The organism is Mesorhizobium sp. HAY1-8B (assembly GCF_056868045.1).
The window spans coordinates 6952699-7005000 of sequence record NZ_CP200321.1 but is presented as its reverse complement, the minus strand read 5'-3'; the positions used below and the strand labels follow the sequence as shown (position 1 = coordinate 7005000).

Annotated in this window: 45 protein-coding genes, 1 tRNA gene, 2 rRNA genes and 1 pseudogene (2 of these 49 cut by a window edge); 33 read left to right on the top strand and 16 right to left on the bottom strand. The window is 62.4% G+C overall.

Annotation, left to right across the window (positions count from 1 at the left end; genetic code table 11):
- The 3 genes from AC1VON_RS33660 to AC1VON_RS33650 all read left to right on the top strand — a co-directional run.
- A 23S ribosomal RNA gene (locus AC1VON_RS33660) occupies positions 1 to 555 on the top strand; it begins 2243 nt to the left of the window's first position.
- A gap of 198 nt (positions 556 to 753) precedes the next feature.
- Positions 754 to 868: ribosomal RNA gene (gene rrf / locus AC1VON_RS33655) — 5S ribosomal RNA — on the top strand.
- A 298-nt stretch (positions 869 to 1166) separates the two neighbouring features.
- Positions 1167 to 1243, top strand: a tRNA-Met gene (locus tag AC1VON_RS33650).
- A gap of 353 nt (positions 1244 to 1596) precedes the next feature.
- Here the strand turns inward: AC1VON_RS33650 and AC1VON_RS33645 are convergent.
- Positions 1597 to 1893: pseudogene (locus AC1VON_RS33645) on the bottom strand (integrase core domain-containing protein); the annotation flags it as partial.
- Positions 1894 to 2026: 133 nt separating this feature from the next.
- On the bottom strand, positions 2027 to 2485 hold the full coding sequence (locus AC1VON_RS33640; RefSeq protein ID WP_483126247.1) for a Ros/MucR family transcriptional regulator: 459 nt from the start codon (positions 2483 to 2485) through the stop codon (positions 2027 to 2029).
- A gap of 85 nt (positions 2486 to 2570) precedes the next feature.
- On the opposite strand from AC1VON_RS33640, the gene AC1VON_RS33635 reads away from it, so the two are divergent.
- From AC1VON_RS33635 to AC1VON_RS33580, 12 genes are all read left to right on the top strand, one after another.
- Positions 2571 to 2873, top strand: a complete 303-nt coding sequence (locus tag AC1VON_RS33635; RefSeq protein WP_483126246.1) for a sensor histidine kinase — start codon at positions 2571 to 2573, stop codon at positions 2871 to 2873.
- 12 nt (positions 2874 to 2885) lie between these two features.
- Entirely contained in the window at positions 2886 to 3902 is a 1017-nt protein-coding gene (locus AC1VON_RS33630; RefSeq protein WP_206681900.1) for an HlyD family secretion protein, read from the top strand.
- A complete protein-coding gene (gene rbbA / locus AC1VON_RS33625) occupies positions 3899 to 6640 on the top strand; it encodes a ribosome-associated ATPase/putative transporter RbbA (RefSeq protein ID WP_483126245.1) in 2742 nt (913 codons plus the stop codon). Before AC1VON_RS33630 ends, rbbA begins: the two co-directional genes overlap by 4 nt.
- A 2-nt stretch (positions 6641 to 6642) precedes the next feature.
- Complete coding sequence (locus AC1VON_RS33620; protein ID WP_483126244.1) at positions 6643 to 7767, top strand: ABC transporter permease; 1125 nt, start codon at positions 6643 to 6645, stop codon at positions 7765 to 7767.
- A 59-nt stretch (positions 7768 to 7826) separates the two neighbouring features.
- Positions 7827 to 8162 carry a hypothetical protein gene (locus AC1VON_RS33615; protein ID WP_172348463.1) on the top strand — a complete coding sequence of 112 codons (336 nt, stop codon included), beginning with the start codon at positions 7827 to 7829 and terminating at the stop codon, positions 8160 to 8162.
- 117 nt (positions 8163 to 8279) lie between these two features.
- Positions 8280 to 8402 (top strand): transposase, encoded by a 123-nt coding sequence (locus tag AC1VON_RS33610; protein WP_483126243.1) that lies wholly within the window; start codon positions 8280 to 8282, stop codon positions 8400 to 8402.
- Between the two features lie 740 nt (positions 8403 to 9142).
- A complete protein-coding gene (locus AC1VON_RS33605; protein WP_483126242.1) occupies positions 9143 to 10537 on the top strand; it encodes an aminotransferase in 1395 nt (464 codons plus the stop codon).
- A gap of 84 nt (positions 10538 to 10621) precedes the next feature.
- Positions 10622 to 12115 carry an aldehyde dehydrogenase gene (locus AC1VON_RS33600; protein WP_483126241.1) on the top strand — a complete coding sequence of 498 codons (1494 nt, stop codon included), beginning with the start codon at positions 10622 to 10624 and terminating at the stop codon, positions 12113 to 12115.
- Entirely contained in the window at positions 12115 to 13755 is a 1641-nt protein-coding gene (locus AC1VON_RS33595) for a class I adenylate-forming enzyme family protein (protein ID WP_483126240.1), read from the top strand. Before AC1VON_RS33600 ends, AC1VON_RS33595 begins: the two co-directional genes overlap by 1 nt.
- A gap of 11 nt (positions 13756 to 13766) precedes the next feature.
- Positions 13767 to 15362, top strand: a complete 1596-nt coding sequence (locus tag AC1VON_RS33590) for a phytoene desaturase family protein (protein ID WP_483126239.1) — start codon at positions 13767 to 13769, stop codon at positions 15360 to 15362.
- Positions 15363 to 15367: 5 nt separating this feature from the next.
- Positions 15368 to 16231, top strand: coding sequence for an amidohydrolase family protein (locus tag AC1VON_RS33585; protein ID WP_483126238.1), 864 nt, complete (start codon positions 15368 to 15370; stop codon positions 16229 to 16231).
- Positions 16232 to 16317: 86 nt separating this feature from the next.
- Entirely contained in the window at positions 16318 to 16965 is a 648-nt protein-coding gene (locus AC1VON_RS33580; protein ID WP_483126237.1) for a TetR family transcriptional regulator C-terminal domain-containing protein, read from the top strand.
- Between the two features lie 31 nt (positions 16966 to 16996).
- On the opposite strand, the gene AC1VON_RS33575 is transcribed toward AC1VON_RS33580, so the two are convergent.
- Entirely contained in the window at positions 16997 to 18034 is a 1038-nt protein-coding gene (locus AC1VON_RS33575; RefSeq protein WP_483126236.1) for a histone deacetylase family protein, read from the bottom strand.
- Entirely contained in the window at positions 18031 to 19497 is a 1467-nt protein-coding gene (locus tag AC1VON_RS33570; protein WP_483126235.1) for an amidase, read from the bottom strand. Before AC1VON_RS33570 ends, AC1VON_RS33575 begins: the two co-directional genes overlap by 4 nt.
- 228 nt (positions 19498 to 19725) lie before the next feature.
- Between AC1VON_RS33570 and AC1VON_RS33565 the strand changes: the two genes are divergently transcribed.
- The 6 genes from AC1VON_RS33565 (at position 19726) to AC1VON_RS33540 (ending at position 27627) form a co-directional block, all read left to right on the top strand.
- Positions 19726 to 21321 carry an ABC transporter substrate-binding protein gene (locus AC1VON_RS33565; RefSeq protein WP_483126234.1) on the top strand — a complete coding sequence of 532 codons (1596 nt, stop codon included), beginning with the start codon at positions 19726 to 19728 and terminating at the stop codon, positions 21319 to 21321.
- 146 nt (positions 21322 to 21467) lie between these two features.
- Positions 21468 to 22403: an ABC transporter permease gene (locus AC1VON_RS33560; protein ID WP_483126233.1), complete on the top strand. Its 936-nt coding sequence runs from the start codon at positions 21468 to 21470 to the stop codon at positions 22401 to 22403.
- A gap of 7 nt (positions 22404 to 22410) precedes the next feature.
- Complete coding sequence (locus AC1VON_RS33555; protein ID WP_483126232.1) at positions 22411 to 23295, top strand: ABC transporter permease; 885 nt, start codon at positions 22411 to 22413, stop codon at positions 23293 to 23295.
- On the top strand, positions 23282 to 24916 hold the full coding sequence (locus AC1VON_RS33550; protein ID WP_483126231.1) for an ABC transporter ATP-binding protein: 1635 nt from the start codon (positions 23282 to 23284) through the stop codon (positions 24914 to 24916). Before AC1VON_RS33555 ends, AC1VON_RS33550 begins: the two co-directional genes overlap by 14 nt.
- A gap of 29 nt (positions 24917 to 24945) precedes the next feature.
- Positions 24946 to 26589 carry a choline dehydrogenase gene (locus AC1VON_RS33545; protein WP_483126230.1) on the top strand — a complete coding sequence of 548 codons (1644 nt, stop codon included), beginning with the start codon at positions 24946 to 24948 and terminating at the stop codon, positions 26587 to 26589.
- Between the two features lie 255 nt (positions 26590 to 26844).
- The gene (locus AC1VON_RS33540) at positions 26845 to 27627 is read left to right on the top strand and encodes a DeoR/GlpR family DNA-binding transcription regulator (protein ID WP_172348476.1); all 783 of its coding nucleotides are present in this window, start codon (positions 26845 to 26847) and stop codon (positions 27625 to 27627) included.
- Between the two features lie 18 nt (positions 27628 to 27645).
- Here AC1VON_RS33540 and AC1VON_RS33535 read toward each other — a convergent pair whose 3' ends face one another.
- Entirely contained in the window at positions 27646 to 29091 is a 1446-nt protein-coding gene (locus AC1VON_RS33535) for an ROK family protein (protein ID WP_483126229.1), read from the bottom strand.
- Positions 29092 to 29177: 86 nt separating this feature from the next.
- Positions 29178 to 30086: a tagatose-bisphosphate aldolase gene (locus tag AC1VON_RS33530; protein ID WP_483126228.1), complete on the bottom strand. Its 909-nt coding sequence runs from the start codon at positions 30084 to 30086 to the stop codon at positions 29178 to 29180.
- 290 nt (positions 30087 to 30376) lie between these two features.
- Between AC1VON_RS33530 and AC1VON_RS33525 the strand changes: the two genes are divergently transcribed.
- The 4 genes from AC1VON_RS33525 to AC1VON_RS33510 all read left to right on the top strand — a co-directional run bounded on the left by AC1VON_RS33525 (position 30377) and on the right by AC1VON_RS33510 (position 34579).
- Positions 30377 to 31276, top strand: coding sequence for a sugar-binding transcriptional regulator (locus AC1VON_RS33525; protein ID WP_172348479.1), 900 nt, complete (start codon positions 30377 to 30379; stop codon positions 31274 to 31276).
- Positions 31277 to 31686: 410 nt separating this feature from the next.
- Entirely contained in the window at positions 31687 to 32667 is a 981-nt protein-coding gene (locus tag AC1VON_RS33520) for an ABC transporter substrate-binding protein (protein WP_172348480.1), read from the top strand.
- Between the two features lie 102 nt (positions 32668 to 32769).
- Positions 32770 to 33831, top strand: a complete 1062-nt coding sequence (locus tag AC1VON_RS33515) for an ABC transporter permease subunit (protein ID WP_172348481.1) — start codon at positions 32770 to 32772, stop codon at positions 33829 to 33831.
- A complete protein-coding gene (locus AC1VON_RS33510) occupies positions 33824 to 34579 on the top strand; it encodes an ATP-binding cassette domain-containing protein (RefSeq protein WP_172348482.1) in 756 nt (251 codons plus the stop codon). The genes AC1VON_RS33515 and AC1VON_RS33510 overlap by 8 nt, the downstream gene beginning before the upstream one ends.
- A 93-nt stretch (positions 34580 to 34672) precedes the next feature.
- Here the strand turns inward: AC1VON_RS33510 and AC1VON_RS33505 are convergent, their stop codons facing one another.
- The 6 genes from AC1VON_RS33505 to AC1VON_RS33480 form a co-directional block, all read right to left on the bottom strand.
- The gene (locus AC1VON_RS33505; protein WP_483126227.1) at positions 34673 to 35194 is read right to left on the bottom strand and encodes an L-2-amino-thiazoline-4-carboxylic acid hydrolase; all 522 of its coding nucleotides are present in this window, start codon (positions 35192 to 35194) and stop codon (positions 34673 to 34675) included.
- Positions 35195 to 35281: 87 nt separating this feature from the next.
- Positions 35282 to 36058 carry an ABC transporter ATP-binding protein gene (locus AC1VON_RS33500; RefSeq protein WP_483126226.1) on the bottom strand — a complete coding sequence of 259 codons (777 nt, stop codon included), beginning with the start codon at positions 36056 to 36058 and terminating at the stop codon, positions 35282 to 35284.
- Positions 36055 to 36852 carry an ABC transporter ATP-binding protein gene (locus tag AC1VON_RS33495; protein ID WP_483126225.1) on the bottom strand — a complete coding sequence of 266 codons (798 nt, stop codon included), beginning with the start codon at positions 36850 to 36852 and terminating at the stop codon, positions 36055 to 36057. The genes AC1VON_RS33500 and AC1VON_RS33495 overlap by 4 nt, the downstream gene beginning before the upstream one ends.
- Positions 36849 to 37679, bottom strand: coding sequence for an ABC transporter permease (locus tag AC1VON_RS33490; RefSeq protein ID WP_483126224.1), 831 nt, complete (start codon positions 37677 to 37679; stop codon positions 36849 to 36851). The genes AC1VON_RS33495 and AC1VON_RS33490 overlap by 4 nt, the downstream gene beginning before the upstream one ends.
- The gene (locus AC1VON_RS33485) at positions 37676 to 38662 is read right to left on the bottom strand and encodes an ABC transporter permease (RefSeq protein ID WP_483126223.1); all 987 of its coding nucleotides are present in this window, start codon (positions 38660 to 38662) and stop codon (positions 37676 to 37678) included. The genes AC1VON_RS33490 and AC1VON_RS33485 overlap by 4 nt, the downstream gene beginning before the upstream one ends.
- A gap of 131 nt (positions 38663 to 38793) precedes the next feature.
- Positions 38794 to 40404 (bottom strand): ABC transporter substrate-binding protein, encoded by a 1611-nt coding sequence (locus AC1VON_RS33480; RefSeq protein WP_483126222.1) that lies wholly within the window; start codon positions 40402 to 40404, stop codon positions 38794 to 38796.
- Positions 40405 to 40771: 367 nt separating this feature from the next.
- On the opposite strand from AC1VON_RS33480, the gene AC1VON_RS33475 reads away from it, so the two are divergent.
- Positions 40772 to 41962: a M24 family metallopeptidase gene (locus AC1VON_RS33475; RefSeq protein ID WP_172348489.1), complete on the top strand. Its 1191-nt coding sequence runs from the start codon at positions 40772 to 40774 to the stop codon at positions 41960 to 41962.
- A gap of 191 nt (positions 41963 to 42153) precedes the next feature.
- Here the strand turns inward: AC1VON_RS33475 and AC1VON_RS33470 are convergent, their stop codons facing one another.
- Genes AC1VON_RS33470 through AC1VON_RS33460 form a run of 3 tightly spaced genes read right to left on the bottom strand, consistent with a single transcriptional unit; the run spans position 42154 to position 44650 of the window.
- Positions 42154 to 42570: a cupin domain-containing protein gene (locus AC1VON_RS33470; RefSeq protein ID WP_483126221.1), complete on the bottom strand. Its 417-nt coding sequence runs from the start codon at positions 42568 to 42570 to the stop codon at positions 42154 to 42156.
- 5 nt (positions 42571 to 42575) lie between these two features.
- A complete protein-coding gene (locus tag AC1VON_RS33465; RefSeq protein ID WP_140772192.1) occupies positions 42576 to 43442 on the bottom strand; it encodes a phosphoenolpyruvate hydrolase family protein in 867 nt (288 codons plus the stop codon).
- Between the two features lie 11 nt (positions 43443 to 43453).
- Positions 43454 to 44650 carry a Tm-1-like ATP-binding domain-containing protein gene (locus AC1VON_RS33460; RefSeq protein WP_483126220.1) on the bottom strand — a complete coding sequence of 399 codons (1197 nt, stop codon included), beginning with the start codon at positions 44648 to 44650 and terminating at the stop codon, positions 43454 to 43456.
- A 51-nt stretch (positions 44651 to 44701) separates the two neighbouring features.
- Here AC1VON_RS33460 and AC1VON_RS33455 point away from each other — a divergent pair, with 51 nt between their 5' ends.
- The 7 genes from AC1VON_RS33455 to AC1VON_RS33425 all read left to right on the top strand — a co-directional run bounded on the left by AC1VON_RS33455 (position 44702) and on the right by AC1VON_RS33425 (position 51413).
- The gene (locus AC1VON_RS33455) at positions 44702 to 45397 is read left to right on the top strand and encodes a TetR/AcrR family transcriptional regulator (protein ID WP_483126219.1); all 696 of its coding nucleotides are present in this window, start codon (positions 44702 to 44704) and stop codon (positions 45395 to 45397) included.
- A 359-nt stretch (positions 45398 to 45756) separates the two neighbouring features.
- Positions 45757 to 47073, top strand: coding sequence for an ABC transporter substrate-binding protein (locus AC1VON_RS33450; protein ID WP_172348494.1), 1317 nt, complete (start codon positions 45757 to 45759; stop codon positions 47071 to 47073).
- Positions 47074 to 47140: 67 nt separating this feature from the next.
- Complete coding sequence (locus tag AC1VON_RS33445) at positions 47141 to 48046, top strand: carbohydrate ABC transporter permease (protein ID WP_483126218.1); 906 nt, start codon at positions 47141 to 47143, stop codon at positions 48044 to 48046.
- 1 nt (position 48047) lies between these two features.
- On the top strand, positions 48048 to 49007 hold the full coding sequence (locus tag AC1VON_RS33440) for a carbohydrate ABC transporter permease (RefSeq protein ID WP_056568289.1): 960 nt from the start codon (positions 48048 to 48050) through the stop codon (positions 49005 to 49007).
- Complete coding sequence (locus AC1VON_RS33435) at positions 49004 to 49228, top strand: hypothetical protein (protein ID WP_140772182.1); 225 nt, start codon at positions 49004 to 49006, stop codon at positions 49226 to 49228. The genes AC1VON_RS33440 and AC1VON_RS33435 overlap by 4 nt, the downstream gene beginning before the upstream one ends.
- Entirely contained in the window at positions 49225 to 50328 is a 1104-nt protein-coding gene (locus AC1VON_RS33430; RefSeq protein WP_172348495.1) for an ABC transporter ATP-binding protein, read from the top strand. Before AC1VON_RS33435 ends, AC1VON_RS33430 begins: the two co-directional genes overlap by 4 nt.
- Complete coding sequence (locus AC1VON_RS33425; protein ID WP_483126217.1) at positions 50328 to 51413, top strand: ABC transporter ATP-binding protein; 1086 nt, start codon at positions 50328 to 50330, stop codon at positions 51411 to 51413. Before AC1VON_RS33430 ends, AC1VON_RS33425 begins: the two co-directional genes overlap by 1 nt.
- Before the next feature lie 48 nt (positions 51414 to 51461).
- On the opposite strand, the gene AC1VON_RS33420 is transcribed toward AC1VON_RS33425, so the two are convergent.
- Positions 51462 to 52302 carry the 3' portion of an AraC family transcriptional regulator gene (locus tag AC1VON_RS33420; protein WP_483126216.1) on the bottom strand. It continues 146 nt past the right edge of the window, so 841 of the gene's 987 nt are visible here — the last part of the coding sequence; the start codon falls outside the window, past its right edge; its stop codon occupies positions 51462 to 51464.

The window sequence follows — 52302 nt, the reverse complement described above, 5'->3', positions numbered from 1 at the left end:
CATAAGCCTGCCTGACTGCGAGACTGACAAGTCGAGCAGAGACGAAAGTCGGTCATAGTGATCCGGTGGTCCCGCGTGGAAGGGCCATCGCTCAACGGATAAAAGGTACGCCGGGGATAACAGGCTGATGACCCCCAAGAGTCCATATCGACGGGGTTGTTTGGCACCTCGATGTCGACTCATCGCATCCTGGGGCTGGAGCAGGTCCCAAGGGTATGGCTGTTCGCCATTTAAAGCGGTACGTGAGTTGGGTTCAGAACGTCGTGAGACAGTTCGGTCCCTATCTGCCGTGGGTGTAGGAATATTGAAAGGATCTGTCCCTAGTACGAGAGGACCGGGATGGACGGATCTCTGGTGGACCTGTTGTGGCGCCAGCCGCATAGCAGGGTAGCTATATCCGGACGGGATAACCGCTGAAGGCATCTAAGCGGGAAACCCACCTTAAAACGAGTATTCCCTGAGAACCGTGGAAGACGACCACGTTGATAGGCCGGGTGTGGAAGAGCGGCAACGCTTGAAGCTTACCGGTACTAATAGTTCGATCGGCTTGATCGTTCTCATTCCTTATGCTCATCGTGAAATACGATGGTCTTACCAGCGCTCACGCATGAGCGGCCCTTACGGGCCTATGCTCCGCGAGGGCGCCGGAAAACCGGCGGCGCGCAGTCGCGCTTGCGGGCTTTGCCCGTTAGCAAAACGCAAACGTCGCCTTGGCACAGAAAACAGCTTCTCGAACAACGTGCGTTTTGCCGACCTGGTGGTTATGGCGGAGCGGCTGCACCCGATCCCATTCCGAACTCGGCCGTGAAACGCTCCAGCGCTGATGGTACTTCGTCTCAAGACGCGGGAGAGTAGGTCGCTGCCAGGTCTGCTAAATGCACGTTTTATGTGTCACATCGTACCTTCCAGAAATCGAAGCCGATTTTTTGGGTCGATGTGATGAAATCTTCTCTCTACGAACAAGGCCCGCCAACGGGAAACACGGGCCGCGTAAGCGGCCCTTTCATTTGGTGAGCCATCTACCTATTTGTAGGCCATCCTATTCGTGGGTGTGCGCTTACGTCCAAAGCAAGAAAACGCTTGCTTAGATCAGCAAGCAAACCCTTGCTTAGTTCGGCAAGAAAATGCTTGCCTAGATCAGCAAGCAAACGCTTGCTGAGGGTTGACGCGGGGTGGAGCAGCCCGGTAGCTCGTCAGGCTCATAACCTGAAGGTCACAGGTTCAAATCCTGTCCCCGCAACCAAATACAAAAGAGCCCGCCTTGTGCGGGCTCTTTTGTATTTTGCTGTCACGGCCGGCCGATTTGAACCTGTCATCAGGGCCCCGCAAGGAGGCAAAGCCGACGCCGAGGACAGAAAACTCAAATCCTGTCCCCAAAACCAATTTTGTCATAAATCAATAACCGTCCCGGTCCAACCGGGGCGGTTTTTGCGTTGTGGGAATGATCCTCGTGTGAGCCAATTATCTACACTGGATACGGCTCAACCTGTCGAGGAACCATCCACGGATCGAGGGATTCCGCCTCGTGCGGTGCGCCGCGCTTCTGGAGAATTTCCAGAAGCGGACTCCAGGGCTTCTTGAGAGCGCCATCGGTGACTAGATGTTTGGTCCCGGCATTTGCGGGGGCGGACTGAGTTTGAATCGTTCCGGTTGTGATGCCCACGGCTTGCAGATGAACTCGTAGGGTGTGAGACCCTTGAGGGTCCTGAGCCTGCGGGCGAAGTTGTAAGCGGCGACAAAGTCGGCGAGATGGGTGCGGAGGTCATGGCCTCGTAGTAGAAGCGCTTGACGGTGGCGTCCTTGATAGTCCGGTTCATCCTCTCGACCTGTCCACGGATGCCTGGCCTTGGTCGTGCGGTGCTTGATGTCGTTACTGGCGCAGGCGTATTCGAAGGCGCCCCGATAGGAGAAAGACCGGCGCCCTCGCTGGGAGGTTGCTCAAATGGCGCCGGCCTGACGGTCATTTTCAGGGTCCGCCGCTCTCCAGACATAGCTGAGTCTTCACGTTGCGGCAGGTGGTTGCGGACTACGCCTTGGCTTTCCGTCTTGCAGGTGCCTTCTTGGCTGGTACGGCGGATTCAGCCTTGCGGCCAAGCCCGATGGACTTCGCCAGTTGCGAGCGCTGAGCTGCGTAATTCGGAGCTGTCATAGGGTAGTCGTGCGGCAAGTTCCATTTGGCGCGATAGGCGTCCGGTGTCAGGCCGAAGTCCGTGCTAAGATGCCGCTTGAGGGATTTGAACTTCTTGCCGTCTTCGAGGCAGATAATGAAGTCCGGCGTCACCGATCTCTTCGGGTTGACCGCGGGAGTTTGCGGTTCAAAGACAGGCGCGATCGGCGTGCCAAGTCTGGACAGCGAAGCATGAACCGATGCTATTACGTCCGGCAAGCCAGACACCGGCAAAGGATTGTTGCTGACATACGCTGAGACAATGTCGGCAGTTAACTCAGCTAGTTCGGCAGCGCGGGTATCGGTTTGGTTGGTCATCCATGGTCCTTTTGTCTGATTCGTCCCCTCTCTATTGGTTGATGATCAACGACGCAATCGCCTCCCGATCGCACACGCGCGGGAAGTGGATCGCTCCTCGGCAGTTCGTCGTGGCGAGATCCGCCTCCAGCATGAGCTGCTGAACAAGGCGTTCGAGCCGTTCTTTCGTTTCGACCCGGGCGGCTGGCAATCAATTCCAGGTGCCGGCCTTGGTCTCGCCATCGCGAAGGAAACTATCGAGCGTTACGGTGGGACCGTAACCCTGGAGAACCGCCATGGCGGCCGTCTTTGTCAGACAGTCGTTTTCGATGCGGTTCTGGAAAAATCAAAGTTTGAGCTGAATCAAGGACCCAGAGCGATTTCTCCTCCTCTTGTAGGTCAACCCTAGGAGTAATCACTTGTGAAGATCCGCCGCCCATCGACGACGAGTGTTCTGATCTTTGTCCTGATCGTGGCGGCCGGTGCTGGCGGCGCTTGGTATTGGTGGCAGAGCCAGCAAGGAAAGTTGCCGGATGGGCTGGTATCGGGCAACGGCCGAATCGAGTCCGATGAGGTCGACATCTCCGCGAAATCCGCCGGCCGCGTGCGGGACGTGCTTGTCGAAGAGGGCGACTTGGTTTCCGCCGGGCAGATCCTCGCCCGGATCGATACGACGGAACTTCTGGCCGAGCGTGCCAAGTATGTCGCCGATCAGACCTCCGAGGAAGCTTTGCTGCTCGAGGCGAAGGCGACGGTGACCCAGCGGCAGGCTGAATTAACGCTCAAGGAGGCCAACCTCCGCCGGGCTCTCACACTCGCCAATACAGGTGCTGTCAGCGAGCAAACACGCGATCAGTACCAGAGCGAGCGCGATTCCGCGCGCGCTGTTCTTGAGGCAGCGGAAAGGAATGTGACTGCCAGAGAGCGCTCAATTGATGCGGCGAAAGCTGTGGTGGATCAGACCGATGCCCAAATCGCAGATGCGGCCCTCGCAACACCAGTCAGGGGCCGCGTCCTCTATCGCCTTGCAAATCCCGGTGAAGTCGTCAGCGCCGGCGGTAAAGTCCTGACGATCGTCAATCTCTCTGAGATCTACATGGAGATCTATCTGACCTCCGAGCAGGCCATGAGGGTTCCCGTTGGCTCGCAGGCTCGCATCCAGTTCGACGGCGCCGACTTCGCCGTGCCCGCCAAGGTGAGCTTTGTCTCGCCCGAAGCCCAGTTCACCCCAAAGCAGATCGAGACGCGCAGCGAGCGGGACAAGCTGATGTTCCGGGTCAAGCTGCGCATTCCGTCTAGCCTCGTCGAAGATCACATCGAGCAGGTAAAGACCGGGGCGAGAGGCACCGGCTATGTCCGACTCGAGCCGAACCCGCCCGACTGGCCGGACGCCCTGCAGAAACGTTTCCCGGGTGATCCCCTGGACGCGGTGAAATGACGATGGCGGCACCGGCTGGCCAGACTGCCCGGATCACCGGCGTGACCCATGCCTACGGCAAGGTCTTGGCGCTCGACAACGTGTCGTTCGATCTGCCCAGTGGCCGGATGACGGGCCTCATTGGCCCCGACGGCGCCGGCAAGTCGACCCTGCTTGGTCTGATCGCCGGCGCGCGCAAGCTGCAGATGGGGACGGTCCAAGTCCTAGACGGCAGCATGGCCAGTGCCAGATATCGCCAGGCAGTTTGTACGCGCATTGCCTACATGCCGCAGGGGCTCGGCAAGAACCTCTACCAGGAGATAAGCGTTGCGGAGAACCTTGCCTTCTTTGGCAGGCTGTTTGGTCTTGATGCGGGTGAGCGAGATATGCGCATTCGCAAGCTCGCGGGCGCAACGGGACTGCTGCCCTTTCTCGACCGTCCCGCGGGGAAACTCTCGGGCGGCATGAAGCAGAAGCTGGGACTGTGCTGCGCGCTCATCCATGATCCCGACCTTCTCATTCTCGATGAGCCGACGACGGGTGTCGATCCTCTCTCGCGGCGACAATTCTGGACACTCATCGCCGACCTGCGCCGCGAGCGGCCGGCGATGAGCGTCGTCGTCTCGACCGCCTACATGGACGAAGCCAGCCAATGCGATTGGCTGGTCGCGATGGATCATGGGAAAGTGCTGGCCTTCGGCACCGCCGACGAGCTACGGAAAGCTACCGGCGAGCAAGATCTTGAATCGGTTTTTGTCGCCTTGCAGCCAGGGCAGCAGAGCAAACACAAGCGCTTCGTCATTCCGCCGCGCAAGCCGAGCGCCGAAGAACCGGTGATCGTGGCGAAGGGCTTGACCCGCCGCTTCGGTAAGTTCACCGCGGTCGATCGTGTCAGCTTCACCATCGAGAAAGGCGAGATCTTCGGCTTCCTTGGCTCCAACGGTTGCGGCAAGACCACAACGATGAAGATGCTGACCGGGCTTCTTGCACCGAGTGAGGGCGAGGCGGAGGTGTGCGGCAGTCCAGTCGACGCGAAGGATCTGTCGATACGTCGGCGCGTGGGCTTCATGACGCAATCCTTTTCTCTCTACGGCGAGTTGACGGTTCGCCAGAACCTTCTTCTGCACGCCCGCCTGTTCCATCTGCGCAATGCCGCCGACCGCAGCGCAACGCTCATTGAGCAGGTTGGACTTACAGACTATGCGGATGCTGAGGCCAATTCCCTTCCGCTCGGTGTGCGCCAGCGCCTCTCGCTCGCGGTCGCGATCGTGCACGATCCGGATATCCTCATACTCGATGAGCCGACCTCCGGTGTTGATCCGCAGGCGCGAGACGAATTCTGGTTGCTGCTGGTCGACCTGTCGCGAAGCCGCAATGTGACCATCTTCGTCTCCACGCATTTCATGAACGAAGCGATGCGTTGCGACCGCATCTCGTTGATGCATGCAGGCCGCGTGCTCGTGTGCGAAACACCGGGGAATGTGATCGCCTCCAAGAACGGCGCCGATCTCGAAGCGGCTTTCATTGCCTATATCGAGGAAGCCGAGGGGTCTCGATCCGAGCCAGCCACACAGCAAGTTCCGCCGCCGGTCTGGCAGGAAGCGCGGGTCGCTTCGCCTGATCGCCCGCGCTTTATGCCGCTACGGCGCCTGTTCGCCTACACGCAGTGCGAGATGCTGTCGCTGATGCGCGATCCCGTTCGGCTCGCCTTCGCCTTCCTCGGCTCCTTCATCATCATGCTGATCTTCGGCTTCGGCTTGTCGAACGACGTGACCAACCTGACGTACGCGGCCTTCGACCATGACAACACACCCGAAAGCCGGGCGTATCTCAGCGGTTTCTCAAGTTCCCCCTATTTCACGGAGCGGTCGCCGATCCAGGACGTGCAGGCGATGGAAGACCGCCTGAAGTCCAACGACATCGAGCTCGCTATCGAGATCCCGTCGAACTTCGGCCGTATGATGAAGCGCGGCTCCGACTGGCAGGTCTCGGCGTGGATCGATGGCGCGAATACCACGAGGGCGGCGACCATCGAGGGATATGTACAGCAGGCGCACGCCCTCTTTTCCGAGCAAAGAAGCCGTGAGGCGAGCACCCCATCCACATCCGGTCCCACCACGACGCTCGAGGTCCGCTATCGCTACAATCCGACAGGAGAGAGCATCTATTCCATCGGGCCATCGCTTCCGGCCATGCTGCTGATGATGTTCCTGGCGATTCTGATGGCGGTGAGCGTCGCACGGGAAAAGGAGATCGGCACGATCACCAATTTCTATGTCACGCCAACGACCCGGCTGGAATTCCTGATCGGCAAGCAGCTGCCTTATCTCGGCGTCGGAATGATCAATTTCGTCATCCTGACGGCGACCGTCCTGTTCTTGTTTGGGGTTCCGCTCAAGGGCAACGGCATGGTCCTGGCCCTTGGGGCTCTGCTCTACACCGCGGCCGCCACTGGCTATGGACTTTTCATCTCGACCCTCACTAGGAGCCAAGTGACGGCGGTCTTCGCCGGCGCGGTCTTGTCGATGCTGCCAACGATGCAATTCTCGGGGATGATGCAGCCCGTCTCGACGCTCGAGGGCGGCGCGCGCCTCATGGGCAGGCTGTGGCCGACGACCTACTACACACACATGAGCGTCGGCGCCTTCACCAAGGGGCTTGGGCTTGGCGACATGAGGACGGATCTGCTGGCGCTTGCGCTGTTCACCCCGGCCTTTCTGATGCTTTCAATGATCTTCCTGAAAAAACAGGAGAAGTGACGATGTTCAGCTTCTCCAACATCTTCTGGCTCGGCACCAAGGAGCTTCGGGCGCTTGCAAAGGACCTGACGATGATCCTCTTCATCATCTGGTCGTTTGGCTTCAGCATCTACACGCAGTCGACCGGTGCTGGCGAGACTGTCAACAACGCCGCCATCGGCATTGTCGACGAGGACCAATCGCAGCTCTCTCGCTCAATCGCCGGGTTGTTCTATCCGCCGTACTTCCAGACCGTCAAAACCATTAGTGCCGCCGACATCGACCGCGCGATGGACGAGGGGCTCTACACCTTCATCGTCGTCATACCCCCGGGATTCGAGAAAGACACAAGAAAGGGGCGTGACACCGAGATCCAGGTGAATGTGGACGCCACAGCCTCGCAGCAGGCCGCACTCGGTACTGGTTACATCCAGAGCATGGTGACCAATGAGGTCGCCCGGTACCGGAAGGATTTCGAAGAAACAAGAGGGCTCTCCTCCGATCTTGCCATTCGTCGAGCCTTCAATCCTGGGGGGACACAATCTTGGTTCAAGTCGATTGTGAGCCTGGCCGATCAGCTATCGATGCTGGTCATCATCCTGACCGGAGCGGCGCTGCTGCGCGAGCGCGAGCACGGCACCATCGAGCATCTCTTGGTGATGCCCCTCACGGCATTTGAGATCGCGCTCGCCAAGGTCTGGGCGAACGGCCTCGTGATCATCGTCGCATTCGCCTGCTCTTTGCTGCTGGTCGTGGAGGGAGCGCTCGACGTTCCAATCGCTGGTTCGCGGGGCCTGCTGATGCTTGGCACGACCATCTACGTCTTTGCCGCGGCTGCTATCGGCATCTTTCTCGGTACGCTCGCACGCACGATGGCGCAGTTCGCGCTACTGATGATGATGGTCGTCATGCCGATGATGATGTTGTCGGGGGGAATGTCACCCGTCGCGAATCAACCCCAATGGCTTCAGTACGTGACGTGGTTCCTGCCTTCCCGACATTACGTCAGCTTCATGCAGGCGATCGTCTCCCGGGGGGCGGATTTCACAATCGTATGGAAGGAGTTCGCGACCGTGCTGATGATGGGAGTAACGTTTCTCGTCGCGAGCCTGCTCCTATTCAGGCGCTCCATTGCGACGTCACAGTAGGCTGGATCTCCGCCCGTGGGCATATGGGCGTTGTCGTGAGCAGACTGCCCTGAATTGCCGTGCCGCCGGTCATTCGTCACCGCCCTCTCGTTTCTCCTCACACCGAGCCAACGCCATCATATGCACTTGATCCAAAGCAAAGTCTGGCGGGCAGAACCCGATATGCTGACGGTGAACAACCACTGGATTCCATCATTATGAGTTGGCTCATTCGCATTCTCCTGACTGGCGCCGGTATCGTGGCTGGTTGGTTCATGCCGCGCGATCAAATCGGCTACATGATCATGCAGTTTGTGGTTTTACTCCTGACGATCTTGGTGGTCTCAGTTGTAATCCTCTATTTTCCCAAGCTCCGCAGCATCTTTACTCGATCTTCGACCAAGAAGCTCGACTGATGCCAGGTGCCGGATACAACACGGCTGGCCAACGCTGATCAAACAGGGTGGCAGGCTATGGCCTGCCGCCGGTTTCGTCGACCGAGACAGGGTGTTTAACGGAATTGGAGAGTGGAAATGCGGAGAAGGAAGTTCATCCGCCAGTTCAACCTTGAGGCAGTGAGCCTGGTGAAGGATCGCGGCGCTGGGGTGGCGCAAGCGGCCCGTGTTCTTGATTTCCATGAGAATGTGTTGCGATGAACTCGATGGCTTTGCCGGCTATAAGCGTTCCGCCACATGTACCGACGCGCCGCCGCTGATCGTGCCCGCATTGATGATGGCGAGGTTGGCGCCCTTGATCCCGTTCCGCCGCGCTGCTCGACAGGCTCCATTTTGATGGGGAGGTGCTGGATTGGATGCATGACGCGCTCAAGGGAGGCATGCCGGCGAGGTACGATTTTGCCGTTCCGCGTGCTCGCGCGTTGACATCGTCTCAGTATTGCCGATCCGCACCGAGATCGAGGCGACACGCTTGCCGTTCTTTCGCAGATCTCCCTGAACGGCAATATCTTGGTCCGCCGGCCGATACATGCGATCATGGAAGGCATTGTCGATACGTCCATCGGAGCTTGTTCAGGTCCATCGCCGGAGGTGATCCTCGAGGCGCTTGTATTGCGTCCGACACCGTTCGATCGCCTGTTCCTGCTCACGCCGTTCGGCGACAAATCTCGAAGGGTGAACACCCATATCGAAAACCGAATGATTCCGCGGTCGAAACCAGCGAAGTCGCGGCGCCCACCGGGAGGCGACCAATCCCGTCGGAGCAGGACGGACCCCCGAAAGGCGTGACCACAGGAGAAGCACGCGGCGTGCCCGAAGCGAAAGTCAACAAACTGATTGTCCAATCAATCAGTTTGTTGACTTTCCGATGACCATCGGCTTATCAGGAAGGAGTTGTCGACCGAAATTGCAGGACGGGGCTGGGGAGGCTCGGAGGTTTTATGAACAAGCTAGTTGGTTCGCAGTGGAATGCCAGCGAAACGGAAGAGGCCGCCCGACTGCATCTGCTGTCGCCAGCTGAAGCCATGGAAAAACTCGGGCATTCCGCGCGCCCAGTTATTGCCTATGGCGAGGGAATCTACGTGGTGGATACAAAAGGGCGTCGACTGATCGACGGCCCCGGCGGCATGTGGTGCACGCAGATCGGCTACAACCGACATGAGATTGCAGATGCCATTGCGCGGCAGGCGCTCCGGCTGGCTTACAACTCGCCCTGGTACACGACGAATTCTCCCGCCGCCGAGTTGGCGGCGCGAATTGCCGCGCTGACGCCGGGCGATCTCAATCGCATCTTCTTCACCACCGGAGGATCGACCGCGGTCGACTCGGCGCTGCGGTTCGTCGAGTTCTACAATAACGTGTTGGGACGCCCGCAGAAGAAGCACATCATCGTGCGGCGCGAAGGCTATCACGGCAGCACGGCGCTGACGGCTGCCTGCTCGGGACGTGCTGGCAACTGGCCGAATTTCGATATTGTCTCGGAGCGAATTTCGTTCATTTCGAGTCCCAACATCCGCTTCGCCGGAGGCAAAGACGAAGCCCAGTTTCTGGACTGGCTGGTGGACGAATTCCGGCAGGAGATCGCGCGCATCGGGGCGGACAAGGTGGCGGTCTTCCTGGCCGAGCCATTGCTGGCATCAGGCGGCGTCATCATCCCGCCGAAGGGTTATCACGCGCGCTTCAAGGCGGTCTGCGAGGAACACGACATCATCTATATTTCCGACGAGGTGGTGACAGGCTTTGGCCGCTGCGGCGAATGGTTCGCGTCGGAAAAGGTGTTCGGTGTCGTCCCCGACATCATCACCTTCGCCAAGGGCGTGACCTCCGGCTATGTGCCGCTCGGCGGCTTTGCCATCTCCGAGCGCCTGCTGGACAAGGTCAGCGGCGAGAACGCCAGGGGAAGCCACTACTCGAACGGCTACACCTATTCCGGCCACCCGGTGAGCTGCGCCGCCGCGCTCGCCAACATCGAGGTGATCGACAAGGACGGCATACTGGAGCATGTGCACGCAATCTCGGCCTATTTCGCGGAGCGGCTCCACAGTTTGGCCGACCTTCCGCTGGTCGCGGACATCCGAGCATCCGGCATGGTCGGCTGCGTCGAATGCCTGGTCGACCCGTCGTCGCCGCATGTCACCGATTTCGACAAACGGATCGGCGCGCGCATCGACGCCCATTGTGCGGAACTCGGCCTGATCGTGCGTCCGCTCGGCAATATGTGCGTGATGTCTCCCGCGCTGATCATCACCAGGGAGCAGATCGACGACATGATCGGCATCCTGCGCGAAGGCATAGCGCGCACGGCCGCGGAGATCGAGGCCGGAGAGCTTGTATGAGCCAGCGGACGTAAAATCTGATTGACCAGTCAATCGAAATACGGAAGTATCCTCTTCTATCGAGCCGACGCGACGGAGACAGTCATGAACGTTGAACACAAGCCGAACTGGCATCAGCGCGCCGAGCAGACGCAGTTGCCGACGAAAGCCTTTATTGACGGCGTCTATGTGGATGCCATCTCGGGCGAAACCTTCGATTGCGTCTATCCCGGCAATGGCAAGATCATCGCCGAGGTGGCGGCCTGCGGCACTGCCGATGTCGACGCGGCCGTCATCTCGGCTCGCAAGGCCTTTGATTCCGGCGCGTGGTCTCGTGCGGCCCCCGCCGAGCGCAAGAAGGTGCTGCTGCGGTTTTCCGAACTGCTCCTGCAAAACCGCGAGGAACTCGGTCTTCTGGAGACGCTGAACGTTGGCAAGCCGATCGCCAACAGCACCAATGGCGACATCCCAAGCGCCGCCAACTGCATTGCCTGGTACGCGGAGGCCATCGACAAGGTCTACGGCGAAGTTGCCGTGACGGCCGACGACGTGACGACGATCGTTGTGCGCGAGCCGGTTGGTATTGTGGCGGCGGTGGTGCCGTGGAACTATCCGCTTTCGATGGCCGCCTGGAAGCTCGGTCCAGCGCTTGCCACCGGCAACTCGGTTATCCTGAAGCCGGCTGAACAGTCGCCATTCACGGCCCTGCGCATCGCGCAACTCGCCATCGATGCCGGCCTGCCGGCCGGAGTGCTGAATGTCGTGCCCGGCCTCGGCCACGTCGCCGGCAAGGCGCTGGGGCTTCACATGGACGTCGATTGCGTCGGCTTCACCGGCTCCACGGAAGTCGGCCGCTACTTCATGCAATATTCGGGTCAGTCGAACATCAAGCGCATCGGGCTGGAACTCGGCGGAAAATCGCCGCAGGTGGTGCTGGCGGACTGCGACGATCTCGATGCCGCGGCGCGTTCCGTCGCGGCGGGCATCTTTGCCAATTCCGGACAGGTCTGCAATGCGGGCTCGCGGCTGATTGTCGAGGACAAGATCAAGGACAGGTTCCTCGAAAAGCTGCTTCAGCAGGCGGCGGCGCTTTCGCCGGCCGATCCCCTCGACCCGTCTACGAAACTGGGATCGATCGTCACCGAAGAGCAACTGGCCCGCGTCATGGGCTACATCGAGGATGGCGTCGCCGGCGGCGCCAGGATCGTCGCCGGCGGCAATCGCGTCCGCCAGGACAGCGGCGGCTTTTTCGTCGAACCAACGATCTTCGACGGCGTGTCCAACCAGATGAAGATCGCGCGCGAAGAGATTTTCGGTCCAGTGCTCGCAACCATCACGGTGCGCGACTTCGATGAGGCCATGACCGTCGCCAACGACACGATCTACGGGCTCGCGGCCGGGGTGTGGACGAACGATGTGAAGAAGGCGCATCGCGCGGCCAAGGCCATCAAAGCTGGAGTTGTATGGGTCAACTGTTTCGACCGGGGGCTGATGTCGGTGCCCTTCGGCGGTTTCAAGCAATCGGGCTTCGGCCGTGACAAGTCGATCCATGCGATGGAGAAATACACGGACCTCAAGGCGATGTGGTTCGCCCACTGATGGGCCGGCTGAAGGTTCTTTCGTATCAGGTTCCCGATGCCGCCGAACGGCGGCGGCGCATCGAGGTTGAACCTTTGCCGGCCAACATCGGTGCATTGATCGACGAAGCCGCGGCGGCGGCCGGAGATCAGCTTTTGTGGAACTTCTTCGAGACCGGCCAGAACATCACCTACGCGCAAATGCGTCGCGTGGTGAACGGCCTTGCATCCCGCTTCGTGGGGCTTGGCATCGTCAAGGGCACCCACGTCGCCGTAATGTTGCCGAATGTTCCCGAAATGCCGTTGGCATGGTTGGCGCTGGGGCGGATCGGCGCGGTCATGGTGCCGGTCAATGTCAACTATCGCGAGCGCGAACTCGCCCATGTCGTCAACGATGCCGATGTGTCCTTCATCATCGCTCATGGCGATTGCATCGAGATCGTGGAGAGTTGCCGCAGGGATGGGTTGATCCGGGTTGCGCCGGCACACACCGTGGTAGTGGACGGCGAGGCCGCCGGCGCCGTTGCGTGGTACGAACTGGCCTCGCAGCCGCGCGAAACGTTCGATGCGCCGGCGCCGGTTGGTCATGGCGACCTCCTCAACATCCAGTACACATCCGGCACCACCGGTTTCCCCAAGGGCTGCATGCTTACGCAGCGCTACTGGATCAGCAGCGGCAAGGTGAACGCCTTTCGCGACGGCCGCCGCTACGAGCGCATCCTGGCCTCGACGCCGTTCTTCTACATGGATCCGCAATGGCTGCTACTGATGACGCTTTATCAGCGCGGCACGCTCTTCGTCGCCGCCCGCCAGAGCACCAGCCGCTTCATGGAATGGGTGCGCACGCATCGCATCAACTTCTGTCTATTGCCATGGGTGCTCCACAGCCAGCCACGACACGCCGACGACGCTCGCAACGAGATTGTCCGCGCCAATGTCTACGGCGTCCCACGCGACCTGCACGCGGACCTGGAGCAACGCTACGATCTCAACGCGCGCGAGGCCTTCGGCATGACCGAGGTCGGCCCCGCGATGTTCATGCCGATCGAGCGGTCCGACATGGTCGGCTCCGGCTCTTGCGGCATTCCCTGCCCCTTCCGCGAGTGCAAGGTGGTCGACGAGCAGGGCCGCACGCTGCCGGCAGGCGAGGTCGGCGAACTGCTCATCCGCGGGCCGGGTATCATGCTGGGTTATTACAACAATCCGCAAGCGACGGCCTCGGTGTTTTCCGATGGGTGGTTCCGCACCGGCGATCTCTTCCGGGTCGATGAAAATGGTTTCCACAGCATCGTCGGCCGCAAGAAGGACATGATACGGCGCAGCGCCGAAAACATCGCCGCCCGCGAAGTCGAGTCGGTGCTGAATGCCATGCCGGTGATCGCCGAGGCCGCTGTCATCGGTGTTCCGGACCCGCTTCGCGGCGAGGAGGTCAAGGCGTACATCAAGCTGCGGGAAGAAGCGGTCGCTAGTGCCGAGACGCTGGCCGCCATCATCGAGGCCGCGAAGCGGCAGCTGGCGCCTTTCAAGGTGCCGCGCTTCTACGCCTTCCGGGACGAGTTCCCGCGCACCGTCTCGCTGAAGATCGCCAAGCAGCTTTTGGCCAAGGAAGCCGACGATCTGCGCGCCGGAAGCTTCGACCGTGTCGAGAACCGCTGGCTGTGAAGGATGCGATGATGGCGAAGACATTCGATGCGGTCATTGTCGGCGCAGGTCACAATGGCCTTGTATGCGGCGCCTATCTGGCGCGGGCCGGCGTCAAGGTCTGCGTGCTGGAACGGCGCAAGCTTGTGGGCGGTGCCGCGGTGACCGAGGAAGTCTGGCCCGGCTACAAGGTTTCGACCGCTTCCTACATCATGGGTCTCATGCAGCCCAAGGTCATTCTGGACCTGGAATTGCAGAAGCATGGCTTCGAAGTGCTGGAGCCGCCGCCCGCGGTCTTTCCGTTCGAAGACGGCCGCACCTTCACGATGTGGGGATCGCCCGAGAAATTCCGCGCCGAGATCGCTAAATTCTCCAGCAAGGACGCCGCCGCCTATCCGGCCTATCGGGAATTCTTGCTGGGCGTGGCACCGTTCCTCAAGCAGCTCCTGTTCGAGACCCCTGTCGATCCGGGCGGCAAGACACCCAGGGACTTGGCAAGACTGATCGGCTTCGCCTGGCGCTTCCGAAAGATCGGTTCCAAATTCTATGACATCTACGACCTTCTGACGCTCAGCGCCTACGATTTGCTGAGCCGTTGGTTCGAATCGGACGAGGTCAAGCTGGTGCTTGGCTTCTTCGCCGGCGGCGGCGGCGGCAATTCCAGCCTGCGCTCGCCCGGATCCGGCTACATGCTGGTGCGCTCGGTGGTGCGCGACCAGACGACGCCCGCCGGTCCGTCCGGCTTCATCAAGGGCGGCATGGGTGAAATCTCCAACGCCATTCGCCGTTCTGGCGAGGCGCATGGCATGGTGGTCCGCACCGACGCTGACGTTGAGAAAATCCTCGTTAGCGGTGGCGCGGCCCAAGGCGTCCAGCTGGCGTCCGGCGAAACGATCCATGCAAGCATCGTGATAGCCAACGCCAACGCCAAGACCACGTTCCTGAAGCTCCTGTCGCCGGATCTGCTCCCCAAAGGCTTCATCAGGCAGATCGAGAATTTCAGGTCGCAATCGACGGTCTTCCGCATCAACTTGGCCCTCGACGGACTGCCGACCTTCCCTCGCCTGTCGACGAAGGAGCTTGGTTTTGACTATCCCGTCCAGCTCACCATCGGCGGCAGCGTCGACTATATGGACCGGGCGCATGACGATGCGCGCTATGGCAGGATTGCCGAGCGCCCGTTCCTGATCGTCAAAACCCCGAGCGTGGTCGATCCGTCGCTGGCGCCTGCCGGTCACCATGTCATGAACATTTTCGGCGGCCACGCCCCCTACGCACTGCGCGACGGCGATTGGAACAGTCGCCGCGAAGAACTGTACGAAACCGCCATGCGGGTGCTGCGCGCGCACTCCCCAGACCTGGAAGAGCGAATCCTGCATCGTCAGATTCTGACGCCGCTCGATCTCGAACAGATATTCGATCTGCCGAACGGGCACGTTCATCATGGCGAGATCAGTGCCGACCAGATATTCTTCAAGCGCCCGGCAGCGCATTATGCCGACTACCACACGCCGATCCGCAAGCTCTACCAGTGCGGCGCCTCGACACATCCGGGCGGCGGCGTCACCGGAGTTCCCGGTCACAATGCGGCGCGCGTCATCCTGTCCGAACGCCGGCAGTGGAAGTAGAACCAATGTGGATCGATTTCTCGAGCCGGCCGCCATCTCCGGGCTTCAGTGTTGCCGCGCCGCACCTGCAGAATTATCGTCGTGTCTACGAGGCCAGCGAGAAGCTCTCGGCCGATTCTGATGCGGCGAAGGACTTGCAGGGTTATCTCGACACCTATGAAAGGCTCGCGGCGCGGCATGTCGTGGTCAAGGCGAGAGACGTTGAGACAACATTCGGCTTCAAGATCTCCAACGAGACCGTCGCCGCATTCTGCACGGCGAACGGCCCGCGCTACATCGGTTTCGCCGGCGTCGACCCGCACAAGGGCAAGCCGGCGGTCGAGGAGCTGGAGCGCGCCGTGCGCGAGCTGGGCCTGCGCGGACTCAATTTGCAATGTTTCGAGTTGAAACTCTGCCCCAACGACCGGCTGCTTTATCCGCTTTACGAAAAGGCCATCGAGCTAGGGATCCCGGTCAACATTCATTGCGGCATCAATTTCTCGACGGCCACACCGATGCGGTTCGGCAAACCGGAATATCTCGACCAGGTCATGGTCGATTTTCCCGGGATGAAGGTCTGTGCATCGCCGCCAGGCTGGCCTTGGGTCAACGAGCTGATCGGCGTCGCCTGGCGCCATCCGAATTTGTGGATAGGACTTCTCGCGGTGCGCCCGTCACTGCTGGCGAAGGCCCATTCCGGCTACGAGCCGCTGCTGCAATATGGCCGCACGCTGCTCCAGGACAAGATGATCTTCGGCACTGCCTTTCCGATGCTTGCGCCCGAGCGCGCGCTTGGCGAGGTCGAGGCGCTGGCGATCGATGAGGCCGTACGCCGCAAATGGCTGCACGACAACGCCGCGCGGTTCCTTGGGCTTGATGAAGAGATCTAGTATTTGGCGGGTGGCGAAGTCTTGTGCCGACTTTGTCGAAGCTGCTATCCAGATTGAACAATTTTCGGTTGAAGCCGCAAGACACTATGAACCAAGCCGCAACAAAAGCCAAAAAACGGACCGACGCGCGGCGCACGCCGACGCGCGAGGACCAGGTGCTCGAACGCCGACGCACGCTGCTGGAGGCGGCGCTCATCGTCATTGCACGCAAGGGGTTGGCCGGCTTCACGATGAACGACATCGCGCGGGAGGCGGGATGTAGCTATGGCGTCGTGTCCTTCCACTTCAAATCGAAGGAAGGCATTACGCTGGCCGCCCTCGACCATATGGTCGAAGAGTACGACCGCAACCTCAACCGGTCGGAATATGGTTCGCCGGTCGCCCGCCTGCTGGGCATGATTGCACTCGACTTTGATGCCGAAAAGTCGAACCCGGGACATATCGCCGTCTTCACCGCTTTTTGGGCGGAATCGGTGCGAAATCCGGAATATCAGCGGCGCTGCGCCGAATTGAAGGGGCGCTATGATGCCGTCGTGAAAGCCGATATCGCGGCGCTTGCGGAACAAAGGCGGCTCGTTCTCGATCCAGCTATCGTGGCACGGAGTCTGAATGCCATGATCGACGGGCTGTGGATTTCTGGACAAGTTTTCGGGACGATCGGTCCCGCCGACCGCGAGATGGCGAAGAAAGCCTGCCTGTTCTATCTCAAATCGATCTTTCCGGACGATTTCTGATCGGTTTTTCGCCGACGATTCCGGCCTTCCATCACTTGGCGAAAACGTCTTCGAACCCGCTCAGCGTGTTGACGACATTGATGCCGATATCCGCCACCGCATAGCCGCCCTCCATGATGAACACAGTCGGCAGGCCGAGGCGGGCGATAGCGCGGCCGATGGTCGAGAAATCAGCGTTGCGCAGTTTGAATTTCGAAATCGGGTCGCCATCGAAAGTGTCGACACCGAGCGAGATGACGAGCGCTTCCGCGCCGAACGAGGCAATGCGTGACAACGACACGTCGAGCGCCTCGCCATAAGTGTCGAAACGGGTCCCCCAGGGCAAGGGCAGGTTGAGATTGAAGCCGTGACCGTCGCCTTCCCCCGCCTCGTCGGCATAGCCCGTATAGTACGGATATTCGAGAATCGGATCGGCGTGGATCGAGACCGTTAGTATATCGTTGCGGCCGTAGAAAATGTCCTGCGTTCCGTTGCCGTGATGATAGTCGACGTCCAGCACAGCTACCTTGGCGGCACCCTGGTCCCGGAAAGCCTGCGCCGCGACTGCGGCATTGTTGATGAAGCAGTAGCCGCCGAAATAATCGCGGCCCGCATGGTGTCCAGGTGGGCGGCAAAGCGCGAAGGCAGCGCGTTCCCCTCCCGCCACCAAAGCCTGCGCTGTCAACGCAACATTGGCCGATGCCGAGACGGCCCGCCACGTGCCCTCCATGATCGGGCTGCTCATGTCTATGCAGAAGCGGCCGAGTTCAGCGCCGATCCGCTGCGTCCTCAAACGATGCGAACGGGGCGGCGGCCAGGCGTTCGGGAAAGCATCGACCGGCCCGTTCTCGGCCGACCACCGATCCCAGAAGGTCGACAGGAACGCCACCAGCGCCTCGTCGTGAACCTTGACCAGCGGCTCCGTTCCAAAGTCGCGCGGCTCTATCGTTTCGTCGCCGAAGACGTGCTTGACCTGTGCCAACACGAGTTCGGCGCGGCGCGGCATCTCGAAGCTCGGCACGCGCTTGCCGCGAATGAATTCCGCCTCGGCGTCCTGAAGCGCGTGCAGTGGAGAATATACGGTTTTCATGCCTGGACCTGATTTGCGACGGAGGCTGTGGAGGCGACCACGGGCCGGTCTCGTGCCGTCCCGTACCATCCACCAAGCGCATCTTCATAGGCAAGGCCGGCAGTGAAAACGGTTTCGTCGGAAAAGGTCCGGCCAACGATCTGGATGCCGGTCGGCACGCCGTTCGAGGCTCGCCCGGACGGAACGCTCAGCACCGGACAGCGGCTCAGCATGTTGAACGGATAGGTCATCGGCCAGCCTACCGACGGGTGGACGTCCTTGCCGTTGATCGTCACCTTGTCCTTCGACGGATCATGATCGGCGGCGACGGCGGGAACCGCCAGCGTTGGGCAGATGAAGATGTCATGCCTCTCGAGCATCGGCCCCAGCGATGCATACATGGCACCGCCGGTGTACATAGACTTGAGGAAGTCCTGGCAGGTGTTGTCGCGCGCGCCCTCGGCAAAATGACGAGCATATCCGGTCAGCAGATCGCCTCTGGCATCGTCGAGATACTCCGCGAGCCAGGATCCGAAGATGGTCCGAAGATGACTTATCGCGGCGCGTTCACTCTCTTTCGTCCAGCCGAGATCGACCTCCTCGATCGTAGCGCCAAGCGAACGGAAGACATCCAGCGCCGCCAGCGTGTTGCGCCGAACCTCTTCGTCGATCTCGAAATAGCCGAGATCCAGGGAATAGGCGATCTTCCAGCCCTTGATGCCACCGCGGTCGGGAGCCATTGCAAGCTTGGGCCGAAGCGAGGCAATGTCCAGCGGATCCGGCCCGCACATGACATTCTGCATCAGCAGGCAGTCCTCGACCGAACGGGCCATCGGGCCGGGATGATTGTATGGGTCCAGATTGAACGGCGCCGAGGCAGGATTGCGTCCGTAGGGCGGCTTGAAGCCCACGACACCGCAAGCCGAGGCCGGAATGCGGATCGAGCCGCCAATGTCCGAGCCGTTGGCGAGCGTCGTAAGTCCTGCCGCAAGGGCTGCTCCCGACCCGCCGGCGGAGCCGCCCGGCGTATAATCCAGGTTCCAGGGATTGCGGGTGACGCCCCAGAGTCGTGAATGGGTGACGCCCTCGCATGAAAATTCAGGTGTCGTGGTACGACTGTGGACGATAGTACCGGCGTCGAGCAGGCGTTGCACGACCGTGCTCGTGGTCTGGGCGACATTGTTCCTGTAGATCAACGAACCGTAAGTCGTGATCTTGCCAGCGATGTTGCTTTCATCCTTGATCGCCGTCGCAATGCCTTCCAGCGGCCGCAAGCGGCCATCCGTCATGCCATAACGGCGCTCTGCTTCCCGAGCAGCATCCAGTGCCTCCCGCGCATAGACAAAACTCGTCGCGTTGACGGTGTCGCTTGTCTCATCGATGCGCTGCAGTTGCGCCTCGATAACCTCGACCGGCGACACGGTGCGGTCTCGAAATCGGCGAAGCGCCTCGCTGGCGGACAGATAGCAGAGGTCGAGCGTCATTCGGCCGAGTTCCTTTCTCACCGGTCATGCAGGCTTGCGAAGGCATATCAACAAATCATGATTGATTGGTCAATCAGAAATCATTGACAAGCTTTTCATGGGTGGCTAGCGTTAGGGTGACCATGGAGAAAGCCGCCATTCCAAGAGCGGTATCCGCCACAAAGCGCCGACCGGGAATCGCCTGTTTTTCGGTTGGCAAAAAGGGGAACAGGCGTTTCGAGGAGAAGCATGTCTGAATTCAGCTATTGGGCCGAACGCTTCAAGAAAGGCCAGATTTCACGTCGAGAATTCCTTGGGCGCTCCGCCGCGCTCGTCGCGACGGCAGGGCTCGGCGCCACCTCGTTCCCGAACTTCGCGACCGCCGAGGAACCCAAGAAAGGCGGATCGGCGCGCTTTGGCATGTCCGATGCCTCGCAGAACGACACACTCGATCCGGGCACCTGGCCGGCAAGCTTCGCGCAGGCTGCCTTCAACGGATCGCTATGCAACAACCTGACCGAGATCGCGGCCGACGGCAGCATTGTCGGTGATCTCGCCGAAAGCTTCGAACCGAGCGATGGCGCCAGGAAATGGGTGTTCAAGCTGCGCAAGGGCGTCACTTTCCATGATGGCAAGAGCCTGACCGTCGAGGATGTCCAGGAATCCTTCCGCCACCATATGGGCGAAAAGTCCACATCGGGCGCCAAGTCGATTCTGTCTCAGGTCGCCAGCATCGACAAGGACGGCGACAGCAATGTCGTGTTCACGCTGAATTCGGGCAGCGCCGACTTCCCCTATCTGGTCGCCGACTATCATTTGTCGATCATGCAGGCCAAAGCAGGAGGCGGCATCGACTGGCAAAAAGGCATCGGTACAGGCAGTTTCAAGCTGGAGAATTTCGATCCCGGCGTGTCGATAAAGATGACCCGCAACCCGAACTACCACAAGGACAACAAACCCTATCTCGACGAGTTCGAGTTCATCTGCATCACCGACCCGACCGCACGCACCAACGCGTTCGTCACCGGTGAGGTCGACTTTATGAACGATCTCGAGGTGAAGAACATGCCGCCGATTCAGCGCAACGCGGATCTCGAGATCCAGCGCGTGCCAAGTCTGCGCCATTTCACCTTCGACATGGACACCTCGGTCGCGCCGTTCGACAATGTCGATGTGCGCCTGGCGATGAAATACGCGCTCGATCGCGACGATATCCTGCGCAAGGTTTTCCTGGGCGAAGGCAAGAAGGGCAACGACACTCCCGTCGCCTCCGCCATGCCATTCTACAAAGACCCGACACCCCAGCACGACTACAACATCGAAAAAGCCAAGGAGCATCTCAAGAAGGCCGGCCTGACCTCGGTCGACGTCAATTTGTCGGTTTCCGAAGCGGCATTTCCGGGCTGCATAGACGCGGCCGTGCTCTACAAGGAGCAAGCCGCGAAAGCGGGCATCAACATCAACATCGTCCGCGAGGCCGACGACGGCTACTGGGAAAACGTCTGGCTGAAGAAGCCGTTCAGCGGTGTGGACTGGTATGGCCGCGCGACATGCGACTGGTTGTTCTCGACAGTGCTCGCCGCCGACGCACCCTGGAACAGCACACACTGGAAGAACCCGCGCTTCAACGAACTGCTCATTGCCGCCCGCGCCGAGACCGACCAGGCCAAGCGCGCGGCGCAATATGGCGAGATGCAGCAGATCGTGCATGACGATGGCGGCATGATCACGCTTGCTTTCGTCAACTGGAACTACGGCTTGTCGAAAAAGCTCGGTCACGGCCCCATCGGGGGCATTTTCCCATGCGACAATCTCCGCATGACCGAGCGCTGGTGGATGGTCTAGCGTGATGCAGAGGGCGGACAAACTGTTGCCTGTCCGCCTTCCATCCGCACGTGCCGATTGCCGTCCGGCACTGGGCCCGTCCGCGAGGCCGGGCAGATTCCTTTGAAAGGATCGCCGTGAGTTCGACGAGACATCCGGTCGCGCGAATGCTTCTGCAAAGGGTGGCGCTTGGCTTCCTCAGCCTGCTGATCGTATCGTTTGTGATCTTCCTGGCTGTCAGCATGTTGCCCGGTGATTTCGCAACGGCGATCCTCGGCCGTTCGGCGACGCCCGATACGGTGGCCGCGTTCCGCGAGCAGCTCGGCCTCAACCTGCCGTGGTACCAGCGCTACCTGATGTGGCTTGGCCACGCGCTGACCGGCGATTTCGGACAATCCTTCTCGTCGCGCCCAGTCGGCCACATCATCGGGCCGCGCCTTCTCAACACATTGTATCTGGCGGCGCTGACCGCACTGATAGCCGTCCCCCTGGCGATCGGCCTCGGCATCATCGCCGCGCTGTATCGCAATCGCTTCCTCGACCGCCTGCTCAGCGCGTCGAGCCTCGCCGCCATCTCGATCCCGGAGTTCTTTTTCGCCTACATCATGATGCTGATCTTCGCCATCAATCTGCATTGGTTTCCATCGTTGTCGAGCATCCGGCCATCGATGCATCTGGGCGACCAACTCATGCGAATGGTGCTGCCTGTGCTGACTCTGACGCTTGTCATCCTCGCGCATATGATGCGCAACACGCGCGCGGCGATCATCAGCGTCATGTCGCGCCCTTTCATCGAAATGGCGCATCTCAAGGGCGAATCGGCTGCTCGTGTCGTTCTGCGTCACGCGCTGCCCAACGTGGTCGGACCAATCGCCAGCGTGGTTGCGCTGAACCTCGCCTATCTGATCGCCGGCGTTGTGGTGATCGAGGTGGTCTTCGTCTATCCTGGCATCGGCCAGACCATGGTGGACGCGGTGCGCAACCGCGACATTCCAGTCATTCAGGCCTGCGCGCTGATCTTTTCGGTCACCTACATCCTGCTCAACCTGATAGCGGACATCATCTCGATCGTCAGCAATCCCAGACTCCTCCACCCGCGCTGAGGTCGATATGGCATTGTCCAACGTCCAGCGACCCGAACGCGCGCAAGGCTTCCTCGCAAGCGCAAAACGCCGTCTGCGCCGTGCACCACCCACGGCGTGGTTCGGCATGGTCGTGCTCGCCACCTATCTTGCCGCGGCGCTGTTTGCGCCGCTGATCGCGCCCTACGGCGAATATCAGGTCGTGTCGGAAACGCCGTTCGAGCCGTGGAGCAGCCAGTTCGTCTTTGGCACGGACCAATTGGGACGCGACCTGTTCAGCCGCCTGATATTCGGCGCGCGCAATTCGATCGGTATCGCCTTCGTCACCACGCTGCTTGCCTTCATCATCGGCGGCAGCCTCGGCATCGTCGCGGCCGCCTTGCGCGGCGTGACGGATCAGTTGCTCAGCCGCTTCGTCGATTCCGTGATGTCGATCCCCGATCTCATCTTCACGCTCATGCTGCTCGCGATCTTCGGCTCCAGCGTCACCAATCTGGTGCTGATCATCGCGGTGATCGATTCGACCCGTGTATTCCGCCTGTCGCGCGCGGCCGCGCTCAACGTGGTGACACTGGAGTTTGTCGAGGCCGCGCAAGCCAGGGGCGAAAAACTGCCCTGGATCGTCACCCAGGAGATCCTGCCTAACATCCTGCCCGTGCTCATTTCCGAATTCGGCATGCGATTCTGTTTTGTCTTCCTGGCCATAGCAGCCCTGTCCTTCCTCGGCGTCGGCCTCCAACCGCCAATGGCCGAATGGGGCTCCATGGTCCGTGACACCGCCGCCCTTATAAGCGGCGGCGACTTCACACCGCTCATCCCGGCGGCGGCAATCGCGCTGCTGACGGTCGCCGTCAATTTCGTTGCGGACTGGTTTTTGAATGAATCAAGTGGTCTTTCCGATGACGAGCGCTAGTCGGCCGGGTCGCGCCGACAGCACCGTCCTGACGGTCTCCGATCTCCGCATAGAGGCGAAGGCCGGCGGCGAATGGTCGGAGATCGTGAAGGGCATCAGCTTCACCTTGAAGCGAGGCGAAGTGCTGGGGCTGGTCGGCGAGTCCGGAGCCGGCAAGTCGACGATCGGCCTCGCCACCCTTGGCCATGTGCGTCAGGGGTGCCGCATCAAATCGGGCAGTGTCCTGTTTGACGGCGAGAACGTCCTAAACCTGCCGGAGGCTCGTCAACGCCGCCTCCGCGGCGTCCGCATCGCCTATGTCGCGCAAAGCGCCGCGGCTTCCTTCAACCCCGCCATCCGATTGATGGAGCAGATCGTCGAGGCAGCCGTTTCGCGTGGCGGCCAGGGCCGCGTGGAAGCCGAGACCAATGCGCGGGCGTTGTTTCGCGCGCTGCGATTGCCGGACCCCGACCATTTTGGCAGGCGCTATCCACACCAGGTCTCAGGAGGTCAGCTGCAGCGCGCCATGGTCGTAATGGCTATGATCTGCAAGCCGGACCTGATCGTCTTCGACGAGCCGACGACGGCGCTTGACGTGACCACGCAGGTCGAGGTCCTGGTATCGATCCGGGAAGCGATCCAAGAATTCGGCGTTGCCGCCCTATACATCACACATGACCTCGCCATCGTGGCGCAGATGGCAGACCGGATCATGGTCCTGCGCCATGGCGAAGCAGTCGAGGAGGGACCGGTCTCCAAGATGCTGACGCGACCGGAACATCCCTATACGAAATCGCTCTGGGCGGTTCATGACATCCCGATGGCAACAAGATCCGAGGCGCCGGAGCTCTTGCGGATCGACGGTCTCAGCGCATCCTACGGTTCATTTCAGGTGTTGCGCGACATATCTGTGTCGGTCGGATATGGGCAGACCGTGGCGGTGGTCGGCGAATCCGGATCGGGAAAATCCACGCTGGGCCGTGTCATCGCCGGACTAATGGCGCCAGACAGCGGCTCGCTCTCCTTCAAGGGCGAGCCATGCGCGCCTCTCGTGCGCCAGCGCACCAAGGACACGCTGCAAAAAATCCAGATCATCTACCAGTCGGCCGAAACCGCGCTCAATCCACGCCATGCGGTGCGCAAGATCATTGGTCGACCGTTGAAATTCTACCATGGCCTGACCGGCTCGGCACGGACGCAACGCATCCTGGAGTTGCTGAAGACAGTGGAGCTCGACGCCTCCTACATCGATCGGCTGCCCGGCCAGTTGTCGGGCGGCCAGCGCCAGCGCGTAGCCATTGCGCGGGCCTTGGCTGCCGATCCTGAGCTGATCGTCTGCGACGAGGTCACCTCGGCTCTCGACCAGATCGTGCAGGCGGAAATCCTGAAGATGCTGGTCTCCTTGCAGCAAAGATTGGGCGTGTCCTATCTCTTCATCACCCATGATCTCGCCACGGTGAGAGCCATTGCCGACGATGTCGTCGTCATGCATCAGGGCGCCGTGGTCGATCAGGGACCAAAGGACGAGGTGCTGGCGCCGCCGCACAAGCCGTACACGCAACTGCTGCTGGATTCGGTTCCCGAGATGGCTGAAGGTTGGCTGGATGGCGTCATCGCCGCCCGTCAGCTTCAGGAGAGCTGAGATAGGTCGACCGCCACCGCAGGACCGAGATGAGAGAAAAAGCCCGATACGACTATATCATCGTTGGAGCGGGTTCCGCCGGATGCGTTCTGGCGAACCGGCTGAGCACCAACCCGGACTGTGCCGTGCTGCTGCTCGAGGCTGGTCCGCCGGACGGCGGACTGATGATGCGGATGCCGGCCGGCGTCTACAAGGTGCATGGCGACCGCCGCATAAACTGGAACTATCACAGCGAACCCGAGATGGGCTTGATGGGACGACGAATACCGGTTCCGCGCGGGCGGGTGCTGGGCGGCTCGTCGTCGATCAACGCAATGGTCTATCTGCGCGGTCATCCACGCGACTATGACGCATGGGCCGCGACAGGGCTGCACGAATGGAGTTATGCCCACTGCCTGGCCTACTTCAGGAAATCGGAAACCAGCGACCGGGGCGTCGGTCCCTACCATGGCGCCGACGGTCCGCTGCGGGTCAGCCAGGGAAGGCTGCAATCACCGGTTTTCGACCAGTTTCTGGAGGCCGGCGCCAATGTCGGCCACACCATATCCGACGATCTGAACGGAGAGCAGCCTGAAGGTCTCGGCCGCATGGATTCGACCAAGGGCGGCGGACAGCGCTGCAGTGCCGCCGTCGCCTATCTCCATCCCGCAAGAAACCGCTCGAACCTGACCGTGATCACCGGCGCGCTGGTCCATCGCATCGTCATCTCCAGCGGCCGTGCGACCGGGGTCGTCTACGAACGGGCCGGTGCTGTCGTCCGCGCAGGGGCGGCCATGGAGGTGATTCTCAGCGCCGGCGCCATCAACAGTCCGCAGATCCTGATGCTGTCAGGCATCGGCAATCCCGAAGAACTCGCCCAAGCTGGCGTCCAGACCATCGTTCGCAACGACGGAGTCGGACGTAACCTGCAGGACCATCTCAACATCGGGCTGGCCTTCAATTGCAGGGAGCCTGTCTCGATGACTTGGCTGGGCCATCCGGCTGGCAAGGCCTATGCCGGCGCGCGCTGGCTCGCGACGAAAACCGGCCCGGTTTCGTCCAACATATGGGAAGTCGGCGGCGTGATCCGCAGCGATCCGACCGTCGACTATCCCAACATGCAATATCATCTCGGTCCGATGAAGATGGAGAAATCTGGCAAAGGCTTCTCGCTGGCGCACGGGTTCATGCTGCACCTGTCTCAGCTTCGGCAGGAAAGCCGCGGCACGGTCCGGCTGCGCACGTCGGACCCCCGGACGGCGCCGATGATCCGGTTCAACTTCCTGGCAACTGATCGCGACCTGCGCGAATTTCGCGACGGACTTCGCGTCACCCGCGAGATCACCCGCGACAAGGCGCTTGCGGTTCTCGGCACCAGCGAGGCGTTTCCCGGCGCCGGCGTCGAAGACGACATCGCGATCGACGAGTTGATGCGCACGCGCCTCGAGACTGAATTCCATCCGAGCTGCACCTGCCGCATGGGCGCCGACGACGGTTCGGTTGTCGATCCATGGCTGCGTGTCCGCGGCATTGACGGGCTGCGGGTGGTGGACGCCTCGGTCATGCCGACCGTCGTCAGTTCCAATCTCAACGGTCCAACCATCATGATCGCCGAGAAGGCCGCGGACATGATCCTCGGGCGCCGGGCGTTACCGAAAGTTGATCTGAGGAAGTCCGCTTCAACACCCAACTGAGACGACGCGGTCCAGCGCGGCATCGACCTCCTTCGGCCGATGCACGACCTAGCGCGGTGCGCGGTCGGGAACGGCCGCCTTGTGATGCCGCGATCATCGATGGCGTCGAGCACCTCGCGATGATCGCGCGAGGTGATCACCTCGCGCCGGGCTGGCCAGAAATCATACGGTGCATGCGCGCCATAACCCTCTCGCCAGACTCTTTCCCATCTGCTTCGGCATGGTTAATAGTGTCGACTTCGCGGAGGATCGATCATGGAACAAAGCCGGCTATCGAAGAAGGAGCGGCATGAGCTCATTCTGTCGGAAGTGCGGCGCTCGGCATCGATCCGTATCTCCAGGCTCGCAACGCGCCTTGGTGTCGCCGGCGAAACGATTCGGCGCGATCTTATCGAGCTTGGCGATGCGGGGCTGCTCAACCGGACCTATGGCGGCGCGACGATCTCGCTGGTGACATCCGAGCCTGTGATCGCCGAGCGCAGCCAGACCATGATCGAGGAGCGCGCCCGGATCGGGCGTGGCGTGGCCGGGCTGGTTAAGAAAGGCCAGATCGTGATGATCGACGGCGGCTCGACGACTTACGAGGCGGCGCGCAATCTCTCGCAGCTGAGGCGCGACTTGACCATCATCACCAACTCCATCGGTGTCGCCTCGGTGGCCGGCGCCAATCCAACCTTTCGGGTTATCCTGTGCCCCGGCACCTATGACAGCCGCGAAGCCAGCGTGCTCGGCGAGGACACGGTGGAATTCGTGAGGCGCTACAATGCCGACGTTGCGATCATCGGCGCCTCGAGCCTGTCCGTGGACGGGCCCAGCGACATGATCTCGGGGGCGGCCGCGGTGAAACGGGCAATGATTGCACGAGCGCTATCGACGGCGCTTGTGGTGACCCACGACAAGTTCGGCCGCAACAGCCTCGAACGCGTCTGCGCAATCGGCGAGCTTTCCGACATCGTCACCGATCGCGAACCGCAGCCGGCGCTACGCGCCGTCATCGAAGCGGCTGGGACGGAACTCCACGTCCTGGGCGGCGGTTGAACGGGGCCGACCGACTATCTATGCGTCGCCAGCCATTTTGGCTCGCAGCCAGGCCGTGATGGCGTCGAAGTCGATCGGCTTGGTCGTGTCGACGTCGAAGAGCGGCCCGCGCCGTAGCGGTTCGGCGCGCTTGGCGAGCTCGATCAGTTCGGGGATATAGGCCGCACCGGGATGGCCGGCGGGGCGCTGGTCGAGCCGGGCGCCGTATCGCTCGGCAAGCACTTCGCCGGGCGCGTGGCACCAGATTTCAACGGTCTGTCCGACACCGGCTTTTCGCAGGTGATCCTCCAGAACCTCGCGCGGCTGGAAGCCGAACCAGGCGTCGACGATCACCGTGGTCCCTGCCGGAGCTTCGCCGACGACGGACCAGATCGCCTGGTAGCTGGCGCGGCCAAGCGTGCGGTTGAACAGGCGGTCGCCGCCGCCGAGCACTTCAAGGAACGGGTTCTTGATGGTGTCGAGCGCCAGCAACGGCCAGCCCATGCGATCGGCGATGCCGCGCGAGACCGTGCTCTTGCCGCTGGCGGGGATTCCGTTGACAAGCACCGCGCGCTTGATCTGGCCGGACAGGGCCAAGGGGGCAACCGGAACGGCATGCGGCTCCGCCGCCAGGGCCTGCAGCCCGGCCCCGATCACACCAGCGTCATCGCCGAGTTGCGCGGGTTCGACCTGGCATTGATACCAGGGCGCCAGCGCCGGCGCGCGGCCGAGCGCTAGGTGTGCCGCCCGGCCGAGGCCGCCGCCAAGCAGCACCATGTCGGGATCAAGCACGGCAACGGCTGTGTCGATGGCGGCACGCAGCGGCCTCGCCCAGGCATCCAGTACGCTGCGCGCGGCGGTATCGCCCGCTGCATCGCGGGCAAAGAGCTGATCGACCGAAATGTCGGGGCCGAGCCCGGCGCGTGCAATGTGACGGCCGAGCGCCGTGCCCGAACTGGTGGTCTCGACGCAGCCGCGGCGCCCGCAGGCGCAGACCTCGCCATTGACGTCGACGGTGATGTGGCCGAGCTGGCCTGCCGTTGCCAAGCCGCGCGTGATCCGCCGATCCTGGGCGACGGCGCCGCCAATGCCGGTGCCGATGGTGAACATGACGATGTTGCCATGGCCACGCCCGGCGCCGAGCGCCATCTCGGCGGCCAGCGCCATGTTGCAGTCATTGTCGATGACGACAGGCTTGCCCGTCATGTCTTCCAGGCGCCGCGCCAGTGCAACCGAGGCGAGGTTGACATATCCGCCCGAGAGGACCGCGCCGCGCCGCGCATCGACGCGGCCGGGGACACCGACGCCGATGGCCTTCACATCCGGCGTGTCGAGAAGGCGCACCATGTCGGCGATGCGGCCGAGCACCAGTTCCGGGTCGGGCGCGCTCTTTTCGGAAACGCGCTTGAGGATTTCACCGGTCTCGGCGATGCGGGCGGCACGCAGATTGGTGCCGCCGATGTCGATTCCTATGCTGAGAGGCATGGCGTCCCGCATTTGTTTTCACGCAATTCCGGACGCAAAACCGCTTCACACTCTTGCTGGAATAGCTCTAGTTCCAAATTCGATTATCAGGCAGCGGCTTTCTGCCGGTAGTGCCCGATCACGGCCTGGATCTCACGCAATCGCGGCACCGCGATGGTCTTAAGCCTTTCGCGCTGGATGTCACGGTCGAGCGAGATGCAATCCTTCCACAACGAGCGGCCGGCGATCACGCCCGAGGCGCCGTTCTGCATGGCGATCTCGACCTGGCCAAGGAAGGTGGCGTGGTTGACGCCGGCCGAAAGCACCGCCCAAGGCACCTCACCGGCCATTTTGGTGATGTTGGCGCAGGCTTGCGGCGTTCCGGGGTAGGGAAGCTTCAGCACCTTGGCGCCGCAGTCGAGCGAAATCCTGGTGCCTTCCTCAACCAGCCATGGCGTCTTGGCCGCATAATCCTCGGGGCTTTCGCCCTCGAGCTGATAGGTCAGGAACTCGACGACGAGCAGCAGGTCCTCCTGCCCGAAATCGGCGATGCACTGGCGCAGGATGGCGATGTTGTGCTCGTTGGCTTCAGGCTTGTCGGCTCTGAGATAGACCATGATCTTGCCGCCGGTGCCGCCGAGTGCGCGGACGCGGCGCGCGTCGATGCCGGGAACCAGGCGCGACAGGCGGTAACCCTTGGGCGAGACGTCGAAACCGGAAGCGTCGAGCCCGATGAGCAGTGCCGTATCGCGGTTCAAGACGCCCTCGTCGACAATGCGCGGCACCGCGCAGAGCGGGTCGAGCAGCACGCAGGATGCGGCACTGGCGAGGTAGCGCGTGATATCCGCCTTGGTGTCGCCAAGCATGTCGTTGGTGATCCTGGCCTGTTCGGCCGGGTCCGACGCCAGCAAGGTCCGCATGCCGCCGCGCTGGTCGCAGGCTATGGCCACCATGGCCCCGTTCTTGCCGCATATCTGCTGGTAGCCGCGCAGTTCCGCGGTGGTCATCTTCGTCATGATCTTCGGTCCGATGTTGGCGCTCTCTCGCGGAGGGCGCGGATCCCGTGAAAAGAATAATGTTCAGTTCTGCCTGCCGTGCCGGCAGGGAGATTTTCGCGGCGGTGCCGCGTCCTCCGCCCCTCGCGAACAGCGCCTCGCTGGCCGGGCGGCCTGCAGTGGCACCGCACGTTGCGAGTTGGCTTGATTTGCGCGATAACTCCCGTCGGCGTATACGTGTGTAACACGTTGCTGAAAGGAATTGCAAGCTGCCTGTTTCTCCCATCCAGGATGCCACCCCATCGCGGACGATGCTGCACACGGTGGCCAAGCTGCATTACGTGGAGGAGATGTCGCAGGTCGACATCGCGCGGCAGCTCGGTGTCTCCACCGCGACGATTTCGCGCCTGCTGCAGCGGGCGCGGGCCGAAGGGATCGTGCGCATCGAGGTTCTCGACCTGGCGACACCGGAGGACATCACCAGGCAGCTGGTCGATGGCTTGAAATTGCGGGATGCCGCGGTGGTGGAAACGCCAGCGGCGGGTACGCTGGCAGCGCTCGCGGCACCGCTTGGCGGTCTGCTCAGGCAGGCGCAACTGGTGGCAGGCTCCGTCGTCGCCATCGGCTGGGGACGCGCCGTGCGCGAGGTCATCCGGGCCGGCCTGCCGCGCATGCCGGGCGTGCTGACCGTGGCCGCCACCGGCGGCATGCAGCAGCAGGCGGCGCATTTTCAGGTCAACGAATTCGTGCGGCTTGCCGCCGAGGAGTTCGGCGGCACGCCGCATTTCATCCATGCGCCCTATTTGCCCTCCAGCGAATTGCGTGAGGTTTTCCTGCGCGACGCCGCCATACGCGATGCCGTTGCGCTGTGGGAGCGGACCGATGTCGCGATCGTCGGCATCGGCCTGCCGCATGCCATCAATGCGCCCGAGGCGAGTGCCGCCACGCCGAGCGAGCAGGCGCTGGTTCATGCCGCCGGCGACGTGCTTCGCCATTATTTCGATGCCGAGGGCACGCTGATCGCCTGGGAAGGGGAGAGCCGGATGATCGCCATGTCGCCGGCGCAACTGCGCGCCGTGCCGCTGGTCATCGGCCTTGCCGCATCACCGGAAAAGGCGACGGCGATTATTGCCGCCGTTCGCGCCGGGCTCATCAACACGCTGGTGACGGATACCAAGACGGCGCAGGCCATCCTCGCGGCGCTCGCGTAGCCATGGAGCGGGCAGTATCTGCCGCGAAAACCAGTTGTGCCGCCGAAAGCCGCGGGCGATAGTCGGCCGGGGCTCCGCGGAGCAGTCGAATGTCGTACGGTGTGAAAAACCCGGCGCTGCCAGCTCGGAAAAACCGAGTTGCAATTTATTTCTGCAAAGTGTTACAAGTTCGAACGCCCGCCAGCAAGGCGCGGCGTGGGGCACAGTTTGCCGGACCTCGCGGAGGCGGAGGTTCGGGGCTGTGGCCAGGTGCGCCGGCCGGCTGACCGGCTGACATATCGACTGGAGGGCGCTTGGGAGGAGCTGCCCGCGAAGGCAAACAGGCGTTCCCGGCCGTCGGCATCCGCAGGGATGACGGCCATTCCAATGTCACTTGCAACGGCAGATCTGCCAATAATGAGGAGGATGTCATGAAGAAGATTGTTGCCGCGCTCGCGGCGCTTGCCGTCAGTGCGACGGTGCTGATCGCGCCCGCACAGGCGCAGGACAAGAAGTACACCATTGCGCTCATTCCGGGCCTGACCACGGACGGCTTCTACATCACCATGCGCAAGGGCGCGCAGGCGGCCGCCGACGCGCTCGGCGTCAACCTGGTTTTCCAGGGTGCACCGGACTTCAACCCGGTCACCCAGGTGCCGGTGCTCGACGCCGTCATCGCCAAGAAGCCGGACGCCATCCTGATCGCGCCGACCGACAAGGCGCAGCTGGTCGAGCCGCTGCGCAAGGCCCATGATGCCGGCATCCCGGTCATCACCGTCGACACGTTCATCGGCAGCGGTGTCTACCAGACCGGCACTGGCGATGCCGACTTCCCGCTCTCCTACATCGCCTCCGACAACGTGCTCGGCGGCGCTATCGCGGCGCGCGCCTTGGCCACCGCCATCGGTGACAAGGGCAAGGTCTATGTGTCGAACGTCAAGCCCGGCATCTCGACCACCGACCAGCGTGAGGACGGCTTCAAGAAGGAGATGGCGGCCAACCATCCCGGCATCACCGTTCTCGAGACCCAGTTCAACGATAACGACGCCAACAAGGCGGCCTCGCAGCTGCAGGCGGTGTTTGCCCGCAATCCCGACCTGGTTGGCGTCTTCGGCGCCAATCTGTTCTCGGCGCTGGGTGCCGCCAACGGCGTCAAGCAGGCCGGACAGAGCGGCACCGTCAAGGTCGTCGCCTTCGATGCTCCGACCAGCATCGTCGATAACATCAACACCGGTCTGGTCGATGTGGCGATTGCCCAGCATCCCGCCGAGATCGGCTATTACGGCGTCGTCTCAGCCTATGCCCATCTGACCGGGAACTCGATCCCGGTCAGCATCGGCACCGGCTTCACGATCATGGACAAGTCCAACATCGCGGATCCGAACATCTCGAAGTACCTCTACTCCGAGTAAGTCCAGACCAGCTTGGCTCCTCCCGGTCCGCCGGGAGGAGCCTGTGCCGGGTCCTCGCCAGAGGCAGGACCTGTTTGAAGTCAGCCGCGCCGCGGAGTATCCATGACCTCGACATCACCTGCCCAGCCGGCCGACAAGCATGTCGCCCCTCAAGCCGATCACGGCGATCCAGCCAGGAGCCTGATCGCACGCATCGCCGAAGGACGCGCCTGGCTGTTCCTTGCCGGCTTGATCGTCTGTTTCGAGGTCTGGTCGAGGCTCGCCTTCGGTGCGACCTTCATGCTCAACCCGTTCAACCTGCAGTCCATCGCGATCTTCGCCGTGGCGCCGCTGCTGCTGGCGACCGGCCAGACCTTCGTCATCATTTCGGGCGGCATCGACCTGTCGCTTGGCTTCATCATGGGTCTTGCCGCCGTCATCGCCGCGCATGCCACAAACCTGGCGGGAGCCGCAATTCCCCTGCCGCTGGCCATGCTGGCCGGCATCCTTGCCTCGGTGATCGTTGCCGGCGTGCCGGGCGTCATCAACGGCCTGCTGATCTCGCGGCTAAAGGTGCCGCCCTTCATCGGCACGCTCGGCATGTTCGGCGTCGCGCGCGGCGCCGCCTTCCTGCTCGCCGGCGGCACCACCGTGCCGGTGCAGAATTCCTGGTTCGCGCTGCTCGGCAACGGCAAGTTCTATGGCGTGCCCTATCTGGTGCTGATCACCGCGGTCTTCGTCATCGTCATGCACTATCTGCTCAGCCAGACCCGGTTCGGCCAGCACAATTATGCCATCGGCGCCAATGTGCAGGCGGCGCGGCGCGCCGGCATCGACATCAGGGGCCACATATTGCGGCTCTATGTGCTGTCGGCAATGTGCGCGGGCCTTGGCGGCGCGCTCTATGCCGCGCGCTTTACCGCGGGTGCGGCGCAGGCAGGCGAGCCCCTGCTGCTCGACAGCGTCGCGGCGGTGGTGATCGGCGGCGCCAGCCTGTTCGGCGGCTCCGGCACCATCTTCGGCACGGTCGCCGGCGCGCTGGTCATCGCGGTCATCCAGTACGGGCTGGTCTTCGTCAATGTCGAACCGTTCTGGCAGTTCATCGCCGTCGGCGTCGTCATCATCATTTCCGTCCTCATCGACCAGGCGCAACGCCGGTTCAGTGGAGCTCGTCAGGATGAATAGCAGCAACCAGACCACGCCCCTGCTGGAGGTCCGAAACCTGTCCAAGCACTTCGGCGCCGTGCGCGCGCTCAACGATTTCTCCATGGCCGTGGGGCCGGGCGAAGTGGTGGCGCTGGCCGGTGACAATGGTGCCGGCAAGACGACGCTGATCAAAGCGATATCGGGAGTGTTCCAGCCGACGGGTGGCGAAATCCTGCTCAGGGGCCAGCCGGTGACGTTCGCGACGCCGCAGGAGGCGCGCGAAAAGGGCATCGAGACGATCTACCAGGATCTCGCGCTCGCCGACAATCTGTCGATCGGCGCCAACATCTTCCTTGGCCGCGAACCGATGCGCAAGGCGTTCGGCTTCCTGCCGGTGCTCGACCGCAAGGCGATGGCCGAGGCGGCCAAGGCGACGATGGGCCGGCTGGACTTCCATGTCAGCCGGCTCGAGGCCCCGGTCAGCAATTTCTCCGGCGGCCAGCGCCAGGCCGTCGCCATCGGCCGCGCCGTCTACTGGGATGCACAGATCCTGATCATGGACGAGCCGACGGCGGCGCTCGGCGTGCCCGAGCAGCGCAAGGTGATTTCGCTGATCCATCAGCTCAAGGCGCAAGGGCGCGGGGTGATCTTCATCTCGCACAATCTGCAGGACATCTTCGCTGTCTCGGACCGCATCGTCGTGCTGCGGCGCGGCGTCCAGGCCGGCGAGCGCAAGATCTCCGAGACCAACCATGACGAAGTCGTCAAGCTGATGGTCGGCGGCTAAGGTGAATTGATATTCAGGTGATGCCGGCCTGCAAACGGTCGCTTCGCGTCCGTCTTCAATTCCAACTCGGCCTGACCTGAATCTCAACAGACCTTAGATCGTCAATCGCCTAGCCGCATCACGGTTGGCCAATGCGATGTGGCAGCAGCCGGAGCCGTGGCCCGGCGTCCAGGTGACGTTGTCGAAGCGCACGCCGGTCGCCTCGAACAGGCCACGGTCGAAGGCGCCGGCGATGCGGCAGAGCGTGGCGAGCTTTTCATCGCCAACGCCGGCCTCGACCCAGGCGTCCTTCAGCGGGCAGCGCTTGACCTTGAAGGAGATGCGGTCATCGCCGCGCTCGACATCGGTCGGATACATCTGGCCGCCGTCAGGGCTGACGGCCAGGAAGGCCTCGCCGATGGCGCGCGCGTCGTTGGCGCCAAAGCTGGCGAAGGCCGCTGCCGCCACCTCCTTGCCGCGCTGCTCGATGGCGCGGATCATGATCGCCTCCGCCTTTTCAGCGCCCAGCTCTCCGGTCAGTTCGTCGAGGAAGAGACGGTAGAGATCGGCGCGGTTGCGGAAGGCGGAATCGAGTTCGCGCGACAGTTTCTCGGCTCTGGCTTGCGGGTCGGTCATGATGCGTCCTGATTTGTTGTTTGATCATGATCTCTGGACAAAACGGTTCCCGTTTGTCCGGGAAAACCGGGTCCCACTTTTTCGGGATCATGGTCCGGTCCTGTTCAATCTTGGTGCTGCCGTCACCAGCGCCTTGCCGATGGCCGATTGCGGTGCGCCGATGACGGCACGCGCGTCGCCGCTCTCGGCAATCCGCCCGGCATCAAGAAGGATGACGCGGTGGGCGACCGCGCGGACAACACCGAGGTCATGGGAAATGAAGAGATAGGCGATCCGTTCCTGCCCTTGCAGGTCGAGCAACAGGTCGAGGATCTGGCCGCGCACCGAGACGTCGAGTGCCGACACGGCCTCGTCGAGTACGATCAGCGATGGTTTCGTGGCGATGGCGCGGGCGATGGCCACACGCTGCCGCTGGCCCCCGGAGATCTCATGGATGGCGCGGGGCGCCAGATCGACCGCCAGCCCGACGCGCTCGAGCAAGGCAGCAATGCGGCGCCGGCGTTCAGTGCGAGAGGCGATGCCATGGATACGCAAGGGATCGTCGAGCACACGTGCCACCGTGGCGCGCGGGTTGAAGGCGGAGAGTGGATCCTGGAATACCATCTGAAGGCGAGCGCGGCGTGCTCTGAGCGCAGCGCCACGCAAGGCCAGGAAATCATTGCCTTCGAATTCGATGCGGCCGGCGTCTGGCTCGATCAGGCGCAGCACCAGCCGCGCGATCGTCGACTTGCCGCTGCCGGAGGGGCCGGCCAATGCCAATGTTTCGCCGGGCTCGATATGAAAAGAGACATCGTCGGCCGCAATGACGGTCTTGCCACCGCGACGGTAGCGTTTGGTGAGGTTGGACACCGAGAGCAGGCTCATCCGTGGGGCCCGCTTCGGCTCAATAGTGGCTCAGCGTCGAGGCCGATATGGGCGTCGAGCAGTGCGCGCGTGTAGGCCTGAGTTGGGGCGCCGATAATCCGTTCCGTGGCGCCAAGCTCGATCAGCTGGCCGTGGCGGAAGACGGCGATGCGCTCCGCTAGTTCTGCCGCCAGCGCGATATCGTGGCTGATGAACAGCAGCGTCATGCCGTCCTCGGCCACCAGCCTCCGGATCAAGCCGACGATCTCGGCCTGCACGATGGTGTCGAGCGCGCTGGTCGCCTCGTCGGCGATCAGCAGTTTCGGTCCGGCAGCGATCGCGGCGGCGATCGCCACGCGCTGCTTCTGGCCGCCGGAGAGCTGATGCGGAAAGGCATGCAGGGCCGAGTCCGGGTCGGGCAGCTGGATGCGTTGGAGCAAGGTTCTTGCCTTCGCGTATGCCTGAGGCCAGGTAAGGCCGAGATGAGTGCGGGCGACTTCGGCGATCTGTTTGCCGACGGTCATCACAGGATCGAGGCTGGCGGAAGGGTCCTGAAAGACGAAGCCGATGTCGCGGCCGCCGAGGGGAGGTTGGCCATGGCCGGGCCATTCAATTCTCCCACCAGCCAACGATGAAGCCGGCAGCAACCCCGCAATCGCCAGCGCCAGCGTGCTCTTGCCGGAGCCGCTTTCGCCGATGATGGCCAGACGCTCGCCGGCCATAATATCGAAGCTAACGTCCTTCAGTACCGCCACCGCGCTGCCGTCGCGGCGGTAGGTCACCGTCAGGTCGTGGATCGAAGCGAGCGCGGTCACGACAGGCCTCTTTTGACCGCCGTCGTCTCGACGATGCCTTCGCCGGCGAGATAGACGCCGAGCACTGTCAACACCAGCGCTATTCCCGGGACGATCGACAGGAAGGGAGCGGTGCGCAGCACGGCGCGGCCCTCCGCGATCATGCCACCCCAGGTGACCCGGTTGGGATCGCCAAGGCCGAGGAAGGACAAGGCCGCCTCGGTGAGGATGGCGGCGGCGACGATCACCGAGGACATCGCCAGTACCGGCGGCAAGGCGTTGGGCAGCACCTCGCGAAAGGCGATCGCCACCGGATGCATGCCGATGGCGCGGGCGCTGGCGACATAATCGCGTTCGCGAATGGAGAGGACTTCGGCGCGGGCAATTCGAGCCGGTCCAGTCCAGGTGCCGAGCGCTATTGCCGCAACGACGATGCCGAGCGATGGCCCGACGACGCTGACGAAGGCCAGCGCGAGCAGGAAGCTCGGCACGGTCTGGAAGGCGTCGGTGATGCGCATCAGCACCTCGTCGGCGAGGCCGCCGGCCAAGCCGGCCAGCGTGCCTATCACCGCGCCGATGGCGAGTGCCGCCGCCGCTGCGGCAAGGCCGACGGCCAGCGAGGTGCGGGCACCGTGGAAAAGCTCCGCCAACACGTCGCGGCCGAGCCGGTCGGTGCCGAGCGGCAGCGACCAGTCCTGGAAGGGTGGCAGCAGCGTCGGGCCGGCGATGGCTTGCGGGTCGCCAGGAAACAGCAACGGCGCGATGAGCGCCATCGCAATCAGTACGGCCAGAAGGATGGCGCCGGCGACGGCCTCGGGCGTGCGCAGAAGGCGGCGCAGCGGGCTCATGCGCTGGCCTCGCCAGCACCGACGCGCGGGTCGAGGAAGGCATAGGCGATGTCGACGAGAAGGTTGATGATGATGACCAGGACGGCGCTGGTGAGGATGATGCCGAGCAGCAGGGGCGTGTCGCGCGAAGCCACCGCTTCCTGCGCCAGCCGGCCGAGGCCGGGCACGGAAAAGACGCTCTCGATGACGACGCTGCCACCGAGCATCTGCGCCGATTGCAGGCCAAGCATGGTGACCAGCGGCAAGAGCGCATTGCGGGCGACGTGAGCGAGCACGATGCGGCGACGCGAAAGCCCCCTGGCGCGGGCGGCCAGCACGAAATCCTGGCGCCAGGCCTCGGCCATGCCGGCGCGCATCATGCGCAGGTAGAGCGCCAGATAGATGAAGCCAAGGGCGCAAACCGGCAGGACAAGATGGACGGCGATGTCGGCCGCACGGTCGAGGCCGCTCTTGTCCGAGGCGAGCGTCTCGATGCCGCCGATCGGCAGCCAGCGCAGGTCGACGGCAAAGATCACGATCAGCACCAGGCCGAGCCAGAAACCCGGCACGGCATAGAGCGCCAGCGAGCCGATCGAGAGGAAGCGGTCGCGGAAACTGCCGGGGCGGGCGCCGGCATAGATCCCGAGCGTCGAGCCGAGGCCGAAGGACAGCGCGGTGGCGCTGACCATCAACAGCAGCGTGTTGGGCAGGCGCTCGAGGATGACGTCGCGGATCGGCCTGGAGAAGGTCACCGACTGGCCGAGATCCAGATGCAGCAGCGCCCAGAGGTAGTTGGCGAGCCGCGTCAGTTCCGACTGGTCGAGACCCCAGCGATGACGCAGCAATTCGATCATGCCGGCGTCGCCGCCGGTCGAGACGATATAAGCGTCGACCGCGTCGCCGGGTGCGGCCTCGAGCAATAGAAAGGTGCCGATGACGACGATCAGCAGCACGAAGATGCTGCCGAGGAGGCGGCGGCGGATGAGGGTGAGGGCGCGGGGCATGGTCGCCTTACCCTCCCCACAAGGGGGAGTGTAAGGTTGGCACTGTCCGGCAGGACAGAGGGGGGCGCGAAGGAACTCTCATTCTCGAACCTGAGCACCCGGACTTGCGATGCGCAAGCCTGCAGAGAGCGCTAGCCAGCCAGATATGTGTCCGCCCAGTTCGAGACAGCCCAGCGCGGATTGTTGGCGATGTTGCTCACTGTGTCGCGCGCGACGCTGATGAAACTCCATTCGGCGACGTTGATCAGCGGCAGGTCGGCCGCCACCTCCTTCTGGAACTCCTTGTAGAGGTTGGTGCGGGCCGTGGTGTCGAGCGTTTCCGAGGCCTTGGTGATCAGCGTGTCGAGCGCATCGCTCTTGTAGCCGCCCTGGTTGGAGAACGGCACGCCGTCGGGAATGCCGCTCTGCACCAGGATGGTGGTCGAGATCGCCGGGTCGCCGCGGAATACGGGCGGGCCGACGGCGAGGTCGAAGGCATGGTCGGTGTAGACGGCCTTGATGTGCGCGGCGGAGTCGTTGTTGACCAACTCCGCGTCGATGCCGATGGCGGCCAGCGCCTGGCGCAGATAGTCACCGAACTGCTTGGTCTCGTTGAAATAGGGCGCCGGCAAGAGTTTCAGCGTGAAGCGCTTGCCGTCCGGGCCTTTCTTGTAACCGGCTTCGTCGAGCAGCGCGTTGGCCTTGGCGACGTCGAAGGCATAGGTCGGCACATCGGCGGTGTAGAATTGCGGATCGTTCTTGGGCACCGGTCCGGTGGCTGTCGCGGCATATCCGAGGAACACCGTCTTGACGACGAAATCCTTGTCGATGGCATGCGCGATCGCCTGGCGCACTTTCAGATCGGCCAGTTCCTTGCGGCGATGGTTGATCTCGACGACGAGCTGATAGGTCAGCCCTTCATAGCCCTTGGAGATCACCTTCAGGCCCGGCACCTTGGAGATGCGGTCGAGGTCGGCCAGCGGCACGGCGGAGAAGGCGGCGAGTTGGATCTCCTCGGCTTCCAGAGCGTTCGCCGCCGAGGTGCGGTCGGGCAGAACCTGGTAGATGATCTCGTCGAGATAGGGCTCGTCCTTGGCCCAGTAATCGGTGTTCTTGATCAGCCGGTAATACTGGCCTGGCTTGTACTCGCCGAACTTGAATGGGCCGGTGCCGATGGGGGCGGTGTTGGCCGGGTTGTCCTCGATCTTGCCGACTTCGTAGACGTGTTTCGGCACGACACTGCTCAGCGCCGGCAGCGCGTTGCGGATCAGCTGGAATGGCGTCGGCTTGGCGAATTTGAAGACGGCGGTGAAATCGTCTGGAGTGTCGACGGCCGCAAGGTCTTTGAACACGGTGCGGCCGAGATTCTGCAGCGGCTTCCAGATCTGCAGCGCCGAGAAGGCGACGTCGGCGGAGGTGAACGGCTTGCCGTCATGCCATTTGACGCCTTCGCGCAGTTTGAACGTCACTGAGAGCCCATCGGCGGAACCTTCCCAACTCAGTGCCAGGCGTGGGGCGAGCCCGTCCTTGCCATCGAAGGAGGCTTCGGCCAGCGTTTCGACGATCTTGCTGGAGATGAAGAAGACGCCGTTGGAGGCGACGATCGCCGGGTTGAGGTTGCGCGGTTCGGAGTCCGCGGCCAATACCAGCCGTCCACCCTTCTTCGGCGTCTGCGTCCAGCCCAATGTCGGCATGGCCGTGGAAGCCAGAAGCATCGCCGAGCCGGCAAGCATCGTGCGTCTGGAAATCGTGGAACCTGGCATGATCGAACTCCGTCCTCTCCGCGACCCCTTCGGGCGCGACAACACCCCTCGGATGCCGACATCGGCATCCTTGCGGCGGCGATTATGAGCCTTGCCGAGGGTTTCGCCAGAGACGGAATTGGCGCATCCTTGCTTGGCTTTGAAATTTTCGTTCGCTGGACCAGTTTGAGAGAACGGGTTCAAGCCAAGTAATCTGGTAGGACCAGATTTGGCGCATATACGACAGATGACGAGTTGGTGACTGTCCCGCAGCGCCGTTCGCGTATTTCTGGCTAGACCAGAGCGGGCAAAATGGTGCAGATTTGATCCACAGCCAAGGGATATGGGCGAAACAGCATCGATCCCAGGCGAATTCAGGGAGAGAGACATGAACATTGCGCCGGGCAAGAATGCCGTCAGCAATATCCCTTTTGACCAGGCGAGGGTCGACCGGCTGATGGAGGAGGCCGGCATCGATGTGCTGCTCGCAACTTCCAAGCACAACACACAATACCTGCTGGGCGGCTACAAATTCATCTTCTTCGCCGCCATGGATGCGATCGGCCACAGCCGTTACCTGCCGATTGTCATCTATGAAAAGGGCGGGCCGGATCACGCCGCCTATATCGGCAACCGCATGGAGGGCGGCGAGCACCAGAACAACCCGTTCTGGACGCCGACGCTGCATGCCGCCTGCTGGGGCACGCTGGATGCCGCCAATCTTGCCGTCGAACATCTGCAAAAGATCGGCAAGGCCGGTGCCCGCATCGGTATCGAGCCCGGCTTCCTGCCGTCGGATGCCTACACGCTGATCCGCAAGGCGCTGCCGGACGCGAAGTTGATCGACGCGACCGACATGCTGGAACGTATGCGCGCCATCAAGACCGACGCCGAACTGGAGAAGCTGCGCACCGCCTCCGAACTGATCACCGATTCCATGCTGGCGACCATTGCCTGGGCGCGCGAAGGCAGGACCAAGGTCGAGATGATCGAACAGCTGCGGCGCGAGGAAACCAATCGCGGCGCGCATTTCGAATATTGCCTGCTGACACTGGGCTCAAGCCATAACCGCGCCGCTTCGCCACAAGCTTGGAAGAAGGGCGAGGTGCTGTCGATCGATTCCGGCGGCAATTACCACGGCTATATTGGCGACCTCTGCCGGATGGGCATTCTGGGTGAACCGGACGCCGAACTGGAGGATCTGCTGGCCGAGGTCGAGGCGGTGCAGCAGGCGGCGTTCTCGAAGGTCAGAGCGGGCACGCTGGGCGGTGACATGATTTCGCATGCCGAAGGCGTGCTGAAGAAATCCAAGGTCGCGCCCTATACGGATTTCTTCGCCCATGGCATGGGCCTGATCACGCATGAGGCGCCATTCCTGATGACCAACCATCCGGTGACTTATGAAGGCACCTACGCGGCCGAACCGCTGGAAAAGAACATGGTGCTGTCGGTCGAGACGACCATGCTTCACCCGACGCGCGGTTTCATCAAGCTGGAGGATACGCTTGCGGTGACCGACAGCGGTTATGTGATGTTCGGCGATCGCGGGCGCGGGTGGAACCGGGGTGGGACCGCCTAGCCGGTATTGAAGGGTGCTGCCCCTCACCCGGATTGCCATCCGGATTGCGAAGGGCAATTCGGGGCAATCCGACCTCTCCCCGAGGGGAGGGGAGGGCCGGCGCGAACGCCAGTCTCTTCTCCCCTTGGGGAGAAGGTGGGCGCGAAGGGCCGGATGAGGGGCCTCCCCGCAAATGAGGGACGGGAGGAAGATTATTTCCCTGCCGGCACCAACCTGAAATCCGGCAGCTCCCTCAACGCCAGCTCAGGCCCGGCGGGCGAGTAGACAACAAACAGCTGCATCGGCCCGTCACCCGTATTCAGCGTCGAGTGAAAACGGCTCTCCGGCACATAGATGGTGCAGCCGGGGCCGATCTTCGCGACCACCGGATTGCCCTTCTCGTCCTCGACCATCTGTTCGCCATGGCCGGAGATGACGAAGATGATTTCCTCGGCGCCCGGATGGTTGTGGCGGGTGTGGCCCTTGCGGGAAGGCAGGTCGACGACGCCGCCGGAAAAGCGGGTAGCACCATTCACTTCCGGAGCCACCGTCAGCGCCAGTCTGCCCCAGTCGAAGCCGAAGGCGCTGACGTCCTTCGGATAGACAAACACCTTGCTCTTGTCCGTCATCTCTCTCATCCCTTCTTTTTCTTCGTGGTCGCTTTGTCGCCGCCCAGTGTGACAGCCTTGAAATCGGCCGTCTGTCTGGCGATCGCTGCTTCCGCCGGCAGCCGTTCCATCGAACTCGCGCCATAGAAGCCATGCAGGCCCTTGGCGCGAGACAGAATGTAGCGGGCGTCATCCGGCATCGAGATAGGGCCGCCATGGCAAAGCAGGATGACATCCTTGCGTACCGAACGTGCCGCCTCGGCGATTGCGTCGATCGCGACCACGCAGTCGTCGAGCGACTTGGCCGAGGTGGCGCCGATCGAGCCGCCCGTCGTCACGCCCATATGAGCAACGACGATGTCGGCGCCGGCCTTGGTCATGGCGCGGGCCTCGTCGGGATTGAAGACATAGGGCGTGGTCAAGAGGTCGAGCTTGTGCGCCTCGGCGATCATGTCGACCTCGAGCCCGAAGCCCATGCCGGTCTCCTCGAAACTCTGCCGCATGGTGCCGTCGAACAGGCCGATGGTCGGAAAGTTCTGCACACCGGAAAAGCCCATCGTCTTCAGCTCGGCCAGAAGCAGGGGCATGATGACGAAGGGATCGGTGCCGTTGACGCCGGCGAGCACCGGCGTCTTCTTGACCACCGGCAGCACCTCATAGGCCATTTCCTTGACGATCTCGTTGGCATTGCCATAGGCGAGCAGGCCGGCGGCGGAGCCGCGGCCGGCCATGCGATAGCGGCCGGAATTGTAGATGATGATAAGATCGATGCCGCCGGCTTCCTCGGCCTTGGCCGACAGGCCGGTGCCGGCGCCGCCGCCGACGATCGGCACGCCCTTGTCGATCATTCCACGGAATTTCTTCAGTATGTCCTTGCGCGGTATGGCGGGCATTTTTTGGAACCTCAGTGTCTGGCTATTTCGATAAAAGCCGCGACCGCGGCCTTGGCGAATTCGGGGTCGTTGATGTGCAATGGCAAGCGCGTGACACGGCGCGTGGCGCTCGGTTCGATGGTGCGCTCGATGGCTTCGAACAGGGCGTCGTCGGCTTCCGGATCGAAAAAGGCGCCACCTTCGATGTCCAGGGCCGAGACGCCTTTTTCAGGAATGAGAAAATGTACCGGCCCCTCGCAGAGGGCGAGCCTGGTGCCGATCCACTCGCCGATCGCGCGGCATTCGTCAGCGCTTGTGCGCATCAGCGTGACGTTGGGATTGTGCTCGTAGAAAAGCCGGCCGCGATAGCGTTCCGGTATGGTCGACGGCGCCCAGAAGTTGACCATGTCGAGCGCGCCGACCGAACCGATGTAGGGTAGCTTGCTGCGGGCAATCGCACCGAAGCGATCCTCCGTTGCCGGCAGCACGCCGCCGAACAGGAGGTCGCAAACCTCGGTCGTGGTGATGTCGATGACACCGGACAGCAGGCCGCTGTCGGCCAGCTTCTCCATACTGCGGCCGCCGGTGCCGGTGGCGTGGAAGACCATGCAGTCATATCCGGAGCGGAGCTGGTCGGCGATCGCCGTCACGCAAGGCGTGGTGACGCCGAACATGGTGAGCCCGATCGACGGCTTGCCGTCGGGCGCCGGGGCCGGGCTTGCCGCCATGCCCGCTATGGCCTGGGCGGCGTTGTGCAGCACGACGCGGGAAAGCCGATTCAGTCCCGCCATATCGGTCACCGATGGCATCATGATGATGTCGGAGACGTCGACATAAGGCGCCGTGTCACCCGAGGCGAGCGTCGAGACCATGATTTTCGGCAGGCCGAGCGGCAGCGCGCGCATACCCGACGTGATGATCGAGGTGCCGCCGCCGCCGCCTATGCCGATCACGGCGGCGATGTCGTTTCGCGATAGGACGAAGCGGGTGAAGGCGACGCCCATGGCGGCAACCGCGGCGCCACGGTCATCGACGCCGAGCACGGCCGCGCTGCCTTCAGGATGATGACCGGCCACCTGCTTCGCGCTGATGTCGACGGGAACGGTTGAAGCGCGTGTTCCGACATCAACGCGAGAAACGGCAGCGCCCGTTGCGGCGATGGCGTCGGCCAGGAAGGCAAGTTCCTCGCCCTTGGTGTCGGCGGTGCCCACGACGTAGATGCGCTTCATGGGCGGTTCCCAGGTCATTGCAAATTTTTGAGACGCGCGTATCATATTGATATGGATATCTCACGTCAACGAGCCACTGCAGGCGACGACACGGAGCGGGGAAGCGGCCAGGCCGCCGAGCGTGGACCCCGGGCGCGCACGAAACGGCTGATGCTGGAGACGGCAACACGGTTGATGCAGGCAGGCGTCACGCCGTCGGTGAGCGAGGTGGCGGAAGCGGCGGAGGTTTCCCGCGCCACCGCCTATCGCTATTTCCCCAGCCAGGCGGCACTGGTGCAGGCCGTCGTCGACGAGGGGCTGGGACCAATCCTGACCTGGCAATCGACTTCCGCGGACGCCGAGCGCCGAGTCGCGGATCTGTTCGACACGGCGATGCCACGCATCGAGGCCTTCGAGGCGACGTTCAAGGCGGCGCTGAAACTGTCGCTCGATCAATGGGCGCGACGCCAGGCCGGCACGCTGGGCGGCGAGCCGGCCTTCACGCGCGGTCATCGCGTCGATTTGCTGCAGCAGGCGATAGGCCCGCTCAAGGGCCATTTGCCGCCGCGCGACTTCAAGCGCCTGGCGCAGGCGCTGTCGCTGATCTTCGGCGTCGAGGTGCTGATCGTGCTCAAGGATATCTGGGGTCTGGACAGCCGCAAGACGCGGTCCGTCGCGCAATGGGCGGCAGGCGCCCTGGTGCGCGCCGCGGTGGCGGAATCGATTGGTGAAGGAGGTGGCAACGGTTCAAGGGTGGTCGTGAGGTAGAGCCTATCTGGTTCGACCAGATTTGCATGCCGACTATCAATATTACCCCTGACGCAGAGAGCTATGCAACGCCCCTGCGTATCACTGAGTAGGAAAATCATTGGAAAACAGGCAGATAAAGCCTGAATTCCGCCGGAATGGCCAGGCCCGTCTTCCAAGAAAGGGCTTGACGACGATGCAGAATTGGTAATACCAGATTAGAAAAGAAAAGTGGATCAAAAGTGAGGGCTGCGATCCATTTTCCGGCAGGGCGAGGAGGCCCGAAACCGGAAAGGTGCGATCACGGGAGGAACTACCGGAGCCGGCCCCGTTGCCGGCTCGCATGACAGGGTAGAATGCGCACAAGGGAGGAAATCATTATGCGCAAGTTAGTGACCAGCATGCTTGCTGGTATCGGCTTAACGCTTGCCTGCGGAACGTCAGTCTACGCGCAGGAAAAGTCGCTCACCATCTTCTGGGCGGAATGGGATCCAGCCAATTACCTGCAGGAACTCGGCAACGAGTACGAGAAGGAAACCGGCGTCAAGATCACGGTGGAGACCACGCCGTGGGCCGACTTCCAGACGAAGGCCTTCACCGAGTTCAACGCCCATGGCGATGCCTATGACCTGGTCGTCGGCGACTCGCAGTGGCTGGGCGCCGGTTCGACCGGGGGACACTATGTCGACCTGACGGACTTCTTCAAGAAGCACGACCTCGGCAATGTCATGGCGCCGGCGACGGTGAAATATTACGCCGAATATCCCGGCAACAGCGGCAAGTACTGGGCCATTCCGCTCGAAGGCGACGCTGTCGGCTGGTCCTACCGCAAGGACTGGTTTGAAGATCCCAAGGAGAAGGAAGCGTTCAAGGCCAAATATGGCTACGACCTCGATGTGCCAAAGGATTTCAAGGCGCTGCGCGACATAGCCGAGTTCTTCTATCGGCCCGACCAGAAGCGCTACGGCATCGCGATCTATACCGACAATTCCTATGATGCGATGGCAATGGGCTTCGAGAACGCGCTGTTCTCCTATGGCGGCGAGCTGGGTGACTATGCGACCTACAAGGTCGATGGCCACATCAATTCCGACAAGGCCGTAGCCGCGCTCGACGCCTACAAGGAACTCTACAAGTTCACGCCTCCCGGCTGGGCCAAATCGTTCTTCGTCGAGGACAATCAGGCGATCACCGAGAACCTGGCGGCGATGAGCATGAACTTCTTCGCCTTCTTCCCCTCGCTGATCAACGAGGCGTCGAACCCGAACGCCAAGAACACCGGCTTCTTCGCCAACCCGCCGGGACCGAATGGCGACCAGTTCGCCGCACTCGGAGGTCAGGGTATCTCCGTCATCTCGTACTCGAAGAAGCAGGACGAGGCGATGAAGTTCCTTGAATGGTTCATCAAGGACGAGACCCAGAAGAAGTGGGCGGCCCTTGGCGGCTATACCTGCAGCGCGGCGGTGCTCAAATCGCCGGAATTCCAGAGCGCCACGCCTTATAACAAGGCCTTCTACGAGACCATGTTCAAGGTGAAGGACTTCTGGGCCGTGCCGGAATACGCCGAACTGCTGCAGCAGCTCAACCAGCGCATCTATCCCTACATGATCGGCGGCGACGGCACCGCCAAGGAAACCTTGGACGCGCTGGCCGCCGACTGGAACGCGACGTTCAAGAAGTACGGCCGCGTTCAGTAACAATCATGCCTCACGGAGGGGGCGTTGGTGCCTCCTCCGTTTCTTTTTCTGCAAATGGGAGAGGGTCTTGGCGACCACGATGATCACAACGCTGGACAGGTCCTCGCGGGCGGCCACGCGCGGCCTGAGCGATATTTCGATCCGCAACCTCTTCATTGTTCCGACGGTCCTGTTCCTGATCGTCTTCAACATCTTTCCGCTGATCTATTCGCTTGGCTATTCCTTTACCGACTTCCGCGCCTCGACCAACGCGCCGGCGAATTTCGTAGGGCTGCAGAACTATCGCGACCTGCTCAACGATCCCTATGTCTGGTCCAACTTCGCCATCACGGCGAAATACGTCATCATCTCGGTCGCCGGTCAGCTGCTCGTCGGCTTCGGCGTGGCGATGCTGCTCAACCGCGATATCCCGCTCAAGGGCCTTATCACCACGCTCCTGCTGCTGCCGATGATGCTGTCGATGGCTGTTGTCGGCTTGTTCTGGAAGCTTCTCTACGACCCGTCATGGGGGGTCATCAACTATGCGCTCGGGCTCGGCAATTTCGAGTGGTTGGCCGATCCCAAGATGGCGCTCTACGCCGTCGCGCTGACCGACATCTGGATGTGGTCGCCCTTCGTCATGCTGTTGTCGCTGGCAGGTCTCTCGGCGGTGCCGAAACATCTCTACGAGGCCGCCGCGATCGACCGCGCCGGGCCGTTCTACACGTTCTCCCGCATCACGCTGCCGCTGGTGGCGCCGATCCTGATGATCGCGGTCATTTTCCGCACCATGGAAGCGTTCAAGACTTTCGACCTCGCCTACATCCTGACCAGCCAGCCGACGGCCGAACTGATCTCGATCCGGCTCTACAAGATGGCGTTCCAGGAATGGCAGACCGGGCGCTCCTGCGCGATGGCCTACATCGTGCTGATCATGGTGCTGGCCATCACCAACATCTACGTCAAATACCTCAACAAGGTGAAGGAGCGCTGAGATGGCCGCCGTCCGCACTTCTTCCGAGATCGGCTTCAACCGCGTCGCCATCGTCGCCGTGCTGGTGGTGACGATCATCTTCCTCGCCCCAATCTACTGGATCGCCTCGACGGCATTCAAGCCGCGCAACCTGGCCACGACCATCCCGCCGACGGTCGTCTTCCAGCCGGAAATTTCGCCATTCGTGAAGCTGTTCACCAAGCGCTCGCAATTGCGCAGCCCACCGACGCCCGAAGAATATGCGGCGGCGCCATGGTGGGAGCGGGTCGTTTTCGATGGCGGCGAGAAGATCGTGCGCGACGGCAAAGGCCAGGTGCAGTGGTCGGGTTATCCGAGCCGTTTCCTGAATTCGCTGATCATCGCCATCACCTCGACAGTGCTGGCGGTCGGCATGGGCACATTCACCGCCTACGGCTTCTCGCGCTTCAAGGTGAAGGGGGAGGCGGATCTCCTCTTCTTCATCCTGTCGACACGCATGCTGCCGCCGGTGGTGGTGGCGATCCCGATGTTCCTCATGTACCGCGCGGTCGGCCTCAACGACACCCATATCGGCCTGATCATCCTCTACACCGCCTTCAACCTGTCCTTCTCGGTCTGGCTGATGAAGGGTTTCATGGACGAGATCCCGAAAGAATATGAGGAAGCGGCCCTCGTCGACGGTTACACGCGCATGGAGGCCTTCTTCAAGATCGTGCTGCCGGAGGCCGCCACCGGCATCGCCGCGACCGCCGTGTTCTGCTTCATCACGGCATGGAACGAGTATGCGTTCGCGCTGATCATGACCAATCGCCGCGCGCAGACAGCGCCGCCCTTCATCCCCAGCCAGGTCGGCTCCGGCCTGCCCGACTGGACGGTGATCGCCGCCGGGACCTTCCTGTTCCTGTTGCCGGTCGCCATCTTCACCTTCCTGCTCCGCAATCATCTGTTGCGAGGCATGTCCTTCGGAGCGATCCGCAAATGAGCTTTCGCGCCATCAATCAGAAATACCTGGAGCCTGGTTCGCAGGTGCTCATGGTGCTTGGTATCGTGGCACTGTGCCAGCCCTGGAACATGCTGCTGCACACATACGGCCTGACCATCATCCTGATCGGGCTGATCGGCTTCAACATCACCTCGAAGATCGCGCCTGAGGAGGAGGCCGGCACCGGCCACGCCGCGCGAAATCCGGGAGCAGAGCATTGACCCAGATCGAGCTTCGCGGCGTCCAGAAATTCTTCGGCGCCGTACAGGTCATCAAGGACCTCAACCTCAAGATTGCCGACAATGAGTTCATCGTGCTGCTCGGCCAATCGGGCTGCGGCAAGACGACGACGCTGCGCGCGATCGCCGGGCTGGAGACGATCGACGAGGGCGACATCCTCATCGACGGCAAGCCGGTCCAGCATCTGAAGGCCGCCGACCGCGACATCGCCATGGTGTTCCAGTCGTTCTCGCTCTATCCGCATATGAGCGTCTACGAGAACATCGCCTTCCCCTTGCGCGCCACGCGCAAGAGCAAGGCCGAGATCGACAGCGAGGTGCGCTCGGTCGCCAAGACGCTGCAGATATCGGATTTGCTTGGCAAGAAGCCATCGGCGCTGTCGGGCGGCGACATGCAGCGCGTCGCCATCGGCCGGGCGCTGGTGCGACGGCCCAAGGCGATGCTGATGGACGAGCCGATCGGCGCGCTCGATGCCAAGCTGCGCGAGGAGATGCGGGCCGAGATCAAACGGCTGCACATCAAGCAGGGCTCGACCACGATCTATGTCACGCACGACCAGATCGAGGCGATGAGCCTCGCCGACCGCATCGTCATCATGCATGAAGGCGTGCTGCAGCAGGTGGGCACGCCCGACGAGGTCTATTCGCGCCCGGCCAATCTGTTCGTGGCGCAATTCGTCGGCAGCCCGGTGATGAATGTCGCCGACGCGGCGGTGGCCGAAAAAGCCGCGTCCGCATCGGTGACGGTCGGTGACGCGGCCACCGGCTTCGAGTTTCCGCGCGCGCTGCTGTCGAAGCTCAACGGCCATGCCGGCGGCCAGCTGGCGCTCGGCATCCGTCCGGAAGGCGTGCTCATTCGCCGTGACGCGGCCGACGGCTTCATGGCCGTCGAGACACAGATCGTCGAACCGCTCGGGTCCTTCGATATCGTCGACCTGAAGGTCGGCTCCGAGATGCTGCGCGCTCGCACCAAGAGCGGCTTCATCTCGGGGCCCGGCGAGAAGGTCTTTGCGCGGATCGATCCGACGCAGGCGCATTTCTTCGACAAGGCAAGCGGCAAGTCGCTGGAAGTGAGATTGTGATGGCCCATATCCAGCTCAAGAATATTTCCAAGAGTTTCGGCAATCACACCGCCCTGACCGGGCTCGACCTCGACATCGCCGATGGCGAGTTCTTCGTGCTGCTCGGCGAGACGGGCGCCGGCAAGACGACGACGCTGCGGCTGATCGCAGGCCTCGAGAAACCGAGCGAGGGGCAGGTCCTCATCGACGGCGTCGATGTCGCCGAGTGGGGCGCGGCCGAACGCGACGTGGCGCTGGTGCTGCAGCAATATTCGCTCTATCCGCGCTACACGGTGCGGGAGAACCTCGAATTTCCGCTGAAGCCGAAGATCCGCCGGCTGCCCGATGCCGAGATCAAGGACCGCGTCGACCGCGCTGCCCGCACACTGCGCATCGAGCACCTGCTCGACCGCAAGACCGACCGCCTGTCCGGCGGCGAGATGCAGCGCGTCTCGATCGGCCGCGCCATCGTGCGCAAGCCGCGCGTGTTCCTGATGGACGAGCCGCTGTCGGCGCTCGATGCCAAATTGCGCGAGGCGCTACGCACGGAATTGAAGAACCTGCAGATACAGCTGGGCGCCACATTCCTGTTCGTCACCCACGACCAGATCGAGGCGATGTCGATGGGCGACAAGGTCGGCGTGCTCAACCATGGCCGCATCGTGCAGACCGGCACGCCGCACGAGATCTACAACAATCCACGCGACACCTATGTGGCGAGTTTTGTCGGCTCGCCGCCGATGAACCTCATCGACGGCAGGCTGGTCAACAACCGCGCGGTGATGGCGCCGATGAATTTCGAGCTGCCGCTTTCAGCGGGGGCCAAGACGGGTGCGGCGACCGAAGGTCGCCCGCTCGTCTTCGGCATCCGTCCCGAAGATGTCTATCTGGAAAACGGCGCTCCGGTCGAGGCGCGTGTCCATGACGTGGAAAATCATGGCGTCGAGAAGATCCTGACGCTGCGTGTCGGCGACACAACACTGCGCGCCACGGTGCCGGCCAGGACCGATGTCGCGATCGAACAGCCGGTGCGTTTTGCCTGGAACCCGGACAAGGTGGTGCTGTTCGACAAGGGCAGCGGTGTCAGCTTGCGCCACGCCGGGTGAAGCGCTGTTTCGGTTCAGCCGGGTAGCCGTGCAACGAAGGATACCGGCTCAACTGGCCTGGCGGATTTCGGCCTGTTCCTCGGCGCGCAGATGGCTGGGCGCCGCGCCGATGACGCGCTTGAAGGCACGGCTGAAGGCGGCGTCCGATTCATAGCCAAGGCGGGCCGCAACGACTGATATTTTCATCCGGTCGCGGACCAGCCACTGACGCGCCTGATGCATCCTGACCTGGGTGACATATCTTGCCGGCGTTTCGCCGACGATGGTGGCGAAACGTTCGGCAAAGCCCGAGCGCGAGGCGCCCATCATCCGGGCCAGCAACTCGACCGTCCAGTCATGGTCAGGTTCGAGATGGATGGCCGCCAGCACGCGACCGATGTCACGGTCCCTGACCGCGGCGATCCAGCCGGAGGAGTCGCCGCAACCACGTTCGACCCAGGAGCGGATGACCGTGGCGGCAAGCACATCGGCCAGCCGTGCCAGGATGCCGCCGGAGCCGACACGCTCCATCGTTACTTCGCGCGCCATGGACTCCAGCAGGTGTGGAATGCCGGGCTCGTAGGCTTCCAGCTCGTGCGTGCGCATCACGTCCGGCATCATGCCGAGCAGGGGGTGCAGGCCGTCGATGTTGAAATACATCGCGGCGCAGAAAAGCAGTGTTCCAGGCTGGCAATTCTTGTCGCACATCTCCGCGTTTGACGTGCAATAGACGTCCTTGCAGACTTCCTCGAGCTCGTAGCCATGGATAGGCCAGGCCTGTGCCCCGGGTTCGCTGGCCAGCACATGCGCCTCGCCTCGTGGAAGCAGCACCGCGTCGCCCGCATTGAGCTGCACCCATTCGCCGGATGGCTGCTTGAGCCAACAGCCCTTGCGGCCGATGAAATGAAAC

Excerpts from the sequence above, each read along its gene's own strand:
- AC1VON_RS33440 (WP_056568289.1), top strand. The coding sequence starts at position 48,048 with ATGGCCGCCGTCCGCACTTCTTCCGAGATCGGCTTCAACCGCGTCGCC.
- rbbA (WP_483126245.1), top strand. The coding sequence starts at position 3,899 with ATGACGATGGCGGCACCGGCTGGCCAGACTGCCCGGATCACCGGCGTG.
- AC1VON_RS33490 (WP_483126224.1), bottom strand. The coding sequence starts at position 37,679 with ATGAGCCCGCTGCGCCGCCTTCTGCGCACGCCCGAGGCCGTCGCCGGC.
- AC1VON_RS33580 (WP_483126237.1), top strand. The coding sequence starts at position 16,318 with ATGAACCAAGCCGCAACAAAAGCCAAAAAACGGACCGACGCGCGGCGC.
- AC1VON_RS33520 (WP_172348480.1), top strand. The coding sequence starts at position 31,687 with ATGAAGAAGATTGTTGCCGCGCTCGCGGCGCTTGCCGTCAGTGCGACG.
- AC1VON_RS33460 (WP_483126220.1), bottom strand. The coding sequence starts at position 44,650 with ATGAAGCGCATCTACGTCGTGGGCACCGCCGACACCAAGGGCGAGGAA.
- AC1VON_RS33535 (WP_483126229.1), bottom strand. The coding sequence starts at position 29,091 with ATGCCTCTCAGCATAGGAATCGACATCGGCGGCACCAATCTGCGTGCC.
- AC1VON_RS33510 (WP_172348482.1), top strand. The coding sequence starts at position 33,824 with ATGAATAGCAGCAACCAGACCACGCCCCTGCTGGAGGTCCGAAACCTG.
- AC1VON_RS33465 (WP_140772192.1), bottom strand. The coding sequence starts at position 43,442 with ATGCCCGCCATACCGCGCAAGGACATACTGAAGAAATTCCGTGGAATG.
- AC1VON_RS33530 (WP_483126228.1), bottom strand. The coding sequence starts at position 30,086 with ATGACGAAGATGACCACCGCGGAACTGCGCGGCTACCAGCAGATATGC.
- AC1VON_RS33475 (WP_172348489.1), top strand. The coding sequence starts at position 40,772 with ATGAACATTGCGCCGGGCAAGAATGCCGTCAGCAATATCCCTTTTGAC.
- AC1VON_RS33505 (WP_483126227.1), bottom strand. The coding sequence starts at position 35,194 with ATGACCGACCCGCAAGCCAGAGCCGAGAAACTGTCGCGCGAACTCGAT.
- AC1VON_RS33515 (WP_172348481.1), top strand. The coding sequence starts at position 32,770 with ATGACCTCGACATCACCTGCCCAGCCGGCCGACAAGCATGTCGCCCCT.
- AC1VON_RS33565 (WP_483126234.1), top strand. The coding sequence starts at position 19,726 with ATGTCTGAATTCAGCTATTGGGCCGAACGCTTCAAGAAAGGCCAGATT.
- AC1VON_RS33450 (WP_172348494.1), top strand. The coding sequence starts at position 45,757 with ATGCGCAAGTTAGTGACCAGCATGCTTGCTGGTATCGGCTTAACGCTT.
- AC1VON_RS33610 (WP_483126243.1), top strand. The coding sequence starts at position 8,280 with ATGCGGAGAAGGAAGTTCATCCGCCAGTTCAACCTTGAGGCAGTGAGC.
- AC1VON_RS33545 (WP_483126230.1), top strand. The coding sequence starts at position 24,946 with ATGAGAGAAAAAGCCCGATACGACTATATCATCGTTGGAGCGGGTTCC.
- AC1VON_RS33570 (WP_483126235.1), bottom strand. The coding sequence starts at position 19,497 with ATGACGCTCGACCTCTGCTATCTGTCCGCCAGCGAGGCGCTTCGCCGA.
- AC1VON_RS33500 (WP_483126226.1), bottom strand. The coding sequence starts at position 36,058 with ATGAGCCTGCTCTCGGTGTCCAACCTCACCAAACGCTACCGTCGCGGT.
- AC1VON_RS33485 (WP_483126223.1), bottom strand. The coding sequence starts at position 38,662 with ATGCCCCGCGCCCTCACCCTCATCCGCCGCCGCCTCCTCGGCAGCATC.
- AC1VON_RS33620 (WP_483126244.1), top strand. The coding sequence starts at position 6,643 with ATGTTCAGCTTCTCCAACATCTTCTGGCTCGGCACCAAGGAGCTTCGG.
- AC1VON_RS33640 (WP_483126247.1), bottom strand. The coding sequence starts at position 2,485 with ATGACCAACCAAACCGATACCCGCGCTGCCGAACTAGCTGAGTTAACT.
- AC1VON_RS33595 (WP_483126240.1), top strand. The coding sequence starts at position 12,115 with ATGGGCCGGCTGAAGGTTCTTTCGTATCAGGTTCCCGATGCCGCCGAA.
- AC1VON_RS33435 (WP_140772182.1), top strand. The coding sequence starts at position 49,004 with ATGAGCTTTCGCGCCATCAATCAGAAATACCTGGAGCCTGGTTCGCAG.
- AC1VON_RS33540 (WP_172348476.1), top strand. The coding sequence starts at position 26,845 with ATGGAACAAAGCCGGCTATCGAAGAAGGAGCGGCATGAGCTCATTCTG.
- AC1VON_RS33455 (WP_483126219.1), top strand. The coding sequence starts at position 44,702 with ATGGATATCTCACGTCAACGAGCCACTGCAGGCGACGACACGGAGCGG.
- AC1VON_RS33585 (WP_483126238.1), top strand. The coding sequence starts at position 15,368 with ATGTGGATCGATTTCTCGAGCCGGCCGCCATCTCCGGGCTTCAGTGTT.
- AC1VON_RS33525 (WP_172348479.1), top strand. The coding sequence starts at position 30,377 with ATGCTGCACACGGTGGCCAAGCTGCATTACGTGGAGGAGATGTCGCAG.
- AC1VON_RS33575 (WP_483126236.1), bottom strand. The coding sequence starts at position 18,034 with ATGAAAACCGTATATTCTCCACTGCACGCGCTTCAGGACGCCGAGGCG.
- AC1VON_RS33600 (WP_483126241.1), top strand. The coding sequence starts at position 10,622 with ATGAACGTTGAACACAAGCCGAACTGGCATCAGCGCGCCGAGCAGACG.
- AC1VON_RS33480 (WP_483126222.1), bottom strand. The coding sequence starts at position 40,404 with ATGCCAGGTTCCACGATTTCCAGACGCACGATGCTTGCCGGCTCGGCG.
- AC1VON_RS33605 (WP_483126242.1), top strand. The coding sequence starts at position 9,143 with ATGAACAAGCTAGTTGGTTCGCAGTGGAATGCCAGCGAAACGGAAGAG.
- AC1VON_RS33550 (WP_483126231.1), top strand. The coding sequence starts at position 23,282 with ATGACGAGCGCTAGTCGGCCGGGTCGCGCCGACAGCACCGTCCTGACG.
- AC1VON_RS33555 (WP_483126232.1), top strand. The coding sequence starts at position 22,411 with ATGGCATTGTCCAACGTCCAGCGACCCGAACGCGCGCAAGGCTTCCTC.
- AC1VON_RS33470 (WP_483126221.1), bottom strand. The coding sequence starts at position 42,570 with ATGACGGACAAGAGCAAGGTGTTTGTCTATCCGAAGGACGTCAGCGCC.
- AC1VON_RS33590 (WP_483126239.1), top strand. The coding sequence starts at position 13,767 with ATGGCGAAGACATTCGATGCGGTCATTGTCGGCGCAGGTCACAATGGC.
- AC1VON_RS33425 (WP_483126217.1), top strand. The coding sequence starts at position 50,328 with ATGGCCCATATCCAGCTCAAGAATATTTCCAAGAGTTTCGGCAATCAC.
- AC1VON_RS33560 (WP_483126233.1), top strand. The coding sequence starts at position 21,468 with ATGCTTCTGCAAAGGGTGGCGCTTGGCTTCCTCAGCCTGCTGATCGTA.